Below are 54,199 nucleotides of genomic sequence, written 5' to 3'. Positions count from 1 at the left end.
GCTGGCCTCCAATCCAGCCAGCATCTTGAATCACAAACATCCGGCTTTGGGAATCCTACGATTCTCTCAAAATAGCAATCGCTCTAGCATCCAAGCGCTAGTCAAGGGTCCAATTCTGCCAACAGGTCTGGCACGCTGCTGTCAAACTACAATTACCAAGCTGACAGGCTATTCGAAGTACGGTGTGGCGGTTCGCACGATGCCGCGATCGAAAAGTTCGTCACGCTCGCCGATCAGAAGCCGACGATGGCATCGCGGCAGCATCTGCTTTCGTCGATCAAGCAGTCAGTTTTGGCGATAGAAGTTTACTTGCACGGAAAGGCATCTACGAGGGCAAAAAGCAGCACACCTTCGACGGCAATGTCGTCCTGTTGCGGGAATCTTCTCAAATAGTCTTCAAGGATAATCTGGTACTGCTCGGAGGCAATTCGGAGGGTACCCGGGGCACAAAACAAAAGTGCCTGGTTCTCGTGCTTCAGGACTCCGTTGGCGTAGTTGTAGCTTTGCCCCATGGTCATGAGCAGTGCTTGGATCATATCAGACTGGGTGTTTTTGTTTCTCAAGTAATCGCTTAGCTGGAGCGCATTTGCCATCGTGGCGGCGGATATCATCACAATCGCGCTTACCGCGAGTTTTATGGCCAGTTTCATAATGCAAATGCCCCTGCCTCACCGGCTTAAGGCATTACATTCGCAATCTGAATTGTGCAACGCGGCATTTATGATCCCAAAGTTCGATTGCCGCTGCTTGCGGCAAGATCGTGCTGGGCCGGTAGTATTCGACGAAGGGAAGGCGGACTGACGCCTAAACGTCACTGACCCGCAATCGCGCCAATTCATCGAGTTCAGTGAGAGCTGCCTCTGTCGCCTCCCATAGCTTATTGTGACTCTCTAGAAGTTTGTCTCTAGCAAGCTGGTTAGTGGGGAGCGGCGCCTGATCGAAATTGTCTATAGCCTGGCGGGCGCGCTTCAGCAACTCTTGGTAAGACCGGCGGGCTTCCAGCAGTTGTTGATCGGTCAATCCGGCAAAGTCATTGGCCATGAGTGTGTTTCCTTCGGGTTGTTCTTGCGCTGACTCCTGTGTGGGGCTGGTCAGATTAACCAGCAACCCAGAACGCTTGGGACCTAAAATCATGCAATTCAACGACAAAATGGCTGTTGCGGGGACGCGGCAGACCGCCGACGGCAACCTTGTCGCCACCGCGAGAGCAGTCAGGACCAGCATCAAGCTTTTCGCCGGCCGTCGCCATTTGAAAAAGCAACGTGCGGTGACGTTTTTTCTCCGTGAGATCCGAGTGCGATCCGCCTAAATAGATGCAGTCCGTAGAACCATTATTCCCTCAGAACCAAATTATCCTTCAGATCATCCCCTTTTTCTGCCGTTCCAAATCCGTTTTCGAACCGTGCCGACGGCTATCCTCGCACGACTTCGAACACCCAAGCGCAATTTCAACCGTCAATTTGATGGGTTTATATCCCTATGACAGAAGCCCACCTCACATGCTCCAAAGCCACTCACACACCCCTGCTCACCACATATCATCTCAATATGCATCCTGGTTCGATGACAGGATCGAGCAGTTCGTCGAAGCTCACAAAGGTAGATTCGAACCCACCTCATTTTACAAACGACGGAACGGGTTTTTCATCACGATCTCATTCAATCACGCCAGTCGCAAACAGCGGCAAGAAGGTTCCGACCTGATCGACGGGCCACCTACCAAAAGTGAGATGGATACGTTCACCGACCTGTACAACTTGATCTGCCGCAACCTGATTGGAAGGAACTACCATCGACCGTCGTTCCACGACCTGAAACCGCTGGCTATCGGTTGTCTGGACACGAATGGATCGAGATACTGGAGATCGATGGGCGAACTAGAGAACCCTCACATCCATTCAATTTGGATTTTCACCGATCAAACTAGAGATGGATTTCAAAAGTTATTAGCCGACAAAGAGCGGCTGCTATCCATCAAAGAACGGTTCTCGATTCGAGAGCTGGATATCCAGCAGCTGGATCATGACCATCGAAATTCGACGGGTGAGAGTCGTGCATCGTCGTACATGGCAAAATTCATGGTGCACAACAATCACGAGCTAAAAGTCGCTGACGATTTCAGGGTGCTGCCGATTCAGGTCGAGAAATCGCTTAATTGAGATAGGGTTTAGGCAGGGTGCCTGGATGTTTCTGAACTGACTATCCACAAAATGATGGGTGTGGGCGCAGCACCGAAATTTTCAATGGCGCTGCTGTCACCCTGCCACGATTTCTGGAATCCAAGAGGTCGCCCGTAAACCCGGCGTGTGTGTCTTGGTCGTCGTTTCTTAATTCTCCACGTATAATCCGCCTGAGCCGGTTCAGTTTTCAATCCTCATCTCGCCATCTTCATCATCGTCGTCGGGCTGCTCCTCAAAGCCGTCAACACCGACGACTTCGATCCAATCCCAGTTCTTAGCTGTGATTTCGGCCGTCAAGCGTTCCATCATCGGAATGGGAATCTTGTATCCTGGCTTTAGCAGGTCAACGAGATCACCGATCTTGACGACCTCCGCCGTGAAGGCAAAATCGAACGCCTTGGTCTGAATTCCGCGCATATTCGATGCAGTCACCTCGACATCGACAACGAACGGGCCATCATGGTGGGGATCGATCGTCGCAATCCCCTCGAATTTCCAGCTGCGACCATGTCTAAAATCGGCGCAATGGATCTCGATTACCGGGCTGCGGTTGGGACCGACAGCAAACTGCATCTCATGCCTGCCGACGTTCGACGGCCGAATGGAATTTGGATCGAATCGGATGCCATCGAGGAAAGTTCTTGGCTTAGGCGCAGGCGGGCCGAATATCGGATAGCAGGTGAAGCGATCGTGAAGGGAGCCACCCCTGCCTACCATTCTGAGTACTAGGCTTTCAGCCTGCAAATTACCGATGTTCTTGAGGCAAAAGGTAAAGGGAACTTGAGCGTAGTGGACCTCAAGGAACCGATGGACTGAGGCAGTGTATGCTGGAACGACCTTAGTCCGATAATCCCGATAACGATCATCATAGCTGAAGTCGCGGCGGAAGTTGAATGGAGAATCGTCCTCCTGGCTGGGATTCTCTCGGATGACACGCGATGCCATGGCACCTTTGGCATCGTCAGACATTGGTTCGATGCGAAAGACCGTTTGAGGCTGGGCCAACCCAAATTGCAGAGAAACCTCCATCGAAGGTTGCGCTTCTTCCAGTTCGCGCACACGGGCTTTCAACCGGACGACCTCTTTATCGCTCGGGCTCGGCTCTGGATCTAACAACCAATGATCAGGCATTCGCCAAGACTTCAGCCCATGACGTGATCCAATCGCGATTGGATTTGTATCATTCGTCAGCAGTAGCTTACGTTCTTCGGGCACATCTCGGGCATGGAGGATTTGGACCACGACACGATCGTCACCCTCGTCGCGATCAAGGTCATCATGCTGATCCCAATCTAATCGGGTGTGTCGGGCAACCGCTATATCGACCGCCGGAGGGCCATTGGCTATCCGGTGGGGAAATCCAGTCTCAGCGGCGGGGGAGATTAGACGGTTAAATGACCTGGCTCGCTTACCAAGCCGGCCGTCCCGTTTCCGCTTGTCGATCTCGGAATTTACCTGTGGGACGACCAACACGAGAACGGGGCCTGTCGAGTCGAGTTCGTGCCATGGCATCGTTTCCAGTGGCTTGCCTTCGAGGGCAACCATGCTGTCGATGAAGATGATCGACGAATACTTGGTGTGATCGAAGGCTGATTCCATGCCGACTAGCGTACCGGGAATCGAGTGATTCAGCCATTGGATCATCCGCTGCATCCAGCCAATTGTGAGCGCTCAACGTCGCTGTTACGAAAGTAGCCCCGCAAACCTGGCGTGGAATGCCAAGGCATGGAAACCGGTTTTCCGTTGAAGTGGTGTTTACGAGGACAAGGAGAACCCGGACATGGACACGGTCCCATTGAGCGAAAAAACAATGACACGCCTGAACAGACGCTTGATCGGCTGTTTCACAAGCACTTGACGGGAAAGGGCTTGTGGAAAAAGGAGGTGCCACACCTAAATTCGACAAACACCACGACCACTGTCGAACAAAGACCTAAGCAGGCTTTGGCAGCGCTTGCCAACCCAAATGGCGACTGTCGAGACAGTGATGGTCCAATGATCATCGCGTCGTACCTAGGTGTTTGATCCCTTGCTTTAATGGGGCGAGCTTGGAAGCAATCCAAAGTCGAGGGAGAGCATCTGACCTACGTCACTACCGTGAGCCTAGCGGCGATCGCGCCCAATTCGGTTGAAGGCAACGACTGACCATCCAGGAGCACCCGCCAAATTCGATCGATTTATTTTCAAGGGGTACTTGCGCCGGCATTTTGTCGCACCCATCTAGCCGCAACGCCGACGGAGAAACCTCTGCCGGCGTCCAACGGAGGGTCCATTTGCGCATGGCAGGAACGATACAGGCAAAATCACAGCTCGCTAAACTCGGCCTCAGGGCCGCAAAGGAACACTCCAGCGACATATATGTGTACGCTGGGCGTATAGACGAAAAAGGGTCCGAAGCGCTTCGCAACGAAGTGCTGCTCGCCCGAAGATCAGAAAAAGCCATTCTAATTCTGATCACCACCGGCGGCTCTGGCTCCGCAGCCTTCAAAATAGCCAGGCTCTTCCAAACCTTTTACGACAGTTTCGATATCTTTGTTCCTGCGCACTGCAAAAGTGCCGGGACACTCCTGGCACTTGGGGCGAACCGGTTGTGGATGTCTCCGTTTGCGGAACTTGGACCGATAGACGCTCAGGGCCTACAGCGGGATGAACTCGGAGTATTGGATTCGAGCTTGTCCACGCGAGCCTCTCTCGAAGCCATCATGGAAACTTCGTTCAGCTTCTTCAACGACTCTGTCGTCAATCTAGCCACGCTTAGTCAGGGCAGTATCAGCTTCAAGCTCGCAGCGGATATATGCGGAGCAATGGCTACCAAGATCATGTCACCGTTGGTTGCCAAGATAGATCCAGCTGTGCTCGGTCGCGAGAAGCGTGGCCTGGAACAGGGGATTAAATATGGAAATCAGCTCGCGTCGATATCGGGCAATGCAGGCGAAGATGCCGTAGTCAGTTTGGCTCAGGACTATCCCTACCATGGTTTTGTGATCGACTTCGCGCACGCCAAAACGTTGTTTCGGCAGGTCCATCGGGCAGAAGGGACGCTACTCGCGTTGGGGAACGAACTCGGCGACTCCATACGCCACGCATCCGAGGGGGACATAGAAATCAAGACCCTCCACAAAACAAAGCTTTCCAACGCGAAAGAGGAGACAAGCCACGGGACACCAGATATTCCCGATGGCTTTCCGGAAATGTCCGACTATTGCGGCCCTCCAGGCGAAACTTATGCCGACTGGTTGGACGAAAAGCGCCAGGCAAACGACGACCGCACGCCGGCCGAGGATTTGAAAGCAGCTTAACCCCCAAATCGAATGTGACCGAGCCTCGCCCTCCGGGCGAGGCCTTCGGCATGTGTTTTTGATCGAATTCAGGGGGACCAGACATGGAAATTTACGAAGAAGCCACTGCTCAGGATCAAGCAGTCGGTCCGGATAATCCACTCGCAATATCGATCCCGCCTGCCGGCGTGAGCTGGCTGACACGGAGGCTTCGCTTGTCGATCAACCGTCGGTTGATCGACAAAAATTCTCTGAACGACGACGGTGCATTCACGAACGGATTTGAGCCACTGCAGCTCGACGTAAAGGCACTACTTGGGAATATCCTGTGCGGATATGCCTACTGCGCTGAACTGAGAGGCCCACGGTCAACAAGCAACTTCAAAGCGTCAGATATCTTGTCCATCGATATAGATGACGGGATGACCCTCGATGAAGCGGTGGAAGACCCGTTCTTCGCCGCCTATGCCACGTTTATCTACACGACTGCCAGCCATACAGAAGCCAATCACCGTTTCAGAATCGGCTTTGCGCTGGAACGGACAATCGAAGACGCCAAGGAAATGCGCGCAGCAACGCGGTCGTTGATCCTGAAATTCTCAAGCGATGGTTCTGCATCGGACCCAGCCCGGATTTTTTTCGGAAACAGGAAAGCCGAGCTCCTCTATTTCGACAGGGGCATTCCAGCGGCGGTGTTGGACGACCTGATCGCGCAGGGCACGGGAGCAGGTCAATCCGACAATGAATTCGACAGGCTTGCGTCAACAAGATCCAAGCTTGCCATTTTCAACAATCAAATCATTATGAATTCCAAGGGAATTTCCGGCGTTTTGGACGATTTTAAGCGTTCAGAAGCGCTTTTTTGCCCATTCCACAAGGATAGGCACCCAAGTGCCTTCGTCATTCAAAACCAGCAAGGGCAAAAGGGAATTCGATGCTCGGCGTGTGTCCAGAGCTTCTGGTCGACCGGATACAACGACCAATACGATTTTTATAGCTTCGAAAAGGCTGCCAACGCTACCAACCAAATTAAGATACCCCCAGCGGATATCGACCACTTCTTCCCGTCTCAGGATGCTGCGGAGTGTCTCTCGGCAGCCGCCATCACTTTCATCGAAAGGGAACGCCTAGAATCAGTACCATTTCTGGCGGGAGCGACGTTCGTCCGCAGCCCGAAAGGCAGCGGGAAGACCCACATGCTGGCAAACCTGGTGCAGGAAGAGCAGGGACGATTTTTGCTGATTGGCCATCGGCGCACGCTAATTAGGTCAATGTGCACATGGCTCGGCCTTAATTGCTACCTGGACGACGAGGACGAGCAACCTGGTGGCAGGCAGGACCGATATGGGATCTGTCTCGATAGCCTGATGAAGATCAAAACCAACAAGCCGTATGACTACATCTTAATCGATGAGTCGGAGCAGGTGCTTGCCCATTTCCTCTCATCGACGATGAAGGAGAAGCGTCTACCAGTCCTTCGCAGACTGATGCACCTGGTATCTGACGCCAAGAGGGTTGTCGCATTGGATGCTGATCTGTCGTGGAACACGTTTCGGCGGATTTGCGAATGGCGCAAGAAACCCGATCAGGTGGGGGAGAACCACCTCATCATAAACACGTTTCGAAAGGAGCGCGGGACCATCCATATGGTGCCGACGAAGACACAGCTTGTTGGTGAGATTCATCAAGCTATCGCTGCGGGAAAAAGGTGCTTCGTCACGGCCAACAACAAAGGGTTTGTCGAAAAGCTGGAGAAATCAATTCTCGAAAAGTATCCTGAGATAAGGCTGGTCACGGTGACCTCGACATCGGTTCAAAAGGCGGATGATCGAATCCAATCGTTCGTAGCCGACCCTAAGTTGGAATCAACAAAATATCAGATCGTTCTCGCATCACCTTCACTGGGTACGGGTGTAGATTTCTCGTTCGAAGACGAAAGCGACCGTTTCGACATTGTCTTTGGCATGTTCGATCCGCTGGTTCTTACCCATTTCGACTGCGATCAACAGTTGGCGCGCGTCCGATCGCCCAAGGCGGTGCGCGTTTTTGTCAGCCCGGCAAAATTTTCGTTCGAAACCGACCTCGACACGGTGACCGCCGATGCATTGTCATTCGAAATGATGGGGCATCTGATCAAAGGCTACAACTCCCAAGGCAGAGTTGAGTACCAGGATCACCGAGACAATGACCCGCTGCTGCGGATAGCAGCGTCGGTTCTGTCGGTTGAACGCGCATCAAAAAATGACCTGAGAAATCACTTCGTAAAATATGTGCAAAGCCAGGGCTGGGATGTTGTGAACGTCGAGAGGAATGACGCTCTTTACGAGGAAGGTAGTTTGGCTTGGGTGGCCGGTAGCGAGCTGTACAAGGAGCAAGCTGTTCGAAGACTTCTAGAAGCTAGGTCGCTGGCCGAGGACGAATTCGACCAAGTCAAGGCAGCGATAAAGGACGACGATCCCGTCGATGATGCTATGCGCGCTTCGTACTCTCGCTCAATCATCGAGCGCTTTTATCGACAGGAGTTGACCGACGAGCTGATCAAGCTGGACGACAATGGCAAGATGAGAAAACGCGTTCGGCTGTTCGAGCAACTGATCGACAAGAAGCTTCTTGAGATCAGGCTGATGGTGGCGACTGAGTGGTTGTCGGGAGACAACCGGACTGCTGTGCTTTTGCCGAACCACACTCAAAAGGAGATGATGGCTCTGGGCATCTTGGCAGAGACCCCGTTCTATTCCGTTGGCGGATTTCATCTCGATGTCGAATGCGGGAGCTACCAGCTCACGGATTTCGTGGCGTATATGCAAAAGCACGCTCAGGCGTTCGAGACGCAGTTTGACAAGCCGGTCCGTGCCGATTTGGAGGAAAAACCGATGAGTCAGCTCAAGTCGATCCTAAAGATGGTGGGGTTGTCTACCTACAAATCCAGGACAATATCTGCCGACGGCGAAAAAACCTACCTTTACAAGATTGATCCAGATTCGTTCGCTAAAATGAATGGAATCGCGGATAGTCGACGGGCACTCCAATAAATCATGTGAGATATTGTAGAAATGGTACAATTGTTATGGATTCGGTAAAAGGAGGATAAGTGGGCATAATTTATCTGTTTCAACCGTACCGGATAACTCCGGAATTTATATACAACACACATAAATTATGCCCACTTATCCTCCTTTTACATTCTCTTTTTCTTGCATTGTGTTGTAGACCGAATTCGACGGAACGAAGCTCTGGGCCCGGGACCGTTGACCTTCTCCGTCGTTCGACGGGATGCCGTTGTCGATCAACAAGGAAGGAGATCACAATGGCATTCGAAGGATTGAAACTGGTCGCCACCCCGAAGCAGGATGCATCGGACCCTGCATCCAAGCGTCGGCAAAGGCTGGTCATGCAGATCGACCATCAGCTTTATATGGCAGAACCGGAAAACCAGGGTCGGAAGTTCCGTGGCCGCTGGTGGACGATCGACATGGACGGCAAGCCGACTCTGGCAATCAAGTACGGCAAGATCCCCATGGAGCTTGCCAAAGGCAAGCATGCGATAGCATGCAGTGACATGACGGGCGTGGTCGATGCACTTCAGAAAGCCCGGGCAGCAGCCGTCGATGGCACATTTGATGCTCAGTTGGCGACGGTGTCCGAGCAGGTTAGGGCTCGGTTCAAGAAGGGTCGCTGATCTTTTCGTGCAAAAACCATGATCTATCCCGCGTCAGTCGCGGGATAGATCATCCTATTCGACCTTAAGGGCGGTCTCCGATAGCGAAAGCAACTGCTCAAGCCAGTCGTCGGACAACCTCTCGATGAGAACATGAAGCCGACTTAAGAGTTCTCTACGTGCCGCATCCGTCTCAGCGCCGCCTTCATGGTCCCAACCCACCAGAAAATTGGGCGATACGTTCAGGGCATACGCCAAAGAGACGAAAATCTCAAAGGCCGGCTTGTTCACGCCTGTTTCCAACTTGCTCAGCGTCACGGTCGAGATGTCGGCTTTGGCAACAAGATCGTCCTGTGTGAGACCAGCCTGCTTTCGAGCGGCTTTCAACCGATCCTTGAAAAGTTCAGCGGCGATCTGTGACTGCTCACGCGGTGTCATCCCCATCTGATGAGATAAGAAAACGCATCAGAACATATCTGGTCATATGTTTTTATCGTTGAAAAATATACAAATATACCATAAACGTCGGAAATATCCTCTGAATAGATGGGTCGGGCGCCTTCTCACGGCGACCAGCGAGGGGTCAAATGGAAGAAGCAGCAGCTCCAGTAAGCACGATCGACTGCCCGTATTGCTCGGAGCCGATCAATCCCAAATCCAAGAAATGCAAACACTGCGGCGAAATCCTCGATCCGCAGATGCGTGAGATCGAGTTCCTAAAGAGCCAGAAGCATGCTCCTCAGGTGTTCATGAATGCCGGCGGAGGAGCGGCAGCCGCGGCTGCGTCAGCTGGCGGGATGCTGAGACGCTTCCCTCACTGGTTTCATATCCTGCTGTCGATCATTACCAGTGGCCTTTGGCTGCCAGGGTACATCCTGATGTATCTGTTCCGGAACAAGCGGTACTATTATTGATGACTCTTCGCCCCATGCCCCGTCCGTCCATCGCAAGCAAATTTGCGCTAATGCTAGCCGTCTCGATCGCAGCACCCTCGGCTTTGCATGCGGACGATGGAATCCGTATTCCCCTCGAAAAATACAATCGAAAAGCTGAGGTCGCGATCCAACGTGGATATTCGATTGGTACGGGGGCATGCGTTTCGAACCTGGTGCGATCGATCGGTGCCTATGCAGGCAAACGCTCCGGCTGGTTCATCACATTCGATCGCGATGAGGCTGTCTATTTCGATTCAACCAAGATGAAGAATTTTAAGCACCGCTGCGTCGATGGCCGCCAAATCACAACGGAAAACGGCCAGGATGAGATCGTCCAGGTGTTCGATGAGGACGGCCAGCCTACGATGCCAGAGCAATGAAACCCTGGCATTTGGCCTGATCGCTCACGTTGGCCCTTGCTTTGCATCACTAAAGAGCAACTCGTCGAGCCGACAAGTTCCGCGCCTTACAAAACTAATTGAAGGGGTGTCTTTTGCCGTTTCGAAGCACTTCTTAAGCAGTGAGAAAATTGCCGCTTTGTCGAAAGCCGCTCCAGTAGGGATCGCGGCAATTGCCTGAGAAGCGTGAGCAGCTTCCGTGGGTGTGGTCACTTGTGGGATGTCTCCCTTGAGTATCTGCCCCAAGAGCGTTTTCGGCTTACCGACTGCCGCGTGAAAAGCTGAACTTGGCTCAAGCCATTCAATGTATTTCTTTTTTCGTGATGGTGACCCGGTCGTAGCGTTGATGAAATCGACTAGATCATCCTTGGAAAGTGCCGCCTGCCTCGCGAAATAATGCAGCGGAAGGCGCTCGCCTTGTCCAACCTGCACTGCGAACCTTATGTACTCCTTCGGATTGTCGGGTTGGGTCTGATCTACGAACGCGGTGAGAATATCATCCCGGGTAAGGATTCCGAGCTTGACCTTGGTCTTTGTCTCGCTATCCAAGCTGTGCACTTCACCAACCAGACGGAGCGTTGGTGCGCCCTCTTTCTCACTGAATTCTCCCTCTTTTATAAAAGTGAGTTTGTCTATGAGTGCGGCATCGATCTGGATGGTGCGGTTGCCGTCATCCAATGTTCCATTTTCAAGGTCGGCCACCATCGTTTTCATGGGTCCGAGGCGAAGAAGCCGCTCGACCATTGGAAGTATCTGCGCGCGTGCCTCCGCATCGCGTACATCGAGCATCGCGCGCAAATCACTGTATTTTATGCGGGAGGATTGGCCTGGATAGCGGTAGAAGATATCCCCTTCCTTGATCGTGCCCTCTGCCTTGGTCGCGATTACGGGTCTGCTGTCATGCCTACGCACGTGAATGACGCCAATCGTTTTCCCATCGATGGTTGCAGTTCCGACCTGAAACCCCGGAGTCGGGTCAAACATCGCCTTGATGCGAGTTGCGAAATCTGCTGGATCGGCCGACACAAAATCATCGGCGGTCATGCCAACTAAGGCGTAGCTTAGATCTTCGCCGGCTGGCCCTACCTCGTCTTTGTCGTGGACGCCGAAAAAGACATACCCTCCAGAGTTGTTCGCCAAGGCCGCAATCGGTCGCAGCCACTTATCTTGGTGTTTGAAGCCAAAGTTAGCCTTGCACTCAAAACGATCTGTCTCACCGACCGAAAGACGCCAAATCCCGTTAGCCCCTTTTGTAAAGCACTTAGCAATTCGGACAGGCGAAAGCGGGTCGTCCCCTTCCGACAACTGGCCAGAAGAACCCAGGTCACTGTTGTTCGAAGATTGCGAATGAGCTGCGATAAAGGAATCAAGGGCACTATCCGGTGCTGGCGAAATGGACGCCGAATTTGAATAGGTGCGATCGCGAATGCCGGAGATACGGCCGCTGTTGACCGACCGATCAGGCCGGTTGAAGTAGAACTGGATATCCTTGTTCTTCATATTGCGATCGAGCATCGCTCGTATCAGAGCTATCTCTTCGTCTGTGATATTTTTCTTCGCCATATAGCTGACCCGCTCCCACAAAGGCAATACTATGCCGACGGAGAGCGCACAACTAGCCGAGAAAGCAACCCTCTAACGGTTGATTACCGCTATCGCCCTTAGAACGCCTGATTGTTTCTTGATAGGCTTCCTAGTGGGTGCCTTTGATAGTTCCTTTGGCTTCCGCCCCTAACCAATGCTCTTCGCCATTGCCGATCGAGTTGCCGCATAGTTCGGAGCAACCATCGGGTAATCCGCTGACAGACCCCATTTTTCGCGATATTCGGCTGGGGTCATTCCGTGGCTCGTAGCGAGATGGCGCTTCAAAGACTTGAATTTCTTGCCGTCTTCGAGCGAGATGATGAAGTCCGGCGTCACGGATTTCTTGATGGGTACCGCCGGCGTCAACGGCTCAGACGCCGGCAAAGGCGAGGAACTGGACTGCAGCAGACCCAATGACTGGTGAACCAGTCCAATTATACCAGGAAGTTCGCCGACTGGGACCGGATTGTTCGACACGTATGCCGACACAATGTCAGCCGTTAGTTCGATGATCGCGCTGTTGGTTTCTTCGGCGGCCAATTTTCTATCTCCTAATCGGACAAATCGCACAGAAGCGACATAAACAGTTCATCTGGTGTCTGCAATTGGATACGGACGAATAGCTAGGCCGCCATCATCGTCAGGGTTGCTTTTGTAGAATTTCGCACAGCGAATTGATTGCTTCGTCAATTCCTGCCTCGTTCCGCTTGTAGAAAACTCGCGTCCCAACCTTCGTTGCAGAGACCAATCTGGCCTCAGTAAGCCAACGCATGTGCAGGCTGACAGACTCTTGCGTGATACCAAGCCTGCCGCAGATCAGCTTGTTCGTCAGCCCGGTCTGTCGCGCGTTGGGGACATCAGCAAAATACAGCTCCGGCCAGTTAAGAAAATCCAGGATCTTCAGCCTGCTTTCGCAAGCCAGCGCCTTGATAACGCGAGCATCCATTGCGGTTCTCCATCAGTTTGCTTCCGATGGAAGGCGCTATCCCCGTGTAGACGCCTATCGACAACGAGGTATTTTGTGCAACGGGTGCAAGCGCTGATGTCACACTCAGCAGCGTGACAATAAGGTGCGGCGGTCTCAGATGGGCCTCACGAGACCGGCGCGAGAATCCTCGCCAACAAGCCAGGCTTTCATTTTTCCAGGAGCGAAATCGTTACCTGTCCCTAGCGCTAATTAGTCGAACGGATTTTCGCTGTGAGGGCCCGAAGGTCGGCGGATTTTCCGAGCGCTTGTCCGATAGACAGCAACTCGAAATAAAGTCCGTCCATCGTATCCGCCTGAATTTTCTGTTCGAGTTCGGCAATGTGTTCGTAGACCTCCTCCTTCCTACCAGCCGTTTTCTTAGACCCTTTCAGATGGACGCCCCCGGCATAATTAGCAAAGAACTTAATGACGTCTCGGCGCTTGAATGCCGTCCCGCGCCTGACTGCGCCCGGCGCGTCAAGATAGGCATTGAGCCTCCAGGACTTTTCCGTAAGGTCCACAAGAGCGCTGCTATCCGCCGGTCCGTGCCGGGCATCGCGTGAGACGCTGAATACCTCTACCGCAAAGCCTTCCTCGGCGTCAGCGGGAACGCCCGTTTTGTCGTTAGCGACCTGGGCCGCACCGATCATTGCAAGCTGAATCCCATTGAGGGTTGCGCCGCCCGCAATCAGCGACACGACATCCTGGATGGGCCTTTTGAGCTCAGTCAACAGAGCCTTGAGATCTGGACCGGTGACGGTCGGCTGGTCAGAGAAGCCATAATGGCGCCAAGCCTCTTGGAGTGTGTTGTCAACAAGAAGTCGGCGCAAGGCCGCGCTTCCACGCCGAAGGTCGGCGTCGGAAGGCGGTTCATAGAGCACGCACCATTCCTTCTGAAACCACTCGATATCGTCCGCAACTGTGGTCCAACGGTGCGTAGGGTGTGCGTTCTGTTCATCCTTTTTACGCGGCCGATTCCGCAGTTGCTCGACTATCCGCTGATCTAGAAAGAACGAGAACTGATGGCCACCAACAATTCGTGCAACAAGAACCGGCCTGCCCGAAGCCGGATCCTCGCCGAGCAACAGAGACTCCGCTTCCCGAGGCTGGATATCGACGGTTCGGAAACCGTCTGCGGTTACGGACGACCTTTCGTCATGCCATTTGCCTGCCGCCGAGGCAGCGCGATCGAGAATCTCCAGCATCGGCCCACTTTGATCGAAGGGAATCTCGATTTGCTGTTCAAGGCCCGATGCTCCCCTGAGGAGCAAGATCATATCGCCGGTTTCCGAATTGACTCCACCGTTCACGGGAGAGACAAATTTCGACTTCTTTATAATTGTCTTGGCTCCGTTCCTATCGCCGTCCGCTAGGGCGGCGGTAAGATTGTCAAGCAGGCGGTAACCCTCAGTTCGCGTGATCCGTAGCCAGATTGGAGGGTCAGGAGCATCCTGTGCGTTTCGCGCTCTTGCCTTAATTGCAATTCTGTGCGGCTCTGTTTGCTCCGTCCGCACCTCGATCGGCGGGGTCAGATCAATCCAGATATTTCCTTGATCGTCGCTCTCTGTAGTCAAGATGGCACGCATGATAGGGTCTGTCCGCCGGAAGTGAGAGATGCATTTGTGCCAGACGTGGATTATCACACGCCACGGTGCGTTTATGGCTGCTTTGACGCAACCCATAGAGCCTGACGTCTGTGTATTGCCATTTTTTGCGGAACCTCATCGATAAAGACCCAATTTACGCAGTAACGCGGGTAACAAGATGACACAATGGGTCGGGTCAAACCTTCCTAAGCCGTTGTCTCTAGGAGGTTTTGAGCTGACAGGCGACTATCAGGAGATAGCCGCCATGCATCACAATCCAATCGGCCGGTCGCTCAACCGTATTGGGTCGGAGAGATCGATTATTGCGTTGCTGGCACGGCAAGACAGCGCTCCGGTTCAGTCGATCTGGCAGAACGATCGCATCTGCGAGTATCTGCTCGCCTCAGATAGCCGCCGGCACACTTGGCATGCATGGCTTGCTATGCGTGGCACGGCCATCAGCGATGTGGCCGAGACGTCCCGGCTTTTGACCTTCGCCAAGTCCCGACAGATTCTCGCGAATGCATTCGGCTCCTGCCCTGCCGGCATGATCTCGGCACTCGGCAAATTGGGACCATACGCGAGGCCGAAAGACGTTTATGTGGCGCTCCATCAAGCGCTCGCGACCGCCGGACCGCTGGCAAATCACCTCTATCAGAAGCCGGAATTTCGGGACGACGACATTGTCTCACTGGCATCAGCCTCCACGATGCCAGTGTCGAAACGAGTTTTCCGCGCGCTGCTGAAGTGCAAGATGCCCGCCTCGGCGCTCGTTGAGCTGCTGTGGGTGATCGCACAGCTGGCACGGATGCACGATGATCAGCACCTGGTTCGAGCCATTGCTCAGGGTCGCCAACCGCCTGCAATTCTGGCAAACCTATTCAGTCTCATGCCGTTCCCCCACCCGCCGTTTGAGCAGGTTGGTGCTCTCGTTCCGATCACCGCAGCAGAACAGCTTCGAAAAGCAGGGAACGAATTCGACAACTGCCTGAGGGGCGGAGAAGAACTCGCATATGCTCTCGCATCGGTCCAATCGGGTCAGCGTTACTTCTATCGCTGGAATGGCGATCGCCCGACGCTCCTGGCATTCTGTAGATGTGGCTCAACAGGATGGATTTTGGCCGAGCGTTCTGGTCCAGCTAATGCCGACATTTCCGAAGCTACAGTGGACGAGATCGGCGCGACACTGGCGGGGGTTCCATCCGTACTCGTCGGAAGACGAGGCGCCGGAATGTTGGAATGGATTTGTGCGAGATGATCTCGTAGGCCAGCCTCTCCGTTGATTAGCGTTTCGCCAAAAGCTAGGAAGGCTAAATGCTTTAAAGGAGAAAGCCCTTGGCCGACGAAACCATCAACCTGATCGAATTAACCGCAGACATCGTTTCCGCCTACGTCAGCAATAATCCTGTGCCGGCTGCGTCACTGCCGGAACTGATCCACAGCGTGAACCTGTCTCTATCGAAGGTCGGACTACCGGTAGAGCCCGAAAAGCCGGTTCTCACGCCTGCGGTTAATCCGAAGAAGTCGGTGTTTCCCGATTACATCGTCTGCATCGAGGACGGGAAGCAGTTCAAATCGTTGAAGCGGCATCTGATGACTCACTACAACCTCACGCCCGAGGCGTACCGTGAGAAGTGGGGTCTCGCGCGCGATTACCCTATGGTGGCACCAAATTATGCGGCAGCGCGATCCGTGCTGGCAAAAGCTATGGGGCTTGGCCGGAAGGCTGTGCCGACCAAGAAAGCTCCTGCTAAGCGAAAAGCCAAATAGTCAGGCCGTCCAGAGCGCGCAGGCCGGCGCTGCACAGCCCAACAGCTCCCACCCTGGCGCCGGCCATCTTCACCGTCGATCGAATGGGGGCTTCCAGTCGCGGTTGCGCGCCCTCTGCTGGCCTTCGTAGTCAGGAATGCATGTGAAGAACACCGGACGACGGTCGCGGCCTGCAACCTTACAATCCGAGCAGCCGAATAGGCCGACGAGATCCCAATGCATGGAACCCTGATCCGGGCCGCGCCGATCGATCAGCGCCTGGATGTCGAGCTTGGTCGACTTGCAGCACATGGCATGCCCGCAATTTACATAGACGGTTTCGCCGGCGGCCAACGTGTCAGCGAGGGTCTTGGTCATCCTCTGAAGCGCTCGGTGTACCAAGTGATCTTGCCATCGATCTTCATTGGTTTGTGGATCATCAGGCGCTTGGGTAAATGTTCGGGGTGCACCTCCAAAAGCGTGATCTTGACCTGAGGCTTGCAGCGGCTGCAATCGAACTTGAGCGACATCGGATCGACGCCACCGCCATAGACCATCATCAAGTCGGCCGACCGGCAGTAGCGGACATTGCCGCAGCTGCATTCCACTTTCACAAGCATATTGTGTCGGGTCGCTTTGCCCAGCGTGTCGATCGGTTCGTGCGCCATTCCCATAAATGAGGAACATATTCCTAGATAGTCAAGCGGCTCTTGACTCTGGCGTTCTCATTTTGTTCACTGTTGGCAGGATAGACACAGGAGGCAGAGATGGACCTGCTTTTGACAGTTCCGGGCGCATCGCCCGAAGAGATTGCGCGCGGCATCGCTGCGGCGCAGGCGGTGCTGGACCGGGTGGGCATCACAGCTACTGAGGCGGCAGATGGAATGTTTGCGCTTGAAGGTTGGGACGATGCCAGTTTCCCTGACGAGGGTGAGCCAACAGAGGAAGAGGACGAAGCAGCGAGCGCCTGGATGGAAGCGTCGCGGGCAGCTTTAGACGCATGTTGCGCTGACTGGCCCGCCGAAAAGCGTCCGGTTGACGCCGATCTGCAATTATTGGTGGACCCTGCAACACAATTGGCCGACCGGCCAACGGCCTTGGCCATGCTCCGCGCTCTGACTGCTGCGCAAGACGGCAACGGCGAATTCATGAATTCGCAAATCGGCATACTGGCGGATAGGTTGGCTGACGATGTGGACAATCCGCGCGATCTAATTGCGGCGGTGACGGTTGCCTTTACCAGGCTGGAGCTTGCGGGATTTCGTCCAGGCGAGCCGATCGAGCCCAAGCGCCAAGCCGTCTATGATGCGATCGACGCCCTTGAAGCTGCGACCGAGTTGCCCACATCGCATTGAGGCAATAGGGGGCAAAGCATGTGCGGCCGCTACACCAGATACTTGACCTGGTCGGAAATCCATCGGCTCTATCGGCTAACGGCGCCGGCTGAGACCGGGCGCAACGACGCCCCTCGCTATAACATCGCACCGACTGAGGAAGTCCCCTTCGTCACCGCAGGCGAGGACGGCAATCACAAGCTCCGCGAAGGCCGCTGGTGGCTCGTGCCGTTCTGGGCGAAAGAGATGCCCAAGGCGGCGATGTTCAACGCCAGGATTGAAGGCGTCGATGCAGCCCCGGCATTCCGTGACGCATTCAAGTCGAAGCGCTGTCTGATCCCTGCGGATGGCTTCTACGAATGGACGATCTCGCCGGCCGACGGCAAGAAGGACCCTTGGCATATCTATCTGCCCGGACACGCGCCGTTCTCGTTTGCCGGCCTGTGGGCCTACAACTCCAACCTCGACATCACCAGTTGCACCATCATCACCGAGCCGGCCGGCGAGCCGATGAAGACCTTGCACGATCGACAGCCGATCATTCTCGACCAAGGCTATTACGACGCGTGGCTGGATCCGACGACACCCAAGGACGACTTGAAAGACATTCTCAGCCACGACATCGACGGTCAACTGCAGTTCAATCGCGTCGGTCGCGACGTCAACTCGACGCTAATCAACAAGCAGCCCAATGACCATCCCGCCTTGGTCGGGCCTATCAATCCTCTCTAACTATGCTGATTTGCGGCCCTTCGCCTTTGGCCGGTCCTGGTTGATGCCTTCGTTGGCGAGGCTCTTTCGAAGAACCGAGGCCAGGTCGACCACGTTCTCTTTGGGTTTCGGCGCCGGTTTCGGAGGCTTTTTGCCCTTGCGCTTGGCGTCGATCATGGCAATCAACGCATCCTCGTAGGTGTCCTCGAATTTCGAAGGATCGAACTTCGTCACCTTTTTGTCGATAAGGAGCCCCGCGATTTCGAGCAAATCCGCATCGTATTTCGGGCTTTTCACATCGTCGAAGACGGTGTCTTCCGACGTCATCTCATTGTGGGTGCGCAACTCGGTCAGCAGCATCCCTTTTTCAAGCGGCTGTATCAACACTTCGCGCCCGCGCTGATAGAGTACGACGCAGGAGCGTGCCGCGACGCGCTTCTTCGCCATCGCATCGCGCAGGACGGCAAAGGCCTCCAGGGAGGCACCGTCTGCCGGGATCAAGTAGTATGGTTTCTCCAAAAAACGTGTGTCTATCTCGGCAACCGGAACGAAGGAATCAACGTCAAGTGTATGCTGCGACGTCAGTTTCAGTTTCTTGATCTCGTCCGGCTCGACGTGGATGAAATCGTCCTTGTCCGCTTCGTAGCCTTTAATCTGATCCTCGGCTTCGACAACATCGCCGGTCTCTTCATCGACATAAGCGCTCTTGACGGGTAAACCGTCTTTGCGGTTCAAAATCTTGAAGTGGATCTTGGATGCCTCGCTTGTGGCACCAACTATCTTCACCCCGCATGACACGGAACCAACCCTCAGAAAGCCCTTCCAGACCGCGCGTGGCGCCACCATGCCGTTTCTCCTAGACGTGCCGATGTTCCGCACAACGCCAGGCACACGGTTCTGTTCCGCAGGGGAGCCCTCGTCTCCAGCGTTAGTCATTCCTCACGATAGTCCAGCAGCTTCGCGTGGCGTAGTTTCTCTTCGCCCTTCAGGAATTTGACCCGGCCGACCAGGCCCGGCTTGATCCATTCGGCCTTGTCCTTCTTCAAGCCCCTCGGCGTTGGGCCGCCGACCTTTCCCTGCACGCGGTCCCAGAGGCGCTTGCGTTTGTCGAATTTGAAATTGACGTTGGCGGTGCCGAGATAGCGGCCGTTGTCAGCCANAAGAACCCTTGCCGCCTGGCCCGGATCACGCTGAACGCCGATGATGTCCATCTCCTTTTCATCGTAGCACTTGATCTTGCGCCAGTTCACCGTCGGGCCGCTGCGATAGAGACTGTCCCGGCGCTTCGAGACGATGCCTTCCTGTCCAGCCTGGTCCGCGACGTAGTAAACGGCGTCACCCGTGCCGGGCATCGCCTCGCTGAATTGGATGCGGCTGCCGGCTTCAATCATTCCCTCCAGGATGTCACGACGGTCCTCGAGCGGCATGTTGCGGAGGTCGTGGCCGTTCAAGTGCAGTAGATCGAACGCAACGAGATAATAATCCTGCGATGGCTCGCTGCTGCTGACAGCAGACTGCAATGCATGAAAATCGGAACGTCCAGCCGCGTCGACCACAATGGCCTCGCCTTCGATGATGAAGTCGTCAGCCTCGATCGCCGAAGCTTGGTCGGCAAGGATCTGGTAGCGTGCAGTCCAGTCGTACCCTCGCCTGGTCAGCACGCGGATGCCGTCTTCGTCCTTGATGAGCTGCGTGCGGTAGCCGTCGAACTTTATTTCGTGGATCCAGTCGTCACCCTCTGGCGGGTTGTCGACAAGCTCCGGCTCCATCGGCTTGATGAACTTCAAACGCATGAACTGACCCACACCCGCGATTCAATCAGCTTTAGCTAAAATAGTTCCAGAAAGGATGAACAATGCGGCCCGGTGCGCGTTGCGGATCAACAACCACTAGGAGGAACACCAATGGGAGACGACAAGAGCAAGCGTGATTTCCGCGACCGTGACCGGGTATCAGGCGACGAAGAATATGAGGTTGGTTATTTCGCCAGCAAGTTTCAGCTTACGATCCCCGAAGTGCGGGAACTCATCGAAAAGCACGGCAACGACCGTGAGACGCTGGAACGAGAAGCAAAAGCGCTGGGCAGTAGATGACCAGGCTGTCAGACCTTGGCCCGCCAATCCCCGGCAAGCAGCACGGCGGCGAGCCTGGCGAGGAGCAGGAGAATTTCATGATTTGCCCGGTATGCGGCCAGCGACTCGACATGCGTGACTTCCGCCAGGTGGCTTGGCACGATCAGCCCAAACACGAGCCGTTGGAACTGGAGCTCTATGTCACGAGCCGGAATGGATAGCGATTGCGGACGTGAACGTTGAAATAGCGGCCCTTGGCAAAGGCGGCTTTGAACGCGGTAAATGTCTCAACCGGTACGTCCAAGAACTCATAGTGCTTACCGCTGGCTACAAACCAGACTGAGAGAACCCTATTGTTCGGGTCATAGTCGAACTTGCGTATCGAAGTCGAGGGCATGGTGCACCAGGCTTTGTCGGCCTAAGTCAGCGGACGGATATGGGCCCGCCACTGAGAAAGCAGCGACGGGCCCGTCCGGTGTTCTGCTCGGTGAGGGAAACCGAGCGCCTCCCAAACTTCGATGCTGCAAAAAGGTTCCGTTCCTGTGCTCCTGCGGCAGCCTTTCTGTTGAAAGATGGAGGCTACGCCAGCCGAGGATCGACATAGATTGAAGTTGATGTTAGGGCGAAATCTCGCGCCAATCAGCGGATTCGACAACAAAGCATAAACAGTGCATGGTCGGGTTGGTGTCGGGGGATGCCTACATGCATTGGCGTTCGGGTTTTTCTACTTTGTTGGCGATACTAGTTTCGGGTTGCGCGGCCGACTATTTGAACAACTATGATTGGGTGACGCTCGCGGCCGGCGATGCGAACCACACCAACGTGCTTCTGCAGACCGTCGATCCTCCAACCCAAACAGCAACAACACCCACATTGATGGCGACGGCGCCCGCGCGGTGGCCGCCTTCAATGCGTATCGGCGCGTGGCGTCGGCCGGCGGCGCCGACTTGGATTGCGCAGGCGGCGAAGGAAACAATCCAGTTGTAGCCGGTCCTGTGCAAATCACTGGCGCTGACACAAACCGGCTTGACGGTGATCACGACGGCGTAGGCTGCGAGTAAAATAGTTGGACAAGCCCCGGTACGACAATCGTTCAGACCAATGGCGCAAGCAGCGTGGTGCGCAGCGGGCACGTGCGCGCTTTCTGGCGGGCGTTCCCAAGCGCTTGGTCTTCGTGACGCTGGCGACGATGGCCGCCTATGCCACGCAGTTCATCCTACAGCGCAGCGAAAACACCCCTGACCTTCACGTGTCTGACTGGATCGCGCCGAGGCCGGAGGCGATCACCGGCGTCACTTCGGTTATCGATGGCGACACGATTGAGGTCCACGGGCAGCGCATCCGCTTCAACGGCATCGACGCCCCCGAGGCAGCCCAGCAATGTGACGACGCCAAGGGCGTTCGCTACCGGTGCGGCGCGAAGGCCGCGGCAGCGCTCGACGGGTTCTTGGCCGCCTCGAGGCCGGTTACATGCACCTTTGTCGCGTGGGACCGCCACAACCGCTTCGTGGGCGACTGTCGGCGCGCAGACGGCGCCAGTGCGGCCGCCTGGATGGTCGAACACGGCCATGCGCTCGACTGGCCAAAATTCAGCCATGGTGCGTATGCCGAGCAGCAGGCGAAGGCAGAGGCGACGAAAGTCGGGCTGTGGGTCGGAAAGTTCCAAGCTCCTTGGGATTGGCGCGCTGGGCGTGGAGACAATGCCCGGCCGGCGGTGAGCCAAGCCCTAGGCATCATCAGCAGTGAACAGGTAGCGCAAAGCTATTCCTGCCAACCGCGGCGCAAATGCTCGCAAATCAGCTCGTGCGACGAGGCCCAATGGTATCTCAGCAACTGTCCATGGGGTGTCAAGCTGGACCGCGATGGCAACGGCGTCGCTTGCGAGACTTTATGTTGAATCCACTTGAAAAGAGGGGCTTTCTTTACCATCTACCTGTTCCGTTTAGCGCTGACGCGCGGGAACAATTCCATCTCTTGACGATTTTAAACGGGTGCGGTAGCTCTACCGCTGAAACGCCCCTGGCAGTACGCTTCCCCCTCAGCGAAAGCTGATCATAGATGGGAAGCCGAGCCCAGGGGCTTCGCATAAGAGCCCTAGAATGAACCGAAACCGGTTGGCTGTGCTTGTCGATGGCGGCTTCTTTTTAAGACGCCTCAAGCATCAATTTCCGGGGATTGATCATACCAATCCAAAGGTGGTTGCACGCCTCATTCATGCTCACGCTATACGGCATCGTCATCAAAAAACTGGCCGCGACGAGACCGGCCGGCATATTTTTGAAAGCTTCGAATTATATAGGATATTTTACTACGACTGCCCGCCATTTTCCAAGAAGATGCATTATCCCGTTACCAAGAAAGCTATAGATTTCGCCAAAAGTGAGCAGGCCGTTTTCCGAAATGCGCTCCATGACGAATTACGGAAAAAACGGAAGGTTGCGTTAAGACTTGGCCACCTTCTCGATACTTCGTCATGGCGCCTTAAGGCGTCTACTTTGGCGGCCGTCTTAAAGGACGAAAATACGGAACTGGGCGACGAGGATTTCGAGCTAGATACCATTCAGAAGGGCGTCGACATGAGGCTCGGCCTAGATGTTGCGGCACTCGCGTATAAGGGACTAGTCGACCAGATCGTCCTTGTCGTCGGCGACAGTGATTTCGTCCCAGCCGCCAAAATGGCCCGCCGCGAGGGAATAGACATTATTCTAGATCCGCTGGGACAAGCGGTTCATGCACATTTGCACGAGCACACAGATGGGGTCCGCACGCCTCCAATGCCGCTGGCGGCTCCCGCAAAAATTGCGGCTACGCCGGCTCTAGGCAAGAGACCTAGGAGAGCGACTATCGAGGCGGCCGAACCCGCCGAAGCGGCTTGGGCTTTACCTGACGATGATGACGACATTATTTGACAAAGCTCTGCAAATCTTCCCCATCGTGTGATCTCGATGAAAAGGTGCCATTGTGTGGGACGGCTGTGTGGGGAAGCCCATCCAAGCTGTCCAAGAAATGGTCAAGCTGTTGATTTTATTGGCGCGTCCGACAGGATTCGAACCTGTGACCTCTGCCTTCGGAGGGAGGTTCAAAGCATTCAGATCGGATTGCTGAAGAGCACGCCAGCGAGGTTCTTGGCGGTCTGGGCGTAAAAGCGATTGCCATTGATGGTGACGAGACCCGCCTCGTTCAGGTGCTTCGCCAAGCCTGAATAAGACATCAATTGCCAAGTGTTGGGCAGCATATGGCGAACTTGGTTCGCAAAGTCCACCGCTCTCGCTTTGTTGGCTGCCGCCAGCGCGCTCCCATTCTTTCCAAGCACAGTTCCTCTCCGTTTGGCCTGCGCCAAAGCAGCCTTGGTTCGCTCGGATATCAGCCGTCGCTCTTCCTGTGCCAAAGCAGCAAAAATATGCAACTGAAAGTCGGTTGCATGAGGCATTTCGGCGACAAGTAGCTGAACGCCCTTGTCCATCATCGACGCGATGAAGCTGACACGACGTGAGAAGCGATCGAGGCGGGCGATCAACAGCGATGCTCCAGCCTTTTTCGCGGCGTTCATCGCTTTTGCCAGTTCAAATCTCTGATCGTTCCGACCCGATTCCACCTCAACGAACTCTGCGACCAGCAACCCATTCGCCTCCGCAAATTGCCGGACCATCTGCTGCTGAGCGTCTAGACCGAGCCCTGACCGAGACTGCTTCTTGGTGGAAACCCTGTAGTAGCCGACATATTTCATGGAGCCTCGTCAAACATAAACGCTGGTTTATGTTTTAAGGACTCCCCCTGAATGCGGTTTGAAACAACTAGATTCAAGGTTCCTGGAGGAAAAGCACTCACATCGAGCTTATAGAAAAGCTGTCAGCGTCCATTGGCACCGCTCAGCAGCCAATGTGGCAGCATCCCGGCCATCGCTCAGGTTCGGCCAAGATTCAATTTCCTTGAAGTAACTGATCCCTCGCTGAGTGCAATCGGCAATGGCACTATCTTGCCCGCATGCTGCGACAGTGATGCCCGTAAAAGCCACCCCAAGCATTGCGAAGATCATCCTAAGCGGTCTGAGATGATCGCCGCGCACCAGGGCCGGCTTTTGGTCAGTGACAATGATACTCACCGTTCTTGTGATTGGTGTGGCACCCATTGCTGTCCGTGCCGCCGCTATGTGCATAAGCGTTGTTAGGAAGCGCCATCGTCAAAGCCGCCAAAGCAGCCACAATTGCTTTTTTCATATCCCCTCCCAAGTAATTCTGGCAATAAAGCACGGTCAAAAGCGCAGTGCAAGGTAGTCATCCGTGGCATTGCGGAAACCGGGTACAGTTCGGTGTTCAAGGAAAAAAATTCCAGTATATTGGCAGCCAGGCCGGGAGGAGTTCAAACGGTGGGTAATTGCGTCCTAGAGAAAGCTACAATCGACATTCCACAGAGCTTTCGACGTTTCGTGGAAGGTGCATTGCTTCGCGTTCAAATTCAGTATCCGGCACTGCGCTTTCAGGTTGCGCCCAATGGCATTGAGGTCGCCGCTCTTCCTGCCGACCATTTAGACGACTTGCGGAAGAACGTGCTGCATGCGGTTTATCGAGAGAAAATCTACGCTGAGACACTGCCGCTTCGGCAAGCTCTTATCGATGCGGTTACTGCAAAATGACGGTCTGGCCACTTAAGTTTCGCGAGTGTGGCGATGGAGAATTTCTGCTCACCGATGATACCGGCGGCTTCTTCCTCAGCAGACAACCGTTTCTCGAACGGTATGCTGCCGGCGAATTGTCGCTAGTCGATCAGGAGTTTCTTCGCGGAAACGGTCATGCATTCGGTCGGGAAGGCGATCCCGACTGGACAGCGTTTGCCTATCGATGGGCACAGCGGCAGGCAAGCCAACAGGAGCTTTCCTACGTTATCCTTGTTCCGACACTGCGCTGCAATTTGAGTTGCGGCTATTGCCAGGTTTCACGGGCGCCAGAAACAGCACGAGGTTTCGACTGGACCGAAGCAACGCTGAACGCGACGCTTGGTTTTATAGAAGCGATGAAGGGTCCGCAGATCAAAGTCGAGTTTCAAGGTGGCGAGCCTTTGCTGCGGATTGATTTGCTTGAAAAGGTTCGCTCGTTCGTCCGCACGAGGTTTCCGGGCAGCCAGTTTGTCGTCTGTACGAATCTGCAACGCTTGGGCAATCGCGAATGGGCCTTCCTTGACCAAGAGGATACCTTCGTCAGCACGTCGCTCGATGGAGATCAAGACACCCACCAGCGCCAGCGCACCCACGATGACCTGGCAACCGATACGTTCTACAAAAACCTTGCCGAGGCAGTGAAGCGCCTTGGGCCGGGTAAGGTATCCGCACTTCCGACGATCGATGTTGACGAGCCGCCAGACTTCGGGGAGCTAGTCGGCAATTTCGAGCGGTATGGGGTACACTCGATCTATCTCAGGCCGATAAATCATCAAGGGTTCGCCCGTCGCCGGGGAAGCCATCCGAGTTCGATAGCTAAATGGAATACGCTTCATTCCGGCTTTATCGACTACTTGATTGAACGGAACCACCGTACCGGTGGATTCGTCGAGGAATATTATTTTAGCCAGTGCTTACGAAGGTTTCTCCGATCGGGTGCCGACGATCATGTCGACTTGCGCAATCCCAACTTCTTCGCTTCGGACTACATCGTCATCGATCACGACGGGCAGTTTTACCCGACGGACGAAGCTCGGATGCTCTCGCGCATAGGACGTGTCGATCTATCGATTGGTAGCGTTGCGGCAGGCATCGACCAGGCGAAGGTCCAGTTGCTCAACCATGCGTCGTTCAACAATTTCGACCCAGACTGCATTCACTGCGCCTATCAACCGTTCTGCGGGACAGACGTTGTGGATGATTTATCGAGGAACGGGCGAATAGACCTGGCTCGCACCGATACCTGGTTCTGCCGACGACACATGTCCATCTTCGACAAGATCGTTGAAGTCATCCGTCGAAGCGATGAGGCGGCTCGGAAATCGGTGGCTAAATGGGCTCGCGTACCGTCGTGGGGAGATCACATGATCCCTGTGCACGCGTGATCCCGCTCCGGCTCAAGGTCGATACCGACGCTATCGATCCATATGTGGTTCGGTTGCGCTCGTTCGAAGGAATGCCTCAGCCACCAGATAACTGCGGCTTTCTCGATGCCGCGTTGGAAACCGCAGACGGAGAAACTGCACTTTTTGCCGGCGCGACCGGCAATCTCCGCGTTTTTGGAGTAGATCCATCCGAGTTGGATGGCGATATCGTGTTTGTCGTGCCATCGCGAAAGACTGCCCATCGGCTAATTCGGGCCAGCTCTCCCCACAACACGCTTTTGATAACCGAACGTTGTGATCAGCTGTGCGTGATGTGCTCGCAGCCACCGAAGAAGCAGCACGTCAACATGTTTCCTTTTTTCGAGACGGCCGTGCTTTTGGCGCCGGAGAATTCAACGATAGGCCTTTCCGGCGGAGAGCCGACACTATTCAAGTCGGAGCTCTTCGACTTCTTGCGGGAGACCATGGCGCGGCGGCACGACATCGACTTTCACATCCTGACCAACGCCCAGCATTTTGGACGCGCCGATCTCGCGGAGCTTCGCGATTTGGATTTGAGCCGGATCCTGTGGGGGGTTCCCGTCTACTCGAGCGCTGGCGCCATCCACGATCAGATCGTGGGAAAGCAAGGAGCCTTCGAGCAGGTAAGGAAAAACCTTTCCGTCCTTTGCGAGGCAGGAGCAAGAATCGAGCTGCGGACGGTTCTGATGAAGCCAAACGCACCCGGTCTGCTAGATTTGGCTAAGTTCGTGGCGGTCACCCTGCCGTTCACCGACACATGGGCAATCATGCAGCTCGAAAATATCGGCTATGGCCGACAAAACTGGGGCTCGCTGTTTTTCGACAGTTCCCTGGGTTTCGATTTGGTTGGCAAGGCACTAGATTTCGCCGTCAGCCGCGGCATCAATACCAAGCTCTACAATTTTCCGCTGTGCACTGTTCCGGCTGATTATCGAGTATTCGCGCCGTCGACGATCTCAGATTGGAAACGAGCTTACGTCGCAGATTGTGCCGATTGCGATCTTCGAACCGAGTGTGGCGGCTTCTTCGAATGGCATCCAAAAGCACACGGGTATGGAAGGTTCGGTGTCGCATGAAGAGACGAATATTCACGATTCCCTCCTTGATCGCTGCCGGGTTCATGCCGGTTGAAAGTATCGCGATGCCGCTTGTACCCCCCGGTGAAGGAGGTAAGTCAAAGTCGCTATTCGACATTTTCAAGCTCGATCACAAATTCACATTGGCCGGCCATCGATCGCATAGCAGCCATCGTTCTCACAGCAGCCACCGATCATCATCAGGAGGCACAATTTATCTGCGTAGGGCGCCCGTGTATTCCGCGCCAACCTATCAGCCACAGGCACCTGCATATCAACCACCGGCAACAAAACCGCCTGTGTCAGCGCCTCTGACGACGCTTCCCGGTAACGCCAACAAGTTCAAGGAAATCGTCCTTCAGGTCCAGTTCGCGATGCTGGCATACGGCTACTACACGGGGGAGTTGGACGGCACGATGAATCCTGAGATGAGAACCGGCTTGACCAAGCTACAGTCTGATTACAACCTTAAGGTCACGGGAACGATTACACCCGAAACGTTAAACGCGCTGCGCGTCGTCGCTCAGTGACTGCTCGGAGCCCGCCCCACCCTGGGCCGTGCAGCCCGGGTGGATGCATTGACATCAGGCTGGACCGAACCAGAGAGCGCAAAGAAGTGCCGTAAGAAGGACAAATGATGAGCACGCGAATCGTAGCCGCAGTCGTTTTAACGATCGTGACTTCCACGGCTCAGGCAGCAGGAACTCTTGTCGAGAAGATACAGGAAAATCCCGCCTGTCAGCAATTCAATGACGGGTGCAGCATATGCGAGGTCAGCCAAGGAGTTGCATCATGCTCGTCCCCCGCAATCGCCTGCATTCAAACCGAATGGCATTGCGTTCTTGGTCCTTCGAAGGCCGACCAGTCAGATCCTTGAGGTCCTTACCTTAAACCAGTGCAAGGACCGAGGCGCACGCAACGGCTACCTACTTCCAATATCCTCGCTTCACAGGATCACTGCCTTAGCCACCCTTTGGTGATCCCTTCGACCTGTACCTTGCTAAGTTGTTCTTGGGTGATGCCGTACCTTGCGACCACCTCCGCCTTGTATTTCTCGATCAACCCATTTCCAAGGTTGGTCTGTTCCGTCAGTCTGCTGTCCGGGATAAGCTCCATCGCCTCGCGGCTTGCTCTGTTTTCTGCTCCGACACTTTCCTTGAAAACCTTTTTCCGAACATCCTCTGATAAGCCAAAGCGGTCCTCCGGGGCTTTTGACAGCGCCGCAAGGCGGCCTTCGTCCATGAGTACTGGTGGCTCCCACGTATCATGGTAGTTTTTCGCGAGCATCGCGATCCACAGGCCTTGTTCTGCTCGTGCCTGTTCCTCACTGCCGTACACATAGATGTATATGTTCGTCGGAGAGTTATGGTGCCGGAAGCCGCTGCGCTTTTTGGCGGCGCGGAAGCGTTTCAGGATTTCAGTTTCCAGCTCGCTCTTCGTGGGGACGCCCTGGGCGACTACGTGCTGCTCTATCTGTGTTTTGGCAGGAACGTCGTATATTTCCTCGTTCACGAGGGAAAACCCGTCATTATCAGATGTTTCGTCAGGTCCGCATCCCGAAATGACCACTAGGACAACTCCCGCGATAGACGCGCGGCAAAGCCTCTGTGCGATCTTCATTGTTGCTGTCTCCCGACCACCCCTTGGAACAGGGCCCTGCGCCTCGATTTATTGCACGCTGCGGAACGACCGGTTATCCTCGCGGTTGTAGGGAGCTAATGCAGTCTCCGTAGTATGTGATGACGTCATTGCCAGGCGCGGCTATTGAAACAGAGGTGGGCATTCGAAGGGAAAACGTCAGCTCCTGTGCCCCTATTTCGGCAACCATCAAACTTGATCCGACGCTTAACGAAACNCCAGGCGCGGCTATTGAAACAGAGGTGGGCATTCGAAGGGAAAACGTCAGCTCCTGTGCCCCTATTTCGGCAACCATCAAACTTGATCCGACGCTTAACGGAACGGGCGGGTTTTGTCCGACTTGCAGGGTATTGTCGTTAGCTCCCATGCCGCCACGGAACGTTAGCAGCATCGGAGGCAGGTGCTCAAACTTGCAGGAGACGACGGTCGGTTCTCTCGCCGCAAGCGCAACCATCTGAAAGGGCGGGCACAAAGCCACAGCCAGTCCGATTAGTCTCGCTGTCATCGTCGCTGTTCCTAACATAAGGTTTCGCACGCCTGGCCGTCGCCATCCCGGTCGAGCTTGCCGCCCCACGGACAATTACTGAGATACCATTGAGCCTCGTCGCACGAGCTGATTTGCGAGCATTTCCGCCGCGGCTGGCACGAGTAGCTTTGCGCTACCTGTTGACGGCTGATGATGCCGAGCGGCTGGCTCACCGCCGCTTCGGCATTGTCTCCATGCCCGGCGCGCCATTCCCACGGCGCTTGGAACTTTCCGACCCACAGCCCGACCTTCGCCNTGAAGCGGATGCGCTGTCCGTGGATTTCGATCGTGTCGCCGTCGATGACGGATGCCACGCCGGCAATCGTCGCCAGGCCCGCGCTGGTCCAGTTCGGCAGATTGAGCTCGGGCATGTGGTCGCTGTGTTGCATGGCCGTTTGCGCAGCCAGAGCGCCAGCCGCGGCTACCGTTACCAAGAGCAGGCGCCTTTGCACCACGCCAAGTGGCCTCCGGCGAGGTGATCGCATTCCACGCAGCATTGCTAGTTCGCCTCATGTCCGGTGCGGCCGCCCGGTTTCGCTTCGGCGGCACGTTCACCACAAGCCCCGCCTAGGCTGTCAACCCCATTGCGCAGATCGCATGGATGATTGCTAGTATCCCCGCCGCCACCTTGGCGAGCACCTTGGCCTGCCGGTGTCAGCGGGATTCCGCGAAAGGCCTGGATGACCCCAGCTGTTCGCTGGCCGTCGCCCTCGATATGCGTGTTCTGACTGCTCGGGTTGAACAGGTCGACTGTCTGGGCGAGGCTATTGGCGCGATTGGCGTCGCCGGCAGAGAGCGTCACGCTGTCGTAGTGATTGAGGTAATCCGCTGCGCAGCCGCTCAATGCCAGAACGATGCCAAGGCAGATCGCCAGGTTCCACTGCATGGCCCCTAGACCGGCGCCGGGTTTATGCCGGCGGCTCTCAGTTGCGCACTAAGCTTCGCTCGAGTCCCACACGCGGCCTTGTCGCCGGCGACGCACTTGTTATTCGCGTCTGACCAGTCCAGCAGCGCCGTATTGATCCAGCTGCCAGGTGCGCGCTGGATCCCATAGGGTGTCGGTGGCGCGCCACCAGCAACGGCTGGAGCTGCCGTGGCACNCGGCCGGCGCTCCGACCCGGTTTTGCACAGTCTTCGACGTTTCCCCCCGGCCCGCCACTGTCCCCACACTGTTCGCGATGCTAGGGCAATTGACCTTGGGTGGAGGAATAGCGGGATGAGCAAGAAGGCGCGATAAGTGCCACAAATGCTTTTATTCTCATCCCCCAGCCCTCCCAAGGCCGAGTTAGCATCTCCTAAAGTTGAATTTGGTGCAAGAGCGACGAACAAATCTGGTAAATTCTGCCAAAGTCCACCTGCTGGCAGTTCGTAGACTTCCCATTACGGCTGATTACCCCGTTATTTTATCCATCATTCCGTGGATTGAAGATGCGAAACAGCGAATCGGCGCAACGGCTATGCAAGGGCTGGACCCCATGGGCAAAGGGTCCAGGCGACCACGATATTGAGAAAATATGNATCGGCGCAACGGCTATGCAAGGGCTGGACCCCATGGGCAAAGGGTCCAGGCGACCACGATATTGAGAAAATATGGTGGGCGGCCACGTGCTGCATTTTCCGAAGCTGAACTTCTCGACCTGGTTCGACCGCTCGGAAGTCGTCGGCACCTCGCAGTGGGGATTTCGTCAGGAGCGGCATGCTTCCCCCTCTGACCCGATCGTGCATCGCTTACGGATGTAGAGCTACGGATTCCCGCTGACGTCCGCGACATGCGCCCGCAGAGTAGAGTGAACCTCTAACATGGGAGGTGGAGGTTTTTGTCCGCCTTGGGCGATCAACGCTGCAATTTCGGCGGGGGGCGCTCGATCAAGGATGCCGAGACCGAGATTACGCCTTTTGAAGGCGTGCAGAATTGACAGAAAGGGCAGTCTCAGGTCATGCGGCCGGCAGCATTCGCCATAGCGCCGATTTGATCCGCAGCTGCAAAGCTCGGCCTCCTTAAACTGAGTTAGCCGATAATAGGGATCAGATTGGCCCAGTTCATCAGGCATCGCATACTGGCGCCCCGGCCACCGATCAAACACCACCAAATGAAGGTGACGAAGCGCCCATACGCTAAAAAGGTCGAGCAACATGCACAAAAAAACGTCAAAGATGGCGCCTCCTGCCTCACCCTGTGAATCGCGGGGGAGTCTGTTATTACCGGTAGCAAAGCGCGCGGCGTGAGCGCACGCTAAACTTTGCGATTCGGGCCCATGGAGGCGACGATGACTGAGGATGATTTCAATGTCGGCGACGAAGTAGTTCACCGCACAGGCGGGAAAAAGATGATTTATACCGGCAAGGGTATGGTTGGTGACGCTATTTGCGAATGGTTTGATGGGTTTAGAAGGCATCAGGAAACGTTCGCGTTCGTCGCGTTGAAGAAATTTGAAGAGCCGGAAGCATCGGGTTTGTCTGGCAGATCGACGCGCATATAGCTCGGGCTTGGCGTTGCTTCGATGGAAATCGACAGGATTGACAAGGATGAACTGGAGCCGGACGGCAAGAAGAAGGCTGCTCGAGCAGCGATAAATGCTCTTGCGGGCTCAATTCCTTTCGTCGGAGGCTTGATCTCTGCTGGTGTCGGCTACTGGTCTGAACAAGAGCAGGAGCAAGTCACCAACATTCTGAAGCAATGGCTACAGATGCTTGAGGACGAGCTTCGTGAAAAGGGAAAGACGATTGCCGAGATCGTTGCTCGGCTCGATATGAATGACGAGAAGGTCAAGGAGCGGATAGAATCCCCAGAGTATCAGTCGCTCATGAAGAAGGCGTTTCGTAACTGGTCATCAATCGATACGGAATATAAACGTCAGCGAATCCGTAACATTCTAGCAAACGCAGCTGCCGCTAAGACAACGTCCGATGACGTGGTGCGGCTATTTATCGACTGGATAAACCTTTATTCGGATTTCCACTTTGAAGTAATCGGTGAAATTTATCGAAATCCCGGCGTCACGCGCGGCGGCATCTGGGACAACCTCGAAAAGCCTGACGTTAGAGAGGACTCAGCTGAGGCCGATTTGTTTAAAATGTTAGTCCGTGACCTCAGCACAGGCGGCGTCATCCGGCAAGTCCGTCAGACGGACTATGCCGGAAACTTCCTTAGGAAACAGCCTGCCGGGAGGTCTCGACCAGGACAAGCAGCCCGTACGGCCAAGTCGGCATTTGATGAGATCGAGCCGTATGAACTCACAGATCTTGGAAAGCAGTTCGTTCACTACGCTATGACCGAAATCGTAGCCAAGATAGAGTTTAAGGAATGACCCTCAGGAACATCATCGGTCGCTTAATTAGCCACCCCGCCAGTTCATGCAGCTTCCCACACTTGGTTCAGTATCCTCGCTGCCAAGGCAGCTTTGTCTTGGGGCAAGAAGCGGCCATAGTGTTTAGCCACCATATCGGGAGTGTCCTGAATCGCGTAGCTCGCCTGCTCGTAGGACCCAGTCTGCTTGAGGATGTGGGTCGCAAGCACGTCGCGGACGTTGTGGGGCCCATGAGGCAAGAGGCCTGGAATAGCGCCGCGCCGGGTGTAGGGATTGTAGATTCCGTAACGCTGGATAATCAGTCGCCACGCCTCGTAGAAAGTAGTTTGGTCGTAGGCTGCGTCCTTGCTTGTCGCCTTCACCGTCTTGACGAAGAAGGTTCCTGGATCGCCGGCATCGGCGAGCAAAGCACGGCGGTGACGGCCAACATAGGCCTCGATCTGCTCGTAGAGCCCGCCAAGATTTGGCAGGACAAGCCGAAACGGCTTGCTCCCGAAAAAGGATGAGTTGGCGTTCTTGAACGCTACCGAGGGAATGAGGACCTCCCAGCCCCCGTCTCGCTCGCTCCAGCGGATTTCTCCGCGCTTCAAATCAGCTAGCTGGCGTTCAGAGCGCGGCAAATGACCAGGTGCACAAACCATCAATTGCCGTAGATTCTTTTGCCGAAGACCCAGGTGAAGTCCCAATCGCAACATCAGAAAAGATCGAACTGCCTCGGCTGCGGCTCGACGATAGAAGCGTTCATCTGGCATCATACGAAGGATTTCTTCGGTGATTTTGCGATATGAGCCGACCGGGCTTTCGGCTTCGAGCACCGGCATGATGGGTTCAAACGGGTCGCGATGGACGCGGGCAACGCGCTGGATTTCTTTCACCCGGAACGTCGCATGTTTAAAATAGACATCACAGGCATCGTCCCAATCCGCCTTGGCGCGATCGATATCAATTTGTGAAATCAAACCGGGCACGGGTCGAACCCTCGTTGCAAGGTTTTGGTGTTGCCGCAGCCAACCGGTATCCTTCCTGGTCAGGGCGAGCGAGATACGCAACATGTCTACTTCCCAGGAAGTGTAGAAACCGCGTCGCCGCTCGCGCCATTGCACGTACCAGTCCCAAACTGACGGAAACACCAGCATCCCGAATGATAGGTGCTGAAAAGGAACGCCGCAGCCCCGAACGGGTCCTTTCGGGTGTGCAGCTAGGGCACCAAACATCAAACCGAGGTGCTCGATCTTCTGCGACGTGGTTTCCTCGCCCCAAACGCCCTGCCGCTGAAGGCCAAACGCCGTAAGCGTTGACGTCTTGAAGCGGATAAGCTCGGCCATTTCCATTGCCAGCGTAGGCGGCGCATCGATCACACCCGAGAACAAGTCTGGATCTGTGAAGGACCCCTCGCCCGACTCGCGAACCTGGAAGTCTTCAGTGTCATCGCGATCGGCTAGATCGGTTTGGCCATAAGATACGCTTGGAAATCGTATTGCATAACGCTGCTTGATAGCCGCCGCCTGAAAGCGTCGATAGTCGGTTGAGCCCGAGATGATCACGCGACGCACCCATTCCAAGATTTCTTCCTGTTCGACAGTTGGGCGCGAGTTGAAATCGTCGGGAAGATGCCATGCCAGACGTCTGCGTTCAGCCGGACCGATATCGTCGAGCATATGCCCGGTCGCTGAGTGTGCGCGGTGCGGCAGCTTCCCTTTGAAGTATCCCTCTGGGAGGCGATACCTACGTTCAATCCGACCGAGAAGCTCGAAGCTTGTTACGCTGCGAGGCACCTTGGTTCCTGAAAGCCAGTGGCGGATAGTGGAGTGATCGAGCGTCTCGCCTTCCTTCACCACCGCACGATGCAAGTGCCAATAGCTGTCACCATGACGTCGCATATGAAGTTCCAGTGCTTCCTGGAAAGCTTGCGGGTCCAACCACTCCGAAAATAGCGGCGTCGGAAACTCGTCGATCTCGCGAGGTTTCACCCCTGGCTTCTGGCCCAAGTGCCGCCGTTGAGGGTATGGGGAAGCAGTGACTGGCGTAAGCTGAGTTGCTACCTGCTTCGCCTTTGGCGGCCTATACGAGGGCTGGACGTCCAGTTGAACCATTGCCTTACAGGGCAACGCGGCCGGGCTCCTTTCCCGCTTTGGGGCATTCTTCAGTGCTCGTGAGATCGCATCAAGGCCGGGCTCAATTGCCTTTCTCGCCGCGCGGATATGTTCATGAGAGATGTCACATTGAAGGGCGATCACGTCCCAATCATACCCCCGGCTTCGGGTTGGTGGACGTTGGGCGGTCGTGATTAGACCTACCATGTAGGCTCGCACTCGCTCCACCTCATGAGGCGGCAACACCGGTGCGACGCGTACTCGACAAAAGTCCGACAGTTTTCGGACCAACAGTTCCGGATTCCAAATTTCAGGCATGCACTTAGACAGAAGGGATGAGCCGCAGTGGCAGCGAGGCAGGGCCGGCGACCCTTATCCGATTCGTTTGTTACCTAAAGAGGGTTTGTGCAAAGATGCGCCCGCCGGCCGAACGGCTGAAGATGATGCGGTCGGCAAAGAGCCGCCCAATCAATCTTGCCGCTGAAACCGCCCAGCTTGTCCTTCACGGACACCTTTTTGGTCCGGCAGCCAAACGGTGACCGAACAATGCACAAATAGGTTGGGTGGGCAAAAGTCCATCCCGACAATGCCGTCAGCATCGACGAAGGCGCTGCTGTTTAGGAACCAGAAGAGACTCCACGGGAAACACGGCGCAGTTCATAGTTGCCGAAAGCTGCGGTTTTGCATCCGCAGCCAGAGAAGCATGGCAGATGCCACGCTCCGGTAATTTCCTGGCGGTCGAGCGACAGTACGCCCTCGCACAAAAGCGCGGTGTTTCGCAGGTAGCTCGCGTCGAAATAGAGTTCGAATTCGACAGTCCTCGCGAAGACGGATCCCGTCAGAGCGAAGCTCCGAGGCTCCCTGTCTTGACGGGGAAAATCAATGCCCTTGCCGTCACCCTCAATGACGTCTGCCCCAATGCGCAGACACATGCGGAGCCGAAAATCAAAGGGCGCGCCCCCATGAGTATACCCTTTGAAGCTTCCCTCCCATTCTCCTTCACCGGGAAAGCTCGAGGCATCAAGCAACGCCGTAAGCCAGGGAGCGGTATCGCGTTCAAAAATAAGCGCGCGGGACATAACAAGACTCCCATGATTGGATGGGGGGCCGGCCCTGCCGCGATCGTACGGCAAGGCCGGGGTGTTTTCAGGGGCTGTCATCCTGCGGAGGGGGCGGCGGGGGAGCGGCCGTGGACGGGATCCCGGGGTAGCCGCCGGGCACCGGGTTCAGCCCCGGTTTGCCGCCAAGCGAGCCGACGTTCATCGTATTGCAGCTGTTGCCGTCCTGGCAGGGCGAAATGTATTGCCCATGAGCCGGGGGGCTATCGGTATAGTTCTGAGCCGAGGCCGGAATGACAGGGAGCCCGACCATGACGCCGAAGGCGAGCATGAAATAACGCATTGTGTTCTCCTGATGATTTCGAGTTAGAAGAGGGTGTCTTACCCTGGCCCGCGCAGTGCGCGGGCCAGGATGCTTGGCTGGTCAGAGGATGCGTCCGCGCAGCATCCAGAACGTCGTTCCGTTGGAGAAAACGCTCTCCGTCCAGCCCGTCGGAGCAATGGTGAGCATGTTGGCCGGCATGACGGGACCTGAGATCGTGCGCTCCTGGCACTGCTGCAGATTGGTCACGGTGACGGGGGCGTTCTGCTGATACTGTGCAGGCCGGATAGGATAGAACCAGGCGATGGCGCCGCCCTGACCGTCGGGCTGGACGCAGATCGAGGTCGCGCGGTCCGAAGGCTTGACGGGCGGGGTCTTTGCATCTCCCGGCATGTTTTCCGCTCGGCAATCCTGGGGGTGTCCCCAACAGACGGGAAGGATCTCCCCCGGGTTCTTCACAATGGAATTGAACGTCTTGTTGATTCCCTTGCCTACGGGGGCGATGTGCTTGCTCCACCAGTCTGCGTGCGCCGGCTCCAGGCTTGCGGCGAACAGAGCTGCCGAGATAGCATACGCAGCAACTGCAATAGATTTAGCGGTCATTTGATGCTCCTTTCGATTTCAACGGTCTTGACCTGACCGTGCGGCTTGCTCTGAGAGCTGCCGGATCATCGCCGCTCTTCGTGGGCTTTGGTAACCCTTTGGCTGTCAGCGTTCTGACAGCCCTGTCAGATGGCCGGGAGGAAGACGCTCATGACCACAGAGGCGGATAGGAAAGAGTTGGCATATCGGATTGAAAAATACTCTGGATCGAATCGAGGTCAGATTGGCTTGCGCTTAGAAGAGGCTGGTGTTGAGTATCGAACTTGGCGCCGCGCCGCGATTGGCATTGGCATTTCAGATGTCGAATTTCAGAAGATTTCTGCGTTTCTCTCGGACAATTCCCTGATCAGATCCAAAGAAGAAACCGGGATTTATCTCAAGGACGATTTTGTCGACTACTATGGATTTTACGACTTGTATCGGCCTAATTCTGCTGATGAGAATCGTATAGAAGTCTTCAGGGCCCAATTTGAATGGGACAAGAATTTGAATGTGGCGAAGGTTGTCGCACAGATCGACAACGGATCACTTCGCGAATTCATCGTCTACAAGCCCGCCGGAAACTTTCTGTTCCTCCGTGGCGCCGTCAGGGGTTGGAGTAGCCTTTATGCCCTAGACAATCTGTGGGACTGCCGGATCCAGGACGGCCAGGCGGTCAGCGTTATGACGGGAGTCAGCGTCGCAATGGACTACACCGATCGCAACGAACGGTCGATCCATCCCGTACTGTTCCCCATCGTTTTGGAGAAGGTCCGGGACAAGGGCTTTATGCCCTACAGGCAGGAGGTGAAACCGAACGCCTCGTATGAGAGGCTCCACGAATTGCTTGCAATTGCGGCTCGTCTCCACATATCTAGCACTGATGTGTGGTCGAGGTTTATGATGCCAGGCGATGCTAACGGCGGGCCCCGAAAGCCCTATTGAAAGGTTCCTCGTTTGGAGCTAACGAAACGGCGTGCAAACGGAGCGCCAGTTCCCGTCTGCGGCGATTTCGAATTAAGCGATTGGAACTGCTAGATTTATTTCTAGGTATTCCGCTTGAAGCGCTCGCCATCGGTGCCGACCGTGTTGCCCTCAGCATAGGCTTTCATCTGCCAATTCTCGCCGGAAAACGCCCAACCTGACAAGGGCGTATGGTCTGGTTCCCTCGGATTGATCCTCAGATCAGCGCTGTTCGTTGGTCGGCAATTCTCGCTCGCCGTTCGAAAAGCAGGTATTCAGACGACGGAACTGCAGCCGACATCAATGCGGCGCGTGCACCTCTGCGGGAATGCCGCCGCCTTCATACTGGCCATTTGCAGATCGAACTCACGGTAATTTGCTTCTGGCTGAATCCCATCTGTCATTGCCCACTAGTAACCGGTTTGGTTGGTTGCAGCCCTAAGACCCCCCACACCACCACCTGAGATCAGATCATGAAAAAGTATGCCCTCGCAGCAGCAGCGGCGCTCCTTTTTGCCGGCGCCACGGCGCACGCGCAGGACGCAGCCCGGCCGCGCTGGGAATGTCCTACCGCCATCTGGACGAACTGTGCCGTGGCGGCTCAGGCGACGATCCGGAAACGATCAAGGCATGCGATCAACGAAATGTAGTTTCGGCGCGGATGCGCAAACTCTTCAACTTGTGCATTCTCACGGCCGAAAGTGACTTCGAAGACTGCAACACGCCGGTCCCGTCAGACGACGACGACAGTGCTGCCGCGAAGCCCGCCCCCACGGCGCCGACAGCGCACGCCAACCCGGCCGCGCTGGATAGGACGATGGACAGCCTGATGAAGAACGCTACGAACGTCGGCGCATGCTACCGTGCCGCTGCGTTCCATGTCGGCGGCAAGCTGCATCAAATCACGGTTCTGGGCGGCGATGCCGCAGCCGCGTTGGTCGAGAACTCTTGCGGCCTCCCGGAGGAAGGATACATGTACTACTGCAAGAAAGCACACCGCTCCGAAGACCAGTGCATCGGCGACTTGAAGCTCATCGCTGTGGACGCGATCCAGCATTCCGGCAACTAACCCACCCCCCGAAGAAGGTCGGCCGGCGACGGTACGCCAAGCTGTAGCGCGTCCCGAGCCCCCGGAATAGACCGGGTCGGTGTCGCCCTGGTAAGCGCTGCGCCGAGCGTCACGCGGCGTTTAACGGCCGCTCTTTGCCAGTGGCTATGGCCAGTTTAATTGGCCACAATGTTAGCAGATTATGACCACCGGCGGCGGCGACTTCCAGCGCCCGCTTGGCGGTCTCCTGGCCCTTGATGTCGGCGAGGTCGGGCAAATCCAGCGCCGCGGCGTGGATGCCGGCCTCGGGGCGCGACAGCACCTGCGTGCCACGAAAATGATTGGCGATGGCAATCAGGCTGCGCGGTGCCAGAATGTCGATATCCTTTCCAGCCCAGGCCGCTTCCGGCCCGCATGCGAACGGGCAGATCAGGCCCTTGCCCTCGGCATTGGCGGCGATCGCCGCCGGCAAGGAGCCGGCGACCGCGGCAATCGTGCCGTCGAGCGACAATTCTCCAAGCACGACATAGCCGGCCAGCATGTCGCCCGGAATGGCGCCCAGCGCGGCCATTAGGCCGAGTGCGATCGGCAGGTCGTAGTGGCTGCCTTCCTTCGGCAGGTCGGCCGGCGCCAGATTGACAGTCACCTTCTTCGACGGCATCGACAGGCCGGAAGCATGCAGTGCGGCCTGCACCCGCTCGCGGCTTTCGGCCACCGCCTTGTCGCCCAGGCCGACGATGTGCATGTTGACCTTGCCGGGCGCGATCATCACCTGCACGTCGACCGGCACGGCCTCGATGCCCTGGAAAGCGACCGTGCGAACCCGCGCCACCATCGTGCAACCCCAATTCAGGCTGGCCCCAGCCCTGCGTTCAGGCCAGGAACGGCCCCTAGGGCAGCCAATCACACTTCCACGGTCAAATCAAGAACATTACGGGAACACATGAGCGCGTGGGTTGCAGCCGAATTGAGCGCGGTTGCAAAAACGGAACATGGTTAAGACAAAATGAAAACGGCTTACCCGCGCTTGTCCTCGACCGCGTCCCAGAACAGGCTGGCGATGTCGGCGCCGCCGAAACGCTTGACCTCACGCACGCCGGTCGGCGAGGTCACGTTGATCTCGGTCATGTAGTCGCCGATGACGTCGATGCCGACGAGGATGAAGCCGCGCTCTTTCAGCGACGGCCCGATGCGGGCGCAGATCTCGCGTTCGCGCTCCGTCAGTTCGGTCTTTTCGGCGCGGCCGCCGACATGCATGTTGGAGCGGGAATCGTGTTCGGCCGGCACCCGGTTGATGGCGCCGACCGGCTCGCCGTCGATCAGGATGATGCGCTTGTCGCCCTTGCGCACGTCCTTGAGATAGCGCTGCACGATATACGGTTCGCGGAACATCTGGCCGAACATTTCCAGCAGCGAGGCAAGGTTGCGGTCGGCCTCCAGCATGTGGAAGATACCGGCGCCGCCATTGCCGTACAGCGGCTTGATGATGATGTCGCCGAACTCCTTGCGGAAGGCGGCAACTTCGAGTGGATCCTTGGTGATCAGCGTGTCCGGCATCAGGTCGGCAAATTCGGTGACGAAGATCTTTTCGGGGCTGTTGCGCACCCAGGCCGGGTCGTTGACCACGAGCGTTTTCGGATGGATGCGCTCCAGGATGTGCGTGGTGGTGATGTAGTTCATGTCGAAGGGTGGATCCTGGCGCAGCAGGACGACATCCATTTCCGACAGATCGGTGCGCACCTTCTCGCCCAGCGAATAGTGGCTGCCCTTCTCGTCGCGCACCTGCATCTCCTCGATGCGGGCAAACACCTTGCCGTCGCGCAGCGACAGCCGATCCGGCGTGTAGTGGAACAGCTCATGGCCGCGCCGCTGCGCTTCCAGCGACAGCGCGAACGAGGTGTCGCCGGCGATCGACACGGTGGAGATGTGGTCCATCTGGACGGCGATTTTCAGCTTCATTGCGGGTCTCCGGCGGCTCGGATGGACGACTGTCTTGCCTGTACAGGCTCACTGCCCGTCTGCCAATCGCGACATTCCTGGGTTTGGCATCCGACACCCGAATGCGTTGCTTTCATCGACCCTTCGGAAAGGTCGCGCTTGTCTGTGAAATATCGATTTCGCGATACGTTTCCTAAAGGGTTTGCTGCCAGTCTGAAAATAAATTCCGACGTCACAAAACAGGGACACCGATGCAAACTTCGTTTGGCACCGGTCAGGCAAACAGGGAGAGCACGGATCTGGCATTCACCGATCCGTTGACCGGGCTTGGCAACCATCGCCGCTTCTTCGACAAGGTCGATCGCCTGATCGCCGACCGTGCCGACGATCCCGCGCCCTTTACCGTCGGCATTCTCGACCTCGACGGCTTCAAGCCGATCAACGATCTGTTCGGCCACAAGGCCGGCGATGACATCCTGATCCAGGTCGCGATGCGGCTGCGCGCCTCGATGGACGGCCATTCCACGGTCTGCCGCATCGGCGCCGACGAATTCGCCTTTCTCTATCCCCTGGTGTTCAGCGAGGATGCAGCGGCCGAAAAGTCCCGCATGCTGATCGAGATCCTGTCGGCGCCCTATGATGTCGGCGAACGCACCGCCAGGCTTTCGGCCTCGGTCGGCTGCTCGCTGTTCTATTCCGGCGACGAGACCACGGAAATCCTCATCAACAAGGCAGAGACGGCGCTCTACCACGCCAAGCGATCCGGGCGCGGCCGCGTCGTCGTCTACACCCGCGAGATGGAAGAGGCGGCCAAGCGCGTCACACGCATCGAACAGGCGCTGCGCCGCGCTGTCTCGGCCGGCGAGGTGGAACCGCATTTCCAGCCCATCGTCGACCTCAACACGCGCCGCACCATCGGCTTCGAGACGCTGGCGCGGTGGACCGACCGCGACCTCGGCTCGGTGCCGCCCACCGTCTTCATCCCCATCGCCGAGGAGCGCGGCATCATCGGCCCGCTGTCGCAGCTGGTGCTGCGCAAGGCGACCGAGGCGGCCCGAAGCTGGCCGAAGGATCTGTTCCTGTCGTTCAACCTGTCGCCTTCGCAGCTCGTCGACCAGAACACCGGCCTGCATATATTGGCGATCCTCGACCGTACCGGCTTCGATCCGCGCCGGCTGGAGATCGAGATCACCGAGACCGGCCTGATGAACGACCCGGCCTCTGCGGCGCAGATCGTCGAGGATCTGCGCCGCGTCGGCATCCGCGTCTCGCTCGACGATTTCGGCACCGGCCAGTCTTCGCTCGGCCGCTTGCGCGAATTCCATTTCGACAAGCTCAAGATCGACCGTGCCTTCGTCTCTTCCATTCTCGACGACCGCCCGTCCGAACACATCATCCGCGCCATTCTCGCAATGTGCGAGGGGCTCGGCATGGACGTGGTCGCCGAAGGCATCGAGCAGGAAGCGCAGGCCGATCGCCTCGTCCAGTTCGGCTGCGCCGGCGGGCAGGGCTATCTGTTCGGCAAGCCGGTCGATGCCGATGCCACGCTCGGCTATCTCCGCGATTCCTTCCGCGGCGCCCTCCGCGCCAAGGCGATCTGACCGGCGATCTCGAAGCGGTTTGCGACCCTGGTGACTTCACCTCGGGTGTCCAGCGCGGTGTATTGTCGTTTTGTCCGACATAAGCCCTGAAATTCGGCGGTTCGCCCTTGCCCGCGCGCCTTGCGTGGCTAGGATGCGCGCCGATCACGCTGGGAGACAGGAACGATGATGCCATCGGCGCATTTTGCCGACCTCGAAGGAGCCTCGGTGCTGATCACCGGCGGCGGTTCCGGAATTGGTGCTGCCCTGACCGAGGGGTTTGTGCGCCAGGGCGCCAATGTCGCCTTCATCGACATCGCCGACGGCCCAAGCACGGCTCTTGCCGACCGCATCGAGAAAGCGTTCGGCAAGCGGCCGCTCTATCTCAAGACCGACCTACGCGACGTCGAGGCCCTGCGGGCGTCCGCCGCGAAGGCCGCCGAGGCGCATGGCGATGTCACCGTGCTGGTCAACAATGCGGCCTGGGATGAACGCCACGCCGTCGAGGACGTGACGGTCGAGTTCTGGGACAACAACCAGGCCATTAATCTCAGGCCGCATTTCTTCACCGCGCAAGCGGTGGCACCGGGCATGAAGCGGGCGGGCGGCGGCTCGATCATCAACTTCACCTCGACATCCTATCTGATCAACCACCCCGACATGCCGTCCTACACGGCCGCCAAGGCCGGTATCCTCGGTCTGACCAAGGGGCTGGCCGGCAAGCTCGGTGTCGACGGCATCCGCGTCAACGCCATTGCGCCCGGCTGGGTGATCACCGAGCGGCAGAAGGAGCTCTGGGTGACCGAACAGGGGCTTGCCGCCCATGTTGCCAAGCAGTGCATCAAACAGGTGATGCAGCCCGACGACATTGTCGGCACCGTGCTGTTCCTGGCCTCGGACGCCTCGCGCATGCTGACAGCGCAGATGCTGGTCGTCGATGGAGGTTTCCTGTGAACCCAGCCGGCAACGCACCGGCGGTCGCCGCCGTCGACTGGGGCACGACCCGCATGCGGGTCTGGCTGATAGACGGGCAAGGCAAGGTGCTTGCCGAACGCCGTGGCGACGATGGCCTGATCACGGCGCAGCAGAAGGGCTTTTCGACCATCCTCGAAGGGCATCTGGCGGCGATGGGAGCACCAGCGGCGCTGCCCGTCATCATCTGCGGTATGGCCGGATCCCGCCAGGGCTGGCTCGAAGCACCCTATGTCACCGTGCCGGCGCCGCTTAGCGCCATCCTTGCGGGTGCCGCCAGCGTGCCCGGCCAGAGCCGCGACATCCGCATCGTTCCGGGCCTTGCCCAGCGACTGGCCGATGCGCCCGACGTCATGCGCGGCGAGGAAACCCAGCTTGCCGGCGCCGGGCTGCCGGCCAAGGGACGTCAGCTGGTCTGCATGCCCGGCACCCATTCGAAATGGGTGCTGGTCGAGGACGGTACTGTCACCGGCTTCGGCACCTGGCCGACCGGCGAGCTGTTTTCGGTGCTTGCCTCGCATTCGATCCTGCGCCATTCGCTCGGCGAACATCCAAAGCCCGTCACATCGGACAATCCGTTCTTCCGCCGCTGGTGCGAAACCGCATTGAGCGATGGCGGCGATGTCACCTCGCGGCTGTTTTCCATCCGCGCCGCCGGCCTGCTGCAGGATTTGAAAGCCGACGATGCCGCCGCCTGCCTGTCCGGCCTTCTGATCGGCGGCGAGATCGCCTCTGCCGGCCGCCGGCACGGCGCCGGTGCCGAACCCGTGGTGCTGGTCGCCTCCGGCGCGCTGGGAACGCTGTACGGCGAGGCACTCGGCCTTGCCGGACTTGAGGTCCGGGCCGTCGACGCGGACGAGGCGGTGCGTGCAGGTCTCGTCGAGGCGGCGCGCGAGAACGGCATGATCGCCAGAATTGGAGCAGCTCGATGAGCCAGACCGCACCGTTTCCAAAACTCAAGCGCGGCCTGGTTGCCATCCTTCGCGGGCTCAAGCCCACCGAGGCGATGGCCATGGGCCAGGCACTGTTCGACGCCGGCATCGAGGCGATCGAAGTGCCGCTGAACTCACCGCAACCGTTCTCGTCGATCGCCCGCATCGTCCAAGTGCTGCCTAAAACGGCACTGGTCGGCGCCGGCACGGTGCTGATGCCAGCCGATGTCGATGGCTTGCACCAGGCCGGAGGGCGGCTGCTGGTAAGTCCCAACATCGATGCCGAGGTGATGGCGCGCGCCATGCATTACGGCATGGTGACGATGCCCGGAGTGTTCACGCCGACCGAAGCCTTCCTGGCGATCAAGCTTGGCGCCTCGGCGCTGAAATTCTTCCCGGCGAGCGTGCTGGGTGCCGGCGGCATTTCCGCGATGCGCGCCGTGTTGCCGGCGCAGACATTGGTCGGCGCCGTCGGCGGCGTCTCCGAAAAAGATTTTGCCGGCTACAAGGCGGCCGGCGTGACCGCCTTTGGTCTGGGCTCCAGCCTGTTCAAGCCTGGCATGAGCGTCGACGAGGTGGCCGCGCGTGCGCAAGCTGCCGTCGCGGCCTGGGATGCGGTGTTCGGAGAAGCAGGATGAGCGAAGCCATCGTTTCGGTTTTTTCCGATCACGTCTGCCAGCTCGGCGAGGGGCCGAGCTACGATCCCGCCACCGATACGCTCTACTGGTTCGACATCGTCAACGGTCAGCTTCTGCAAAAGCAGCTGTCCGGCGGCGCGACCACCGTCCATGAGCTTGGCCAAATGGCGAGCGCCATCGCAATCATCGACGACAAGCGCCAGCTTATCGCCGCCGAAACCGGCCTTTATGTCCGCGATGTCGCGACCGGCAAACTGACGCTGCACACGCCTGTCGAGGCCGACAATCCGGTCACGCGCTCCAACGATTCCCGGGTCCACCCCTGCGGCGCCTTGTGGATGGGCACCATGGGCAAGGGCGAGGAAAAGGGTGCGGGTTCGATCTACTGGTTTTTCAGAGGCGAACTGCGCCGGCTGTTTTCGGACATCACCGTCTCCAATTCGATCTGTTTTACCGAGGATGGCGCAATCGCCTACTACACCGACACCTCGACCGGGCTGCTGATGCGCGTCGCCTGCGACCCGGCGACCGGCCTGCCTGCCGGTGAGCCAAAGCTGTTCGTCGATCACCGCTCGGCCAAGGGCTATGTCGACGGATCCGTGCTCGACCGCGACGGCATCCTGTGGAATGCCGTCTGGGGCGGCAGCGTCATCGAAGCCTATGGGCCCGACGGCAAGCTCGTCCGCACGGTCGCCATGCCGGTGACGCAGCCGTCCTGCCCGGCCTTTGTCGGCGCCAAGGCCGATCGGCTGGCGGTCACCTCCGCCTGGTCGGGCAAGGATGAGAAGCAGCGTCTGCTGGATCTGCAGGGCGGCATGACCTTTCTGCTCGATATTCCCGTCAACGGCCGCTTCGAGCCGCGCGTGCTGATCGCCTGAGCGAACTGGATTCTGCGGTCGGACGGTGCGTTGTCACGCAACCGCCCGCGCCGTGTCGGTTTCGCGAGAGCCTGACGCCTTGACCATGCGATGGTAGGCAATCCTACTGCCGGAATCGTTCATCTCATGTCGAGCCGCAAGCCAAGACTGATCCTCGTCCATGAGCCGGAGAAGGCTTGTTTCGACCGTCTGGTCGCCGACGGTCATGCGCCGCAGCGTGCCGGCGAAATCGCGTCCTATCTAGGGCAGTCGACCGACCTCGCCCCCGAATTCGACATGCTTGGCCGCGCCTGCCGGGCACGCGGCCTGTCTTTCGCGCCGGTGGCGCTGGACGATGCCGCAAGCGTCCTCGCCGGCGAGCATCCCAGCACAACGCTGGTCTGGACGCTGACCGACGGCATCGCCTATTTCCGCGGCGGCGCGGCGCCCGCTCTGGCGCGATTGGGCGGTTTCAAGACGATCGGCGCAGATGATGCGCTGTTCGCGCTCTGTCAGGACAAGTTCCGCTCCGGAGCCGTGCTCGGCGCACTCGGCATGCCGGTGCCGCAGGCCGGGCTCGCGCGCGACGGCCAATGGCTGGCCGAGCCGCCGGCCTCGCCCGCCGGCTGGTTCGTCAAGCCCAACCGGCTCGGCGCCAAGATCGGTATTTGGCCGGACTCGCGTGTGGCCGACCTCGGCCATGCGCTGGAGCTTAGCCGGCGCGTCTTTTCGGCCTATCGCGACGATGTCGTCGTCCAGCCCTATGTCGCCGGCCGCAACGTGCGCGCCAGTTTCCTCGGCCTGGTGCCAGGTGCCGGGGTCGAAGCGCTTGGCGTGGCCTTTGTCGATTCAGGCGCCGATTTCCAGACCATGGCCGACAGCCTGGCGCTCTATGGCGACACCGGCGAGGCAGCGAAAGCGGCGGGACATTACGCCGAGCCGGAACTCGTCGCGGTTGCCGACAGCCAGCCGGCCGCCGACGCCACGATACGTGCGATCGCCGGGCGGCTGATGAGCGGGCTCGGCCTGCGCGACGTGTTTTCGATCGATCTCAGGGTAGAGGCCGACAATACCGTCCACCTCATCGAGTTCGAGGTCTGCCCCGGCCTGCCCTGCTTCGATTTTCGCGCCTATTGCCGCCAGCAATGGGGCCTCGAGCTGGCCGACGCCATGGCCGAGACAGCGGCGAGCCGGCTGATCGGCCAAGAGCATCGCGCCTGAAGGCGCGACGGCAGATCGCGGGCCGACCGGCGGACGCGTTCCACTACGGCATTCGCTCGACCGCCTGCAAGGACGGATCCATCTTGTCCCAGGCATGGCCGTGGCTCGTGTAGGTCACCATCTGCGGGCTGAACTGTTCCGGATCGTCGAGGCTGGCCGCGTGGACCACTATCAGCTCGGGCATGGCGACGGGTATCAGAAAGACCGGCGTTCCGCAGGTTGGACAGAAGGTGTGGATTTTTTCATTGCCGCTGGCGCCCGCCACGCGCCAGGTGCTCACCTCCCCGGTGATGGCCATATCGGCACGTTGGCCGAAGGTCAGGTAGGATCCGTGGCCGGTGCCTGAGCGCTTCTGGCAATCGCTGCACTGGCAGTGGTTCTGGAAGATCGGCTCGTCATTTGTTTCGTAACGGATCGCGCCGCATGCGCAGCCGCCGGTATAACGCTTGGTCATTGTCATTCTCCACGGGCCTGATTCTGCTTGAGGTCGCAGCATCAGGCCGATTTCGGCTTGGCGAAAATGTCGATGCCGCTGCCGGTTTCGAGGAAAGATTTCAGGCTCGACAGCACCGCCGGCCAGCCCTGGCTGACGCCCTTCGCCATGCCGCTGCCGGCTTCGAGCTCGTCATGGCTGACGGTCAGCCGCACCATGGTGTCGTATTCCTCGATGGCGAACGTCACCCGGCTGGTTTTCGACGGATCGTCGGCCTGCGAAGCATTCGCCCAGGTGATGACAAGGCGGGTCGGCGGCGAAATCTCGACGACCTTGCCGACGAGCTCTACGGTCCGTTCGTCATTGGCGCGGATATGTTCCCATTTCGAACCCGGCGTCCATTCGGAGACGTTCTCGTGGCCCCAGTAGCGCTTCGCGATCTCGGGCTTGATTATGGCCTCGAACACCTTCTGCGGCGTCGAGCGGATATAGGTCACGTAGACAAAGCTGGTCGTTTCCCTGGTCATTGCTCTTCTCCTTCGAGTTCTTGCTTCAGGTCGTGCAGCAGGCTGAGCCGCTGCCGTTCGAATTTCCGTACCCAGCGCTCGTAGACTTCGTGCAAGGGCACGGGATTGATGAAATGCAGCTTTTCGCGGCCGCGCTTGACCGTGCTCACCAGATTGGCCGCCTCCAGCAGATCGAGGTGCTGGGTGGCGGATTGCCTGGCCATGTCCAGGTTTTCGCAAAGCTGACCGAGCGTCTGCCCGTTCTGCTCGCACAGAAGGTCAAGCAGCCTTCTGCGTGTCGGGTCGCCCAGCGCTTTGAAAACCTTGTCGGCGTCCATCTGCCTCACTCTGTTGTAAGGCATAATATGCAGGTAAATACCTGCATGTCAACCTGCAGTTGGCCCCGCATCGCAAGACTGGATGCGGCTATTCGGACTCGGACGTTGATTGCGCGATGGGCCGCCCCGGCCATGTACCTGATGTCGGAGCCCTGCTTAGCGGCGCCAAACTGCGGACGTAAACCTGCAGGATTTCGTCTGAAGTCCTGCTACTAGCGCTGCAGCAGGGATTTGACAGGATGCCTATCGACGGCCGAGATTTCATCGTTCGTTGGTGGACCATCCTAAGCGTTCGAGATTGGCCGAAGCCTCCCAACTTCGTCATCCTAGGGCGAAGCAGGAGCGAAGCTCCGTCGCGGAGACTCTGGGATCCATGCCGCGACCTTGGCCGAAGAATGCAGCGGAGCAGAATTCTACACCGCTGCAACGCTTTGAAGTCGCGGCATGGATCCTCGGGTCTGCGCTGCGTCGCTACGCTCCTTGCTTCGCCCGTGGATGACGAAGGCGCTGGGCGTTTGCGGCAATCGCCAAGGTATGCCGTCCGTCACACCCGCGATTCGTCAAAACTGCTCGAGGCGGATTTTAGGCGCCCTCGACCAGAACGATCTCGCCGTCGGCGACCTTCTGACGGATGGCGACGGCGCGCTGGTATTCCGGCGAATGGTAGCAATCATGCGCGGCGGCGAGCGATTCGAACTCTATGATGACATTGCGTGCCCGGCCGGGGCCTTCGGCCTTTTCATGCTCTCCGCCGCGCGCCAGAAACTTCGCGCCGAAGCGCTCGAAGGCAGGCTTGGCGGCGGCGACGTAGTCCTTGTAGCCTTCCGCGTCGCGCACATCGACACGGGCGATCCAGTATCCCTTGGGCATTTTCTTGGTCTCCGAACTTGTTCTTGGAAATCTCAGGCCGAGCGCATCTCGTCGAGGATGGCCTCGGCCGCTTCCCGTTTGTTGGCCGCAGCAATGATAGGCCTGCCGACGACGAGGTGGCTGGCGCCGTTGCGGATCGCCTGGCCCGGCGTCACCACGCGCTTCTGGTCGCCATGATCGCTGCCCGCCGGCCGGATGCCGGGCGTCACCACCGCCATGTCGGGGCCGACGATGCGGCGCACCGCTTCGGCTTCCGCGGCCGAGCAGACGATGCCCCCCATGCCGGCATGCAGCGCCTGTTCCGAGCGCCGCAGCACCAGCGTATGCGGGTCGTACTCATAGCCGACGTCGATCATGTCCTGCTCGTCCATCGAGGTCAGCACGCTGACCGCAAGCAGGCAAAGATCGCTGCCTCTGGCCGCCTCTACGGCGGCCTGCATAGCCTTCGGGTAGGCGTGGATGGTCAGCATGGTCATGCCCATCTTGACGATGTTCTCGACGCCCTTGGCCACCGTGTGGTCGATGTCGAGCAGCTTCATGTCGAGGAAGACCTTGGTGCCGCCGCTGGCCAGTTCCCTGGCGAAATCGAGCCCGCCGGCGAAGGCAAGCTGGTAGCCGATCTTGTAGAAGGAGACGACGCCGTCGAGTTCGCGCACCGCCTGCTCGGCCTCCCTCACGGTCGGGACATCGAGGCCGACTATCAGTCTTTCCTGCATGGATCGTGCCTGTATGGATTGTGCCTGCATCGTCGTTGCGATCACGCCTCGATCCGGGTGGACAGCATGCGCGAGGTTTCGATCAGGGTGCGGCATAGGTGCTCCATCGATTTGTGCAGTCTTTCGTCACGGAAGTTTCCATCCTCGTCGAAGGCGCCGCCGCCGTCGGGCACCGAGCATTCCGGCGTCACCACCTCCATCTGGCAGCGCACCAGCACCGCGCGCAGATGGTTGATGCAGCGGATGCCGGCAAAGTGCCCGCTGGAGGACGAACAGAGGCCGGCGACCTTGCCGGCCAGCGGCCTCACCGGCCGGCCGCCATCCCTGCGCACCCGGCTCACCCAGTCGATCGTGTTCTTGAGCAGCGGCGGAATGGAGCCATTATATTCGGGCGTGGCGATCAGCAGCCCGTCATGGGCGATCACCAGACGGCCAAGTTTCTGGGCGTTTTCAGGAACGCCTTTTTCCTTTTCCAAATCCTCGTCCATGATCGGCAGGGGGTAGTCGGCAAGCGAGATGCGGGTCACCTCGGCGCCCTGCATGGCGAGTTCCTTCTGCGCCACGTCGGCGGTCCTGCCGCTATAGGCGCCGCTGCGAACCGAGCCGGCGAAGACGAGGATTTTCGGGATCACTGCCATTGGCCACCCTTGTTCCCGGACAGGTACAGCCAAGGATCGAGCAAATCAACGCCAACTTCGTCATCCTTGGGCGAAGCAGGAGCGAAGCTCCGTCGTGGAGACCCTGGAATCCATTCCGTGACAGCTATCCAGGAGTGCAGCGGAACAGAATTCTGCGCCGTAGCGGCGCTCGGAAGTCGCGGCATGGATCCTCGGGTCTGCGCTGCGTCGCTGCGCTCCTTGCTCCGCCCGTGGATGACGAAGCGATGGGCGGATTTGGCCAATCTCGAAGCCGCACGCGGTGCCCAGCACCTACCCACTCACCGCCGGCCGCCGCCCCTTCCACGGCATCTCTCGCTCCAACTGTGCCGACGCGGCCAGCACCGTTGCCTCGTCGCCGTAGCGGCCGACGAGCTGCACGCCGATCGGGACGCCGCCTTTCGACCAGCCGAGCGGCAGCGAGATCGCCGGTTGGCCGGAGATGTTGAAGGGGAAGGCAAACACCGAGTCCGCCCATTTGGCGTTGTAGCGATCGATGTCTGTTTCCGACATGTCGTAATAGCCGAACGGGCGCGGCAGCTGCGTCAGGGTCGGGGTGATGAAGAGATCGTAGGCGCCGAGGTCGCCGACGATGTCGCGGCCGACCTGCCTGAGTTGCTCGACATCGGAGATGTGCCTGATGCCGCTGGTCGAGCGGCCGCGCTCGATGATTGCCCAAGTCACCGCCTCGACATCGCCTGGCGTCACCGGCCGCCCCACCACCGTCTCAAGGTAGTCGAACGTCGCCGCCGTCTGCACGCAGGTCATGTTGGTGTAGGTCTTCCACACAGCATTGGCGTCGAGCGGCATGTCATGCTCTTCGACGTGGTGGCCGAGGCGCTCGAGTGCCGCCACGGTCGCCAGCACCGCCGCCTTCACCTCCGCATCGATCGCCGTGCCGTTGGGCGGCGTGACGGAAAAGCCGATGCGCAGCTTCTTTGGCGCTCGCGCCGAGAGGCTGAGCCAGCTGCCATCTGGAACCGGCGGCGTGTAGGGATCGCCGGGCAGCGCGCCGGCAACCGCATCGAGATAGGCCGCGGTGTCGCGCACGGTGCGCGAGCAGCAGAGAAAATAGGCGCCGCCGTACCAATAGTCGCCGAACGGCGCGAGGCTGACACGTCCGCGCGACGGTTTTAAGCCCACAATGCCGCAGCAGGAGGCCGGGATGCGGATCGAGCCGGCGCCATCGCTGGCCTCGGCGATCGGCACCATGCGCGACGCGATGGCCGCGGCAGCGCCGCCGCTCGAGCCGCCGGGCGTGATGCCTTCCTTCCACGGGTTCTTGGTCACACCGTAGAGTTTCGGCTCGGTGGTGATCGACCAGCCATTTTCCGGCGCGTTCGACTTGCCGACCAGCACCAGCCCGGCCGCCTTCATGCGGCGAACGACCTCGGTGTCGAAATCGGCAACGACATCCCTGAGGTAGAAAGAAGAATTGGTGTTCGGCGCCCCGGTCCAGGACGAGGCCAGCTCCTTGAGCAGGAACGGCACACCGGCGAAGGGCGCTGATGTGTCGACCGTTTCGGCCTGCGCCCGCGCCATGTCGTAGAGGCGATGGATGACCGCATTGAGCGCCGGGTTGAGCCGCTCGACCAGCGTGATCGCTGCCTCCACCAGTTCCGCCGGTGAAACCTGGCCGCTGTGCACCAGTCCGGCCAGGTCGAGCGCGTCGGACTCGGCATAGGTTTTCAGCAGACTTTCGGTGACCATGTCTCTCTCCCAATTTTTCAACGTCGTTCGTTGATCTTGCCAACGTTTGGCGCCGCCTCCCGGCACCCTCTGTCGAGAGGGACCAAGGCACTCAAGAAACCTAGCTTTTCGCCCTACGAATACCCCCACCCCTAACCCCTCCCCACAAGGTGGAGGGGGATTCTGTAGGCGCTGAACTCGGCAAATCACAGGCGTTTAACACCGAGGATGAAGAGCGCGGCAGCTTCCCTCCCCCTTGTGGGGAGGGTTAGGGTGGGGGTCCTTCTTCGCCAGAATCCATATGCGACAGCCTCGAATGGGGACGGGGAGACGGGAATTGCGTCAGGCCAGGTCGATGGTCCGCCCGAGCGCGATGCTCTGTTCGGCGGCGAGCACGATGCGCAGGCTGTTGACCGCTGCATCCATCTGCTCGGTCAGGTCGAGATCCTCGCGGATGGCGCGCAGGAAGAAGGCCTGCTCGCGGTCGCAGAGTTCCTGGTGGCCGGGCTCGTCCTCCATGCTGACGATCTCGTCGGGCTTGGAGAAATTCTTGTCGCCATCGACAGCGGCATAGTGGATCTTCAGCGCGTCGGTCTTGGTGTGGCGGTCGATGTCGGCGGAGTTCGACACCTCGGCGGTGTCGGCGGCGCTGCTCGCCTGCTGTCCGGCGACGATCGACACCGCGCCCTTGGGGCCGACCACGTCCTTCACGAAATAGGCCGTCTCGCTCATCATCGGACCCCAGCCGGCTTCGTACCAGCCGACCGAGCCGTCATCGAAGGTCACGTGCAGGTGGCCGTAATTCTGCTTGTCGGCTTCCGCCCAGAGCTTGACGCCGATGCCGTGCACGCGCACCGGCTTGGCGCCGGTCAATTGGCACATGACGTCGACATAGTGGACGCCGCAATCGACGATCGGGATCAGCGAATCGATCAGGTTCTTGTGCCAGTGCCAGGCACTGCCGCTGCTCTGCTGGTTGAGGTTGAGCCGCATGACCAGCGGCTTGCCGAGTGTCTTGCCGACCTCGATGAACTTGATCCATGACGGGTGGACGCGCAAGATATAGCCGAGCACCAGCTTGCGGTTCTTGGCGCGCGCCGCCGCGACAACCTTCTCGGCATCCTCATTGTTGGTGGCGAGCGGCTTTTCCATGAACACATGGCAGTTGGCGGCGATCGCCTTCAGCGCATATTCGGCATGGGTGTTCGGCCAGCTGTTGATCGAGACGGCGTCCGGTTTCGTCTCCTTCAGCGCCTGGTCGAAATCCTCGTAGAGTGGGTAGCCGGCTAATTCTCCTGGTATCCTCGTGTTGCTCTTGATCGAGCGGCTCATGATGCCGACGATCTCGAAACCGTCGAGCCGGTGATAGGCGCTGGCATGCGACGCACCCATATTGCCGAGACCCACCACCAGCACTTTAACCTTGTCGGACACCGCTGCCTCCCAATTGATTGAATTGTGGACGGCGATCAGCGCCGCCGCTCACTGCCCTTCCTCTCCCCCGTCGATCGGGGGAGAGGTGTCGAGCGCAGCTCGACGGAGTGGGGGTCGACCTTCGCCGCCCGCCTAATATTTCTTGCGCGTCGGATTGTGCCTGTCTTGCGGCGACTGCGCGTTTGGCGAACGCCTTCCCCCACTCCGTCGCCGCTTCGCGGCGCCACCTTGTATCTACACGAGAGAGATTTCGTGGGATTAGAGCGATTGAGCCAAGGTCCGGGCGGCCGCCC

Annotated in this window: 61 protein-coding genes and 1 pseudogene; 30 read left to right on the top strand and 32 right to left on the bottom strand. The window is 57.9% G+C overall.

Going from position 1 to position 54,199, the window contains the following annotated elements; genetic code table 11:
- Positions 1-305: 305 nt before the first annotated feature.
- Complete coding sequence (locus tag X735_RS136735) at positions 306-650, bottom strand: hypothetical protein (protein ID WP_023814250.1); 345 nt, start codon at positions 648-650, stop codon at positions 306-308.
- Between the two features lie 154 nt (positions 651-804).
- Entirely contained in the window at positions 805-1,227 is a 423-nt protein-coding gene (locus X735_RS136740) for a hypothetical protein (protein WP_155930635.1), read from the bottom strand.
- A 272-nt stretch (positions 1,228-1,499) separates the two neighbouring features.
- On the opposite strand from X735_RS136740, the gene X735_RS136745 reads away from it, so the two are divergent.
- A complete protein-coding gene (locus tag X735_RS136745) occupies positions 1,500-2,159 on the top strand; it encodes a hypothetical protein (protein ID WP_023814247.1) in 660 nt (219 codons plus the stop codon).
- Between the two features lie 201 nt (positions 2,160-2,360).
- Here X735_RS136745 and X735_RS136750 read toward each other — a convergent pair whose 3' ends face one another.
- Entirely contained in the window at positions 2,361-3,824 is a 1,464-nt protein-coding gene (locus tag X735_RS136750) for a hypothetical protein (protein ID WP_155930634.1), read from the bottom strand.
- Positions 3,825-4,459: 635 nt separating this feature from the next.
- Between X735_RS136750 and X735_RS136755 the strand changes: the two genes are divergently transcribed.
- From X735_RS136755 to X735_RS136765, 3 genes are all read left to right on the top strand, one after another.
- Positions 4,460-5,479 carry a hypothetical protein gene (locus X735_RS136755; RefSeq protein ID WP_023814245.1) on the top strand — a complete coding sequence of 340 codons (1,020 nt, stop codon included), beginning with the start codon at positions 4,460-4,462 and terminating at the stop codon, positions 5,477-5,479.
- Between the two features lie 83 nt (positions 5,480-5,562).
- Complete coding sequence (locus X735_RS136760; protein ID WP_023814244.1) at positions 5,563-8,490, top strand: plasmid replication protein, CyRepA1 family; 2,928 nt, start codon at positions 5,563-5,565, stop codon at positions 8,488-8,490.
- 275 nt (positions 8,491-8,765) lie between these two features.
- A complete protein-coding gene (locus tag X735_RS136765) occupies positions 8,766-9,137 on the top strand; it encodes a hypothetical protein (protein ID WP_023814243.1) in 372 nt (123 codons plus the stop codon).
- Positions 9,138-9,191: 54 nt separating this feature from the next.
- Here the strand turns inward: X735_RS136765 and X735_RS1000000166940 are convergent, their stop codons facing one another.
- Complete coding sequence (locus X735_RS1000000166940; RefSeq protein WP_196815370.1) at positions 9,192-9,554, bottom strand: helix-turn-helix transcriptional regulator; 363 nt, start codon at positions 9,552-9,554, stop codon at positions 9,192-9,194.
- Positions 9,555-9,703: 149 nt separating this feature from the next.
- Between X735_RS1000000166940 and X735_RS0135405 the strand changes: the two genes are divergently transcribed.
- Positions 9,704-10,030 (top strand): hypothetical protein, encoded by a 327-nt coding sequence (locus X735_RS0135405; RefSeq protein WP_031213940.1) that lies wholly within the window; start codon positions 9,704-9,706, stop codon positions 10,028-10,030.
- A complete protein-coding gene (locus X735_RS136770; protein ID WP_155930633.1) occupies positions 10,030-10,431 on the top strand; it encodes a hypothetical protein in 402 nt (133 codons plus the stop codon). The genes X735_RS0135405 and X735_RS136770 overlap by 1 nt, the downstream gene beginning before the upstream one ends.
- Positions 10,432-10,455: 24 nt before the next feature.
- Here the strand turns inward: X735_RS136770 and X735_RS136775 are convergent, their stop codons facing one another.
- From X735_RS136775 to X735_RS136790, 4 genes are all read right to left on the bottom strand, one after another.
- Positions 10,456-12,012 carry an ATP-binding protein gene (locus X735_RS136775; RefSeq protein ID WP_023814239.1) on the bottom strand — a complete coding sequence of 519 codons (1,557 nt, stop codon included), beginning with the start codon at positions 12,010-12,012 and terminating at the stop codon, positions 10,456-10,458.
- A 168-nt stretch (positions 12,013-12,180) separates the two neighbouring features.
- Positions 12,181-12,573, bottom strand: coding sequence for a MucR family transcriptional regulator (locus X735_RS136780; protein ID WP_023814238.1), 393 nt, complete (start codon positions 12,571-12,573; stop codon positions 12,181-12,183).
- A 100-nt stretch (positions 12,574-12,673) separates the two neighbouring features.
- On the bottom strand, positions 12,674-12,979 hold the full coding sequence (locus X735_RS136785) for a helix-turn-helix transcriptional regulator (protein ID WP_023814237.1): 306 nt from the start codon (positions 12,977-12,979) through the stop codon (positions 12,674-12,676).
- A 227-nt stretch (positions 12,980-13,206) separates the two neighbouring features.
- Positions 13,207-14,586 (bottom strand): hypothetical protein, encoded by a 1,380-nt coding sequence (locus X735_RS136790; RefSeq protein ID WP_023814236.1) that lies wholly within the window; start codon positions 14,584-14,586, stop codon positions 13,207-13,209.
- 265 nt (positions 14,587-14,851) lie between these two features.
- On the opposite strand from X735_RS136790, the gene X735_RS136795 reads away from it, so the two are divergent.
- Together X735_RS136795 and X735_RS136800 are read left to right on the top strand one after the other, a co-directional pair.
- Positions 14,852-15,844 carry a hypothetical protein gene (locus X735_RS136795; RefSeq protein WP_155930632.1) on the top strand — a complete coding sequence of 331 codons (993 nt, stop codon included), beginning with the start codon at positions 14,852-14,854 and terminating at the stop codon, positions 15,842-15,844.
- 77 nt (positions 15,845-15,921) lie between these two features.
- Positions 15,922-16,356, top strand: a complete 435-nt coding sequence (locus X735_RS136800; RefSeq protein ID WP_023814234.1) for a MucR family transcriptional regulator — start codon at positions 15,922-15,924, stop codon at positions 16,354-16,356.
- 69 nt (positions 16,357-16,425) lie between these two features.
- On the opposite strand, the gene X735_RS136805 is transcribed toward X735_RS136800, so the two are convergent.
- Both X735_RS136805 and X735_RS136810 read right to left on the bottom strand, forming a co-directional pair.
- Positions 16,426-16,713: a hypothetical protein gene (locus X735_RS136805; protein ID WP_023814233.1), complete on the bottom strand. Its 288-nt coding sequence runs from the start codon at positions 16,711-16,713 to the stop codon at positions 16,426-16,428.
- Positions 16,710-17,009, bottom strand: a complete 300-nt coding sequence (locus X735_RS136810; protein ID WP_245273317.1) for a hypothetical protein — start codon at positions 17,007-17,009, stop codon at positions 16,710-16,712. The genes X735_RS136805 and X735_RS136810 overlap by 4 nt, the downstream gene beginning before the upstream one ends.
- A gap of 93 nt (positions 17,010-17,102) precedes the next feature.
- Between X735_RS136810 and X735_RS1000000166935 the strand changes: the two genes are divergently transcribed.
- Together X735_RS1000000166935 and X735_RS136815 are read left to right on the top strand one after the other, a co-directional pair.
- Positions 17,103-17,690: a hypothetical protein gene (locus X735_RS1000000166935; protein WP_023814231.1), complete on the top strand. Its 588-nt coding sequence runs from the start codon at positions 17,103-17,105 to the stop codon at positions 17,688-17,690.
- Positions 17,691-17,708: 18 nt separating this feature from the next.
- The gene (locus tag X735_RS136815; protein ID WP_023814230.1) at positions 17,709-18,401 is read left to right on the top strand and encodes an SOS response-associated peptidase; all 693 of its coding nucleotides are present in this window, start codon (positions 17,709-17,711) and stop codon (positions 18,399-18,401) included.
- Here the strand turns inward: X735_RS136815 and X735_RS136820 are convergent, their stop codons facing one another.
- Positions 18,402-19,226, bottom strand: coding sequence for a Ku protein (locus tag X735_RS136820; protein ID WP_023814229.1), 825 nt, complete (start codon positions 19,224-19,226; stop codon positions 18,402-18,404). It abuts the gene before it with no gap.
- Positions 19,227-19,312: 86 nt separating this feature from the next.
- Positions 19,313-20,173 (bottom strand): RNA ligase family protein, encoded by an 861-nt coding sequence (locus X735_RS136825; RefSeq protein ID WP_023814228.1) that lies wholly within the window; start codon positions 20,171-20,173, stop codon positions 19,313-19,315.
- Between the two features lie 111 nt (positions 20,174-20,284).
- On the opposite strand from X735_RS136825, the gene X735_RS136830 reads away from it, so the two are divergent.
- A complete protein-coding gene (locus X735_RS136830; protein WP_023814227.1) occupies positions 20,285-20,473 on the top strand; it encodes a DUF3606 domain-containing protein in 189 nt (62 codons plus the stop codon).
- The gene (locus X735_RS1000000168355; RefSeq protein WP_081735012.1) at positions 20,470-20,673 is read left to right on the top strand and encodes a hypothetical protein; all 204 of its coding nucleotides are present in this window, start codon (positions 20,470-20,472) and stop codon (positions 20,671-20,673) included. The genes X735_RS136830 and X735_RS1000000168355 overlap by 4 nt, the downstream gene beginning before the upstream one ends.
- On the opposite strand, the gene X735_RS0135395 is transcribed toward X735_RS1000000168355, so the two are convergent.
- Positions 20,649-20,849: a KTSC domain-containing protein gene (locus X735_RS0135395; protein WP_031213938.1), complete on the bottom strand. Its 201-nt coding sequence runs from the start codon at positions 20,847-20,849 to the stop codon at positions 20,649-20,651. The two genes, X735_RS1000000168355 and X735_RS0135395, sit on opposite strands and share 25 nt — an antisense overlap.
- A 305-nt stretch (positions 20,850-21,154) precedes the next feature.
- On the opposite strand from X735_RS0135395, the gene X735_RS1000000168350 reads away from it, so the two are divergent.
- The 4 genes from X735_RS1000000168350 (at position 21,155) to X735_RS1000000168340 (ending at position 23,361) form a co-directional block, all read left to right on the top strand.
- A complete protein-coding gene (locus tag X735_RS1000000168350) occupies positions 21,155-21,439 on the top strand; it encodes a hypothetical protein (protein ID WP_245273316.1) in 285 nt (94 codons plus the stop codon).
- Positions 21,376-21,513 carry an excalibur calcium-binding domain-containing protein gene (locus X735_RS1000000170455; RefSeq protein WP_348625606.1) on the top strand — a complete coding sequence of 46 codons (138 nt, stop codon included), beginning with the start codon at positions 21,376-21,378 and terminating at the stop codon, positions 21,511-21,513. Before X735_RS1000000168350 ends, X735_RS1000000170455 begins: the two co-directional genes overlap by 64 nt.
- A gap of 5 nt (positions 21,514-21,518) precedes the next feature.
- Complete coding sequence (locus X735_RS1000000168345; protein ID WP_196815369.1) at positions 21,519-22,349, top strand: excalibur calcium-binding domain-containing protein; 831 nt, start codon at positions 21,519-21,521, stop codon at positions 22,347-22,349.
- A 202-nt stretch (positions 22,350-22,551) separates the two neighbouring features.
- Complete coding sequence (locus tag X735_RS1000000168340) at positions 22,552-23,361, top strand: NYN domain-containing protein (protein ID WP_081735011.1); 810 nt, start codon at positions 22,552-22,554, stop codon at positions 23,359-23,361.
- 179 nt (positions 23,362-23,540) lie between these two features.
- On the opposite strand, the gene X735_RS136835 is transcribed toward X735_RS1000000168340, so the two are convergent.
- Both X735_RS136835 and X735_RS1000000169110 read right to left on the bottom strand, forming a co-directional pair.
- Positions 23,541-24,179 carry a recombinase family protein gene (locus X735_RS136835; protein WP_023814220.1) on the bottom strand — a complete coding sequence of 213 codons (639 nt, stop codon included), beginning with the start codon at positions 24,177-24,179 and terminating at the stop codon, positions 23,541-23,543.
- A gap of 355 nt (positions 24,180-24,534) precedes the next feature.
- Complete coding sequence (locus X735_RS1000000169110; protein ID WP_155930631.1) at positions 24,535-24,669, bottom strand: YHYH domain-containing protein; 135 nt, start codon at positions 24,667-24,669, stop codon at positions 24,535-24,537.
- Positions 24,670-24,761: 92 nt separating this feature from the next.
- Between X735_RS1000000169110 and X735_RS0135370 the strand changes: the two genes are divergently transcribed.
- From X735_RS0135370 to hxsA, 4 genes are read left to right on the top strand one after another with little or no spacing between them, the layout of a single operon-like run.
- The gene (locus X735_RS0135370) at positions 24,762-25,085 is read left to right on the top strand and encodes a hypothetical protein (RefSeq protein WP_031213933.1); all 324 of its coding nucleotides are present in this window, start codon (positions 24,762-24,764) and stop codon (positions 25,083-25,085) included.
- On the top strand, positions 25,082-26,491 hold the full coding sequence (hxsB, locus tag X735_RS136840; protein ID WP_023814217.1) for a His-Xaa-Ser system radical SAM maturase HxsB: 1,410 nt from the start codon (positions 25,082-25,084) through the stop codon (positions 26,489-26,491). The genes X735_RS0135370 and hxsB overlap by 4 nt, the downstream gene beginning before the upstream one ends.
- Positions 26,488-27,588 carry a His-Xaa-Ser system radical SAM maturase HxsC gene (hxsC, locus tag X735_RS136845; RefSeq protein WP_023814216.1) on the top strand — a complete coding sequence of 367 codons (1,101 nt, stop codon included), beginning with the start codon at positions 26,488-26,490 and terminating at the stop codon, positions 27,586-27,588. Before hxsB ends, hxsC begins: the two co-directional genes overlap by 4 nt.
- Positions 27,585-28,118 (top strand): His-Xaa-Ser repeat protein HxsA, encoded by a 534-nt coding sequence (gene hxsA, locus X735_RS0135365; protein ID WP_031213932.1) that lies wholly within the window; start codon positions 27,585-27,587, stop codon positions 28,116-28,118. The genes hxsC and hxsA overlap by 4 nt, the downstream gene beginning before the upstream one ends.
- Before the next feature lie 424 nt (positions 28,119-28,542).
- Here the strand turns inward: hxsA and X735_RS136850 are convergent, their stop codons facing one another.
- The 3 genes from X735_RS136850 to X735_RS1000000168330 form a co-directional block, all read right to left on the bottom strand.
- Complete coding sequence (locus X735_RS136850; RefSeq protein WP_023814214.1) at positions 28,543-29,208, bottom strand: hypothetical protein; 666 nt, start codon at positions 29,206-29,208, stop codon at positions 28,543-28,545.
- 534 nt (positions 29,209-29,742) lie between these two features.
- A complete protein-coding gene (locus X735_RS1000000169105) occupies positions 29,743-30,141 on the bottom strand; it encodes an excalibur calcium-binding domain-containing protein (RefSeq protein WP_031213931.1) in 399 nt (132 codons plus the stop codon).
- A gap of 110 nt (positions 30,142-30,251) precedes the next feature.
- A complete protein-coding gene (locus X735_RS1000000168330) occupies positions 30,252-30,638 on the bottom strand; it encodes a hypothetical protein (protein WP_081735009.1) in 387 nt (128 codons plus the stop codon).
- 1,381 nt (positions 30,639-32,019) lie between these two features.
- On the opposite strand from X735_RS1000000168330, the gene X735_RS136860 reads away from it, so the two are divergent.
- Together X735_RS136860 and X735_RS136865 are read left to right on the top strand one after the other, a co-directional pair.
- Positions 32,020-32,232: a DUF2158 domain-containing protein gene (locus tag X735_RS136860; protein WP_155930629.1), complete on the top strand. Its 213-nt coding sequence runs from the start codon at positions 32,020-32,022 to the stop codon at positions 32,230-32,232.
- Positions 32,233-32,253: 21 nt separating this feature from the next.
- Positions 32,254-33,060 carry a hypothetical protein gene (locus X735_RS136865; protein ID WP_023814208.1) on the top strand — a complete coding sequence of 269 codons (807 nt, stop codon included), beginning with the start codon at positions 32,254-32,256 and terminating at the stop codon, positions 33,058-33,060.
- A gap of 44 nt (positions 33,061-33,104) precedes the next feature.
- Here the strand turns inward: X735_RS136865 and X735_RS136870 are convergent, their stop codons facing one another.
- From X735_RS136870 to X735_RS136880, 4 genes are all read right to left on the bottom strand, one after another.
- On the bottom strand, positions 33,105-35,471 hold the full coding sequence (locus tag X735_RS136870; RefSeq protein WP_031213928.1) for a hypothetical protein: 2,367 nt from the start codon (positions 35,469-35,471) through the stop codon (positions 33,105-33,107).
- A gap of 299 nt (positions 35,472-35,770) precedes the next feature.
- A complete protein-coding gene (locus tag X735_RS136875) occupies positions 35,771-36,232 on the bottom strand; it encodes a hypothetical protein (protein ID WP_023814205.1) in 462 nt (153 codons plus the stop codon).
- A gap of 67 nt (positions 36,233-36,299) precedes the next feature.
- Complete coding sequence (locus tag X735_RS1000000169100) at positions 36,300-36,554, bottom strand: hypothetical protein (RefSeq protein ID WP_023814204.1); 255 nt, start codon at positions 36,552-36,554, stop codon at positions 36,300-36,302.
- Positions 36,555-36,635: 81 nt separating this feature from the next.
- The gene (locus X735_RS136880) at positions 36,636-37,136 is read right to left on the bottom strand and encodes a hypothetical protein (protein ID WP_023814203.1); all 501 of its coding nucleotides are present in this window, start codon (positions 37,134-37,136) and stop codon (positions 36,636-36,638) included.
- 150 nt (positions 37,137-37,286) lie between these two features.
- Between X735_RS136880 and X735_RS136885 the strand changes: the two genes are divergently transcribed.
- Entirely contained in the window at positions 37,287-38,060 is a 774-nt protein-coding gene (locus X735_RS136885; RefSeq protein WP_155930628.1) for a hypothetical protein, read from the top strand.
- 580 nt (positions 38,061-38,640) lie between these two features.
- A complete protein-coding gene (locus tag X735_RS136890; RefSeq protein ID WP_023814200.1) occupies positions 38,641-39,147 on the top strand; it encodes a hypothetical protein in 507 nt (168 codons plus the stop codon).
- 172 nt (positions 39,148-39,319) lie between these two features.
- Here the strand turns inward: X735_RS136890 and X735_RS136895 are convergent.
- Both X735_RS136895 and gshB read right to left on the bottom strand, forming a co-directional pair.
- Positions 39,320-39,961: pseudogene (locus X735_RS136895) on the bottom strand (magnesium chelatase domain-containing protein); the annotation flags it as partial.
- A 182-nt stretch (positions 39,962-40,143) separates the two neighbouring features.
- Positions 40,144-41,085 carry a glutathione synthase gene (gene gshB / locus X735_RS136900; protein ID WP_023814198.1) on the bottom strand — a complete coding sequence of 314 codons (942 nt, stop codon included), beginning with the start codon at positions 41,083-41,085 and terminating at the stop codon, positions 40,144-40,146.
- Positions 41,086-41,315: 230 nt separating this feature from the next.
- Here gshB and X735_RS136905 point away from each other — a divergent pair, with 230 nt between their 5' ends.
- From X735_RS136905 to X735_RS136930, 6 genes are all read left to right on the top strand, one after another.
- A complete protein-coding gene (locus tag X735_RS136905; protein ID WP_023814197.1) occupies positions 41,316-42,665 on the top strand; it encodes an EAL domain-containing protein in 1,350 nt (449 codons plus the stop codon).
- A 165-nt stretch (positions 42,666-42,830) separates the two neighbouring features.
- The gene (locus tag X735_RS136910; RefSeq protein WP_023814196.1) at positions 42,831-43,598 is read left to right on the top strand and encodes an SDR family oxidoreductase; all 768 of its coding nucleotides are present in this window, start codon (positions 42,831-42,833) and stop codon (positions 43,596-43,598) included.
- Positions 43,595-44,548 carry a 2-dehydro-3-deoxygalactonokinase gene (locus tag X735_RS136915; protein ID WP_023814195.1) on the top strand — a complete coding sequence of 318 codons (954 nt, stop codon included), beginning with the start codon at positions 43,595-43,597 and terminating at the stop codon, positions 44,546-44,548. The genes X735_RS136910 and X735_RS136915 overlap by 4 nt, the downstream gene beginning before the upstream one ends.
- Complete coding sequence (locus tag X735_RS136920; protein WP_023814194.1) at positions 44,545-45,186, top strand: 2-dehydro-3-deoxy-6-phosphogalactonate aldolase; 642 nt, start codon at positions 44,545-44,547, stop codon at positions 45,184-45,186. The genes X735_RS136915 and X735_RS136920 overlap by 4 nt, the downstream gene beginning before the upstream one ends.
- On the top strand, positions 45,183-46,064 hold the full coding sequence (locus X735_RS136925; protein WP_023814193.1) for an SMP-30/gluconolactonase/LRE family protein: 882 nt from the start codon (positions 45,183-45,185) through the stop codon (positions 46,062-46,064). The genes X735_RS136920 and X735_RS136925 overlap by 4 nt, the downstream gene beginning before the upstream one ends.
- A gap of 126 nt (positions 46,065-46,190) precedes the next feature.
- Positions 46,191-47,264, top strand: coding sequence for a hypothetical protein (locus X735_RS136930; protein WP_023814192.1), 1,074 nt, complete (start codon positions 46,191-46,193; stop codon positions 47,262-47,264).
- A gap of 43 nt (positions 47,265-47,307) precedes the next feature.
- On the opposite strand, the gene X735_RS136935 is transcribed toward X735_RS136930, so the two are convergent.
- From X735_RS136935 to X735_RS136970, 8 genes are all read right to left on the bottom strand, one after another.
- Complete coding sequence (locus tag X735_RS136935; protein ID WP_023814191.1) at positions 47,308-47,718, bottom strand: GFA family protein; 411 nt, start codon at positions 47,716-47,718, stop codon at positions 47,308-47,310.
- Positions 47,719-47,759: 41 nt separating this feature from the next.
- The gene (locus X735_RS136940) at positions 47,760-48,224 is read right to left on the bottom strand and encodes an SRPBCC family protein (protein ID WP_013528593.1); all 465 of its coding nucleotides are present in this window, start codon (positions 48,222-48,224) and stop codon (positions 47,760-47,762) included.
- A complete protein-coding gene (locus tag X735_RS136945; protein WP_023814190.1) occupies positions 48,221-48,541 on the bottom strand; it encodes a helix-turn-helix domain-containing protein in 321 nt (106 codons plus the stop codon). Before X735_RS136945 ends, X735_RS136940 begins: the two co-directional genes overlap by 4 nt.
- Positions 48,542-49,123: 582 nt before the next feature.
- Positions 49,124-49,411 carry a DUF1330 domain-containing protein gene (locus tag X735_RS136950; protein WP_023762651.1) on the bottom strand — a complete coding sequence of 96 codons (288 nt, stop codon included), beginning with the start codon at positions 49,409-49,411 and terminating at the stop codon, positions 49,124-49,126.
- 32 nt (positions 49,412-49,443) lie between these two features.
- Positions 49,444-50,157: an orotidine-5'-phosphate decarboxylase gene (pyrF, locus tag X735_RS136955; RefSeq protein WP_031213922.1), complete on the bottom strand. Its 714-nt coding sequence runs from the start codon at positions 50,155-50,157 to the stop codon at positions 49,444-49,446.
- Between the two features lie 11 nt (positions 50,158-50,168).
- Positions 50,169-50,765 (bottom strand): NADPH-dependent FMN reductase, encoded by a 597-nt coding sequence (locus X735_RS136960; protein ID WP_023814188.1) that lies wholly within the window; start codon positions 50,763-50,765, stop codon positions 50,169-50,171.
- Positions 50,766-51,056: 291 nt separating this feature from the next.
- Complete coding sequence (locus X735_RS136965) at positions 51,057-52,493, bottom strand: amidase (protein ID WP_023814187.1); 1,437 nt, start codon at positions 52,491-52,493, stop codon at positions 51,057-51,059.
- Between the two features lie 321 nt (positions 52,494-52,814).
- Entirely contained in the window at positions 52,815-53,906 is a 1,092-nt protein-coding gene (locus tag X735_RS136970) for a Gfo/Idh/MocA family oxidoreductase (RefSeq protein WP_023814186.1), read from the bottom strand.
- Between the last annotated feature and the right edge of the window lie 293 nt (positions 53,907-54,199).

Origin of the sequence: Mesorhizobium sp. L2C084A000 (assembly GCF_000502875.1) — a bacterium.
Taxonomy (GTDB): domain Bacteria; phylum Pseudomonadota; class Alphaproteobacteria; order Rhizobiales; family Rhizobiaceae; genus Mesorhizobium.
Note: the sequence above shows the minus strand (reverse complement) of the source record. Positions and strands in the feature narration are given on the sequence as shown.

Coding starts and splice junctions, on each gene's coding strand:
- X735_RS136735 (WP_023814250.1), bottom strand. CDS start 650: ATGAAACTGGCCATAAAACTCGCGGTAAGCGCGATTGTGATGATATCC.
- X735_RS136745 (WP_023814247.1), top strand. CDS start 1,500: ATGCTCCAAAGCCACTCACACACCCCTGCTCACCACATATCATCTCAA.
- X735_RS136750 (WP_155930634.1), bottom strand. CDS start 3,824: ATGATCCAATGGCTGAATCACTCGATTCCCGGTACGCTAGTCGGCATG.
- X735_RS136755 (WP_023814245.1), top strand. CDS start 4,460: ATGGCAGGAACGATACAGGCAAAATCACAGCTCGCTAAACTCGGCCTC.
- X735_RS136760 (WP_023814244.1), top strand. CDS start 5,563: ATGGAAATTTACGAAGAAGCCACTGCTCAGGATCAAGCAGTCGGTCCG.
- X735_RS136765 (WP_023814243.1), top strand. CDS start 8,766: ATGGCATTCGAAGGATTGAAACTGGTCGCCACCCCGAAGCAGGATGCA.
- X735_RS1000000166940 (WP_196815370.1), bottom strand. CDS start 9,554: ATGACACCGCGTGAGCAGTCACAGATCGCCGCTGAACTTTTCAAGGAT.
- X735_RS0135405 (WP_031213940.1), top strand. CDS start 9,704: ATGGAAGAAGCAGCAGCTCCAGTAAGCACGATCGACTGCCCGTATTGC.
- X735_RS136770 (WP_155930633.1), top strand. CDS start 10,030: ATGACTCTTCGCCCCATGCCCCGTCCGTCCATCGCAAGCAAATTTGCG.
- X735_RS136775 (WP_023814239.1), bottom strand. CDS start 12,012: ATGGCGAAGAAAAATATCACAGACGAAGAGATAGCTCTGATACGAGCG.
- X735_RS136785 (WP_023814237.1), bottom strand. CDS start 12,979: ATGGATGCTCGCGTTATCAAGGCGCTGGCTTGCGAAAGCAGGCTGAAG.
- X735_RS136790 (WP_023814236.1), bottom strand. CDS start 14,586: ATGCGTGCCATCTTGACTACAGAGAGCGACGATCAAGGAAATATCTGG.
- X735_RS136795 (WP_155930632.1), top strand. CDS start 14,852: ATGCATCACAATCCAATCGGCCGGTCGCTCAACCGTATTGGGTCGGAG.
- X735_RS136805 (WP_023814233.1), bottom strand. CDS start 16,713: ATGACCAAGACCCTCGCTGACACGTTGGCCGCCGGCGAAACCGTCTAT.
- X735_RS136810 (WP_245273317.1), bottom strand. CDS start 17,009: ATGGGAATGGCGCACGAACCGATCGACACGCTGGGCAAAGCGACCCGA.
- X735_RS1000000166935 (WP_023814231.1), top strand. CDS start 17,103: ATGGACCTGCTTTTGACAGTTCCGGGCGCATCGCCCGAAGAGATTGCG.
- X735_RS136815 (WP_023814230.1), top strand. CDS start 17,709: ATGTGCGGCCGCTACACCAGATACTTGACCTGGTCGGAAATCCATCGG.
- X735_RS136820 (WP_023814229.1), bottom strand. CDS start 19,226: ATGGTGGCGCCACGCGCGGTCTGGAAGGGCTTTCTGAGGGTTGGTTCC.
- X735_RS136830 (WP_023814227.1), top strand. CDS start 20,285: ATGGGAGACGACAAGAGCAAGCGTGATTTCCGCGACCGTGACCGGGTA.
- X735_RS1000000168355 (WP_081735012.1), top strand. CDS start 20,470: ATGACCAGGCTGTCAGACCTTGGCCCGCCAATCCCCGGCAAGCAGCAC.
- X735_RS0135395 (WP_031213938.1), bottom strand. CDS start 20,849: ATGCCCTCGACTTCGATACGCAAGTTCGACTATGACCCGAACAATAGG.
- X735_RS1000000168350 (WP_245273316.1), top strand. CDS start 21,155: ATGCATTGGCGTTCGGGTTTTTCTACTTTGTTGGCGATACTAGTTTCG.
- X735_RS1000000168340 (WP_081735011.1), top strand. CDS start 22,552: ATGAACCGAAACCGGTTGGCTGTGCTTGTCGATGGCGGCTTCTTTTTA.
- X735_RS136835 (WP_023814220.1), bottom strand. CDS start 24,179: ATGAAATATGTCGGCTACTACAGGGTTTCCACCAAGAAGCAGTCTCGG.
- X735_RS1000000169110 (WP_155930631.1), bottom strand. CDS start 24,669: ATGAAAAAAGCAATTGTGGCTGCTTTGGCGGCTTTGACGATGGCGCTT.
- hxsB (WP_023814217.1), top strand. CDS start 25,082: ATGACGGTCTGGCCACTTAAGTTTCGCGAGTGTGGCGATGGAGAATTT.
- hxsA (WP_031213932.1), top strand. CDS start 27,585: ATGAAGAGACGAATATTCACGATTCCCTCCTTGATCGCTGCCGGGTTC.
- X735_RS136850 (WP_023814214.1), bottom strand. CDS start 29,208: ATGAAGATCGCACAGAGGCTTTGCCGCGCGTCTATCGCGGGAGTTGTC.
- X735_RS1000000168330 (WP_081735009.1), bottom strand. CDS start 30,638: ATGCAGTGGAACCTGGCGATCTGCCTTGGCATCGTTCTGGCATTGAGC.
- X735_RS136860 (WP_155930629.1), top strand. CDS start 32,020: ATGACTGAGGATGATTTCAATGTCGGCGACGAAGTAGTTCACCGCACA.
- X735_RS136865 (WP_023814208.1), top strand. CDS start 32,254: ATGGAAATCGACAGGATTGACAAGGATGAACTGGAGCCGGACGGCAAG.
- X735_RS136870 (WP_031213928.1), bottom strand. CDS start 35,471: ATGCCTGAAATTTGGAATCCGGAACTGTTGGTCCGAAAACTGTCGGAC.
- X735_RS136875 (WP_023814205.1), bottom strand. CDS start 36,232: ATGTCCCGCGCGCTTATTTTTGAACGCGATACCGCTCCCTGGCTTACG.
- X735_RS1000000169100 (WP_023814204.1), bottom strand. CDS start 36,554: ATGCGTTATTTCATGCTCGCCTTCGGCGTCATGGTCGGGCTCCCTGTC.
- X735_RS136880 (WP_023814203.1), bottom strand. CDS start 37,136: ATGACCGCTAAATCTATTGCAGTTGCTGCGTATGCTATCTCGGCAGCT.
- X735_RS136885 (WP_155930628.1), top strand. CDS start 37,287: ATGACCACAGAGGCGGATAGGAAAGAGTTGGCATATCGGATTGAAAAA.
- X735_RS136890 (WP_023814200.1), top strand. CDS start 38,641: ATGTCCTACCGCCATCTGGACGAACTGTGCCGTGGCGGCTCAGGCGAC.
- gshB (WP_023814198.1), bottom strand. CDS start 41,085: ATGAAGCTGAAAATCGCCGTCCAGATGGACCACATCTCCACCGTGTCG.
- X735_RS136905 (WP_023814197.1), top strand. CDS start 41,316: ATGCAAACTTCGTTTGGCACCGGTCAGGCAAACAGGGAGAGCACGGAT.
- X735_RS136910 (WP_023814196.1), top strand. CDS start 42,831: ATGATGCCATCGGCGCATTTTGCCGACCTCGAAGGAGCCTCGGTGCTG.
- X735_RS136920 (WP_023814194.1), top strand. CDS start 44,545: ATGAGCCAGACCGCACCGTTTCCAAAACTCAAGCGCGGCCTGGTTGCC.
- X735_RS136925 (WP_023814193.1), top strand. CDS start 45,183: ATGAGCGAAGCCATCGTTTCGGTTTTTTCCGATCACGTCTGCCAGCTC.
- X735_RS136930 (WP_023814192.1), top strand. CDS start 46,191: ATGTCGAGCCGCAAGCCAAGACTGATCCTCGTCCATGAGCCGGAGAAG.
- X735_RS136935 (WP_023814191.1), bottom strand. CDS start 47,718: ATGACCAAGCGTTATACCGGCGGCTGCGCATGCGGCGCGATCCGTTAC.
- X735_RS136940 (WP_013528593.1), bottom strand. CDS start 48,224: ATGACCAGGGAAACGACCAGCTTTGTCTACGTGACCTATATCCGCTCG.
- X735_RS136945 (WP_023814190.1), bottom strand. CDS start 48,541: ATGGACGCCGACAAGGTTTTCAAAGCGCTGGGCGACCCGACACGCAGA.
- X735_RS136950 (WP_023762651.1), bottom strand. CDS start 49,411: ATGCCCAAGGGATACTGGATCGCCCGTGTCGATGTGCGCGACGCGGAA.
- pyrF (WP_031213922.1), bottom strand. CDS start 50,157: ATGCAGGCACAATCCATACAGGCACGATCCATGCAGGAAAGACTGATA.
- X735_RS136960 (WP_023814188.1), bottom strand. CDS start 50,765: ATGGCAGTGATCCCGAAAATCCTCGTCTTCGCCGGCTCGGTTCGCAGC.
- X735_RS136965 (WP_023814187.1), bottom strand. CDS start 52,493: ATGGTCACCGAAAGTCTGCTGAAAACCTATGCCGAGTCCGACGCGCTC.